The sequence below is a fragment of the Tenuibacillus multivorans genome (assembly GCF_900103915.1).
Taxonomy (GTDB): domain Bacteria; phylum Bacillota; class Bacilli; order Bacillales; family Alkalibacillaceae; genus Tenuibacillus; species Tenuibacillus multivorans.
The window spans coordinates 1-56,907 of record NZ_FNIG01000011.1; the positions used below are offsets into that span (position 1 = coordinate 1).

A 56,907-nucleotide genomic window follows, 5' to 3' on the forward strand; every position below is an offset into this window, starting at 1 on the left:
CACACCTGTTCCCATGCCGAACACAGCAGTTAAGCTCTCTAGCGCCGATGGTAATTGGGGTGTTTCCCCTGTGAGAGTAGGACGCTGCCGGGCAATATTAAAGCCAAGGAGGAATATCTTCTTGGTTTTTTTGTGTTCAAAAAGATTTATTTCTTTACCTTTTTAAAGTCGTTAAAAGATTAAGATTTAACAATAAGCCAGCGTTTCTTTAGAAAATCACACATTATGTTGATCCGTTTCGCATTTTAGTTACGTTTGGTATAATAAAAAACATTATACTTTTTGATGAAAATTAAAGATAATTTTACAGTCATACGTTCGTTTATTAAAAATAAAATGACTATTATATTTATTTTTAGAGGAGAAAAAGATGTAAAAGAGAGGAGTGTAAAAAATGGAACAGTTATATGAGTTTTTGGGTCATGATTTTGATGTTATGCTCGTGAGAGTATTATTAGCAACTTTATTATGTGGACTCATTGGATTTGAAAGAGAGATTAAGAATCATTCGGCTGGTTTTCGTACGCATATATTAGTTGGTGTTGGATCCTGTTTAATGATGCTTTTATCTATTTACGGGTTTGAAGAATATATTACAAAGTTTGATACCATACGCTTTGACCCAGCTAGGATCCCTTCCTATGTCATTAGTGGAATAGGTTTCTTAGGTGCAGGGACTATTATGGTTCATGGTATGACAATTCGAGGACTAACAACAGCTGCCTCCATTTGGACAGTGGCTGGCATCGGATTAGTCATTGGAGCAGGTATGTATTCTTTAGCTATATTAGTGACAGTTGTTGTTTTACTAAGTTTAATATTCTTAAATTCCTGGGAAAGAATTTTTACAAGAGGTAAATCAGAAAACGTTCTCCATTTGATCGTAAGTAAGGATGTTCATATAGCTAAGGTTTTAAATATCTTTGATGAACACGCACTATTAATCAATCGTTTTGAAATAGAGAGTGAAAGCAAAGACCAACGTAATGTATATATTGAACTGGAAAAGAATCAGGAATTTAATCGAAATGATATTTTAGATGAAATCAGTAAGTTAGAGAATGTGACATATGTATATGAACGTTAAATTAAAGGCTTTTGTGCGAAAGGTGCATAAAGGCCTTTTAATTTTATGATTTTATATAATAGTGTTTTAAGCTTTTTGTTTTGCAACAAAATAAAAAGTGAGTATAATATAAATATAGTCAAAGATAGTCAAAGTCAAAAGGTAATCTTTGACGAGTAAAAATCGCTAATCTTTATGGCGAAAGACTATAAAGGGGGGTGGGCGATTGCGAAACATTTCCGATATCATTGAAGCATATTTAAAGCAAGTCATTCAATCAAGCAATAGTGATGTCATTGAAATTAAAAGAAGTGAAATTGCTAATCGTTTCGAATGTGTTCCATCTCAAATTAATTATGTGATTAACACGCGTTTTACTGTGGAAAAAGGATATATAGTTGAAAGTAAGCGTGGTGGTGGCGGCTACATACGTATTATGCGTATTAAGCCAAAGTCTAAGATTGAGCTGGTTGATGAAATATTATTGTTAAGTGGCGAGCATTTAACGCAGCAAGCTAGCTTAGATTATATTGAACGCTTATTAGAGGAGAACATCATAACGGAGCGTGAAGCTAGGTTAATGTCCAAAATTGTACATCGGGACATTTTATCGATTCCTTTACCGTTACGCGACCAACTTCGTGCAAAGATTTTTAAGGAGTTTTTAATGACGATTAAAATTCATAATTAATGGAGGGGTGGAAAAATGAAATGTCAACGTTGTCATGAAAATGAGGCGACAATTCATTATACCCAAGTAATTAATAGCGAGAAAACGGAAGTCCACCTATGTGAACAATGTGCAGAGCAGGAAGGGTATATGAATTTTAATGAAGATCATTTTTCAATTCATCAAATGTTAACTAATATGTTTCCTTTTGATCAAACGATGAACCATCAACAAAAGGTACAAACACAGGAATCGTTAAGATGTGATCGTTGTGGTACGACTTATCAGGAATTCCGACAACGTGGTAAATTCGGATGTAGTAAATGCTACCAAGCATTTGAATCATACTTAGATCCGATATTTAAACGCGTGCATGGTGGGAACACGAACCATGTCGGAAAAATTCCAAAGCGAATTGGAGGTAATTTGCATAAACAACGAGAATTAGATCAGTTGCAAGGGAAACTTAACCAACTTGTTCGAGATGAGGCATTTGAAGAAGCCGCACAAGTTAGAGATCAAATTCGTAAATTGAAAGAAGAGATCAATCAAGATAAGGGCGGTGAAGCATAATGACATTACAAAATTTTATTAATGATGCGCTAAGCCCTTGGTTAAATACAGAAGGAATCGATAATGACATTGTATTAAGCAGTCGTATTCGTTTAGCAAGGAATTTTGAACAGGTGCCGTTTCCAACTAGTGGGGATACGGCAGCTATGGAAAAAGTTTTACAATTTATAGATCAAGAATTTAATCAACAAACGTTTCAGGATTTTAAACAGTTTCAGCTCGTTAAGATGAGTGATTTAAAGCCAATTGAAAAACGTGGTTTGGTTGAAAAGCATTTAATCAGCCCAAACTTAGCTGAGAATGAACAAACAGGCGCTGTATTGATTTCAAAAAATGAGCAGGCTTCTGTCATGGTTAATGAGGAAGATCATTTAAGAATTCAACTTTATTTTCCCGGTTTCGAATTAACGAAGGCATTAGAAAAGGCCGAGCAACTTGATGATTGGTTTGAAAATCGTACACGTTATGCTTTTGATGAAAAAAGAGGTTATTTAACAAGCTGCCCAACTAACGTTGGAACGGGCCTTCGTGCATCCGTAATGATGCATTTGCCAGCCTTATCAATGACAAACCAAATGAACAATCTCATTCCGGAAATTAATAAGTTAGGTTTAGTCGTAAGAGGCATTTATGGTGAAGGTAGCGAGGCTTTAGGCCAGTTATATCAAGTCTCAAATCAAATGACCTTAGGAAAGTCAGAAGAGGATATTGTTGAAGATTTAAAAAGCGTTGTTAAACAAGTTATTGAAAGTGAACGGCGTGCACGTGAATGGATTATGGAACAGTTGGGTATACAGTTAGAAGATAGAATTTTTCGGTCTTATGGCATTTTAGCCAATAGTCGAGTCATACAATCCAAAGAAGCAGCAAAATGTCTATCTGATGTTCGTTTAGGGATTGATATGGGGATGATTAAAAATGTCCCTAAAACAATTTTAAATGAGTTAATGGTGTTAACTCAGCCAGCATTTTTACAACAATATGCGAAAAAACAATTAGCACCAAATGAACGTGATGTCTTTCGAGCAAATTTAATTAGAGAAAGACTTCAACTAGAACACTAATTAAAGGAGGTCATCCATATGATGTTTGGAAGATTTACTGAGCGAGCACAAAAAGTATTGGCTCTTTCACAGGAAGAGGCCATACGTTTAGGTCATAATAACATTGGAACAGAACATATTTTATTAGGTTTAGTAAAAGAGGGCGAAGGTATTGCCGCTAAAGCATTACAATCGCTTAATGTGACTGCTGATCAAATTCAACAAGAAGTTGAACAATTAATCGGAAGAGGAAATCATACGCCTCAGACGATTCATTATACACCACGCGCTAAAAAAGTAATTGAACTGTCCATGGATGAGGCTCGTAAGCTTAGCCATTCATATGTCGGTACTGAGCATATATTACTCGGACTAATCCGTGAAGGTGAAGGTGTCGCAGCGCGCGTCTTTAATAATTTAGGTGTAAGCCTTAATAAAGCGCGTCAACAAGTACTGCAATTACTTGGCAGTAATGAATCGACATCAAGTCAGCGTGGGCAAAAGCAAGCGAATAACGCACATACGCCTACATTAGATTCACTTGCCAGTGATTTAACAGCTGTGGCACGTGATGGTGGAATTGACCCAGTCATCGGTCGAAGTAAAGAAATTGAGCGTGTTATTCAAGTGTTAAGCCGTCGTCGCAAAAACAACCCAGTTCTAATTGGTGAACCAGGGGTCGGTAAAACGGCGATTGCTGAAGGGTTAGCACAGCAAATCGTTAATAATGAAATACCAGAGATTTTACGTGATAAACGCGTGATGACATTAGATATGGGTACTGTTGTTGCAGGTACAAAATATCGTGGTGAGTTTGAAGATCGCTTGAAAAAAGTGATGGAAGAAATCCGTCAAGCGCGTAATATTATATTATTTATCGACGAGCTACACACCTTAATCGGTGCGGGTGGTGCTGAAGGTGCTATTGACGCATCCAATATTTTAAAACCAGCTTTAGCACGTGGTGACCTGCAATGTATCGGTGCAACAACGCTTGACGAATATCGAAAATATATTGAAAAGGATGCAGCACTTGAACGTCGTTTCCAACCGATTCAAGTTGATGAACCAACACCAGAAGAGTCAGTCAAAATTTTAACAGGGTTACGTGATCGCTATGAGGCGCACCACCGTGTTACGATTTCTGATGAATCCATTGAAAGTGCTGTTAGATTATCTGACCGTTATATTACGGATCGTTTCTTACCGGATAAAGCGATTGACTTAATCGATGAAGCGGGATCACGTGTCCGCTTACGTAATTATACAGCACCGCCTAATCTAAAAGAATTAGAACAAAAGCTTGATGAAGTGAAAAAAGAAAAAGATGCAGCCGTTCAAAGCCAAGAATTTGAAACAGCCGCTTCATTACGTGATAAAGAACAGAAATTAAAAGATGAGCTTGAAAAAACAAAAGATCAATGGAAAGAAAAACAAGGTCAAGAAAGCTCAGAAGTCACGATTGATGATATTACAAACGTTGTCTCTACCTGGACGGGTGTACCAGTTTCTAAGCTTGCTAAAGATGAGACCGAGCGTTTGTTAAACTTAGAAGAAAAGCTGCATGATCGTGTTATTGGGCAAGAAGAAGCAGTTAATGCGGTTTCTAAAGCAATTCGCCGAGCACGTGCTGGACTAAAAGATCCGAAGCGACCAATTGGTTCTTTCATCTTCTTAGGCCCTACGGGTGTTGGTAAAACCGAGTTGGCACGCGCCTTAGCTGATTCAATGTTTGGTGATGAAGATGCGATGATTCGCATTGACATGTCCGAATATATGGAAAAACACTCGACTTCCCGTCTTGTAGGTTCACCTCCAGGATATGTTGGCTATGACGAAGGGGGTCAGCTAACAGAAAAAGTTCGTACAAAACCTTATTCCGTTATCCTATTAGATGAAATTGAGAAAGCCCATCCTGAGGTCTTTAATATTCTATTACAAGTGCTTGAAGACGGACGTCTAACAGATGCTAAAGGTAGAGTTGTTGACTTCCGGAATACGGTTTTAATCATGACATCCAACGTTGGCGCTCATGAATTACGTCGTCAAAAATATGTCGGTTTTAGCTTGGATGATGATCAAAAGGATTATTCTCAAATGAAATCTAAAATTATGGAGGAATTAAGAAAGGCATTCCGTCCTGAATTCTTAAACCGTCTTGACGAAACAATTGTGTTCCACTCTCTTGAGGAAAAACACATTCAGGAGATTGTTCGTCTCATGATTAAACAACTTCAAGATCGCTTAGAAGATAATGAAATCTCATTTACGTTAACGGAAAAAGTGATTGAAAAAATCGCAAATGAAGGTATGGACTTAGAGTATGGTGCTCGTCCATTACGCCGTTCTATTCAAAAAAATGTAGAAGATTTCTTGTCAGAAGAAGTATTAAAAGGTAATTTAAAAACAGGGCAAACTGTAGAAATTGATGTCAATGACGACGGTGACTTCTATACTACTTCTGTAAAACAATTAGAAACATCTTAAGGTTATAAACTCAAGCAGTCGGTAGAAGTTTTCCGACTGCTTTATTTTTTTTACATAGGTTGTTTTCAAAAAGATTGTTGTTTCTAAAAGATAATATTGATGGATTAGCCCTCAACAAGCAGTAGAAGTACACGGAGACTCCTGGTCGGCTAAAACTGGCACGTCCTGCGCCTGCGGTTACTCGGCGCAAACTTACGCAAGGTTGTAACGCAAGTAGCATTTGTGACGTCATCGACACTAGTACTTCCTGTACGTCGGCCTGTGGTATACGCCACGTCCTGTGGCACCACCGGCACTAGTACTTCCTGTACGTCGGAGGCTGAAGCGTTGTCCGCGGCAAAGAAGACACTACGAATGCGAACCAAAGTGAGCAGGAGTAGATGTCGCACTTGTGCCGTTTAGGGTGAAAGCGAAGTGTATTTCTACTGCGATTGTTATAGCAAAAAACTTGCGAAAACAGATTTACATAAGATAAAAGAAAGGGAGAAGAAACAAATGGCTAAAACAAAGGTCGTATATTTTTGTCAAGAATGCGGTTATGAATCACCAAAATGGATGGGTAAATGTCCAGCCTGCCAACAGTGGAATACTATGGTTGAGGAAAAAATCCGCCCAGCGAAGTCGAATAAGAATTCATTAGGTTCTGTTACTACTAACCGGAAAAAAAAGCCAAGCTCCATCAATAAAATCACATCTCAGGAGGAAAAGCGAATAACAACGAGCATGGAAGAGTTTAATCGTGTATTAGGTGGTGGTATTGTCCCAGGATCACTTGTTTTAATCGGAGGAGATCCGGGTATAGGTAAATCAACTTTGCTATTGCAAGTTTCATCACAATTGGCTACAAAACAACTAGAAGTTTTATATATTTCCGGTGAGGAATCCGAAAAGCAAACTAAGCTTAGAGCAGATCGTTTAGATATTGGTGATGATCAATTATACATCATGTCTGAAACCAATATCGATGACATAATTGATGCTGTAGAAGAAATGGATCCTTCATTTGTGGTGATTGACTCCATTCAAACGGTATATCACGAGGCCGTCACATCTGCGCCTGGTTCTGTTTCACAGGTTCGAGAATGTACAGGCACATTAATGAAATTGGCTAAGACGAAGGGCATTCCTATTTTTATTGTTGGACATGTTACCAAAGAAGGCGCTATAGCTGGACCACGACTACTTGAGCATATGGTGGATACCGTTTTATATTTTGAAGGCGAACGTCACCATACCTTCCGAATTGTTCGAAGTGTTAAAAACCGATTTGGAAGCACACATGAAATGGGTATTTTTGAAATGAAAGAAATGGGACTCGTTGAAGTCAGTAATCCGTCTGAAATATTTTTGGAAGAACGTTCTCAAGGTGTAGCGGGATCAACTGTGGTCGCTTCCATGGAAGGAACACGGCCAATGTTAGTAGAAATACAAGCGTTAATCTCGCCTACCCAATTTGGTAATTCGCGCCGGATGGCAACGGGTCTTGATCATAATCGTGTACCGTTACTCATGGCCGTTTTAGAAAAGCGAGCAGGTTTACTCTTACAAAATCAGGATGCCTATGTCAAAGTCGCTGGTGGTGTCAAACTTGATGAACCAGCCATTGACTTAGCAGTAGCGATAAGTATCGCCTCAAGCTTCCGAGATCAAGCGACACGACCTGATGATGTATTTATCGGAGAAGTAGGCTTAACTGGGGAAGTTAGGCGTGTATCTCGTATCGATCAGCGTGTCCTAGAGGCGAGTAAATTAGGATTTAAGCGTATCGTTATACCGAGTAATAATCTAGGCGGCTTCCAGGCGCCGGATGGTGTAGAGTTAGTCGGTGTTGAATCCGTACAGGACGCATTAAAGGTTGCATTGGAATGAAGTGTGTCTATTTTATGAATAATTAAAATTATTATTATTTGTAATACAATTGACATATAAATGGTATAGTGTTAAACTAATTGATTATTTATTTTGACGAGCATAAACACCCATGTTAAAATTTAGTAAGATATTATTTTCAAAAGTTATGGACGAAAGGAAATTTGGTAAAAATAGTTTTAGGAGGTGATAAAGTTTGATTAAAAGAATTTTACAATTTATTTTTATAATTGCTGGTGGAACGATTGGGTACCTATACTTTCCTAAGCTCTTAGATATATGGAATATTGGAAATCCTGAATGGTTATATCCATATTTGGGAATGACGTTAGGTGCAATTATACTTTATATTCTTTCGTTATGGATAGCCGATTATATTGTTGATTTTCTGAAGATGACAGAGGAAAAACTAGTAAAAGCACCAGTTGCTGATTTATTATTTGGAAGTTTAGGACTTATTGTTGGGCTCATTATGGCTTATTTAGTTAATATTTATTTACAAGATACGAGATTACCGGTTGTATCAGATGTTTTACCTATTTTTGTGGTCGTGATTCTCTCTTATCTTGGTTTTCAGGTTGGCTTTAAACGTCGGAATGAATTTATTAATCTTATGACGATGTCAAAAAAAGAAGCCAAAATGAAAGAGGAAAAAGAAAATGTGACGGAGTCTTCATTAAAACCTAAAATCCTCGATACAAGTGTTATTATAGATGGGCGTATTGCGGATATTTGTGATACGAAGTTTTTAGAGGGCACCATTGTTATTCCGCATTTTGTTTTAGAGGAATTACAACATATTGCCGATTCGTCAGATGTATTAAAGCGTAACCGTGGTCGTAGAGGGTTAGATATTTTGAATCGGCTACAGAAGGATTCCTTTGTCGATGTACAGATTTATGAAGGTGACTTTGAAGACATTCATGAGGTCGATAGTAAGCTGGTAAAATTAACGAAATTGTTGGACGGTGTACTTGTTACGAATGATTATAATTTGAATAAGGTTTCGGAATTTCAAAATGTCACAGTTTTAAATATTAACGATTTAGCAAATGCAGTTAAACCAATTGTTTTACCGGGTGAAGAAATGGGCGTTCAGGTTATTAAGGCAGGTAAAGAAGAAAAACAAGGTGTTGCATATTTAGATGATGGTACGATGATTGTCGTTGAAGAGGGTAAAGGCTTCATCGGTGACACGATTGATGTCATCGTAACAAGTGTTTTACAAACATCGGCAGGACGGATGATATTTGCAAAACCTAAAGCGTTAGAAAAAGCACAATAATGATTCAAAGAAAAGGGTTGACGCTAACCATTTGTTAGATTAAAAATAAATTGGTGCGTGTCAGCCCTTTACTTTTATAATAAAACGAAACAATATAAAGCTTAAGGTTGATTTGAGGAGGAAATGATGTCAGCATACCAAGTGATTGTACTAGCCGCTGGTCAAGGTCGGCGGATGAAGGCGGGGAAAAATAAACAACTGCTTAAAATTGGTCATCAAACATTAATTGAACATACATTACAAGTGTTTGAAAATGATGATTGGTGTCAATCCATTTACATCGTGGTTCATCCTGATGAGATGGAATGGATGGAGCGAGTTATAGCTAAGCAACCTTATAAGAAAATTAAACCATTCGTAAAAGGTGGTAAGGAACGCCAGGATAGTGTTCGAAATGGTGTGAAAGAAATAGACAAAGAATTAATTACATTCGTTCATGACGGAGCGCGTCCTTTTGTTACAATAGATGAACTGCATCGTTTATATGAAGTGACGGAAGAGCATGGTGCAGCCTTTTTAGGTATACCTGTAACAGATACCATTAAAAAGGTAGAAGATGACGGAACAATTCATACGCTCAACCGTGATAAGTTAGTTGCTGCACAGACGCCACAAGCTTTTACGTATGACTTGATCAAACAAGCACATGATTATGCTGAAGCACATCAGTTATATGCGACAGATGATGTGGCGTTATTGGAGTATCTCGATCAATCAGCAGTTGTAGTAAAAGGTCATGATGAAAATTTTAAAATAACGAATCCAGAGGATATACAAAAGGCAGAAAATATGCTACAAATAAATAGGTCAAAGCAGTTAAAGGAGGAGCTTTCGTTGTTTCGAGTAGGACAAGGGTTTGATGTACATCAGCTTGTAGAAGGAAGACCGTGTATTATAGGTGGGGTTGAAATCCCTCATAAAAAGGGATTACTCGGTCATTCGGATGCAGATGTCTTATTACATACGATTGCGGATGCAGCATTAGGAGCTATAGGTGAAGGAGATATTGGAAAGCACTTTCCAGACACGGATCCAGCTTTTAAAGATTTGGATTCAAAGAAATTATTAAGTGAAGTATGGGAAAAAGTTGAAGGTGAAGGCTATGAATTAGGTAATGTCGATTGTACAATCATAGCACAAGCACCTAAGATGTCTCCGTATATTGGTGACATGCGACAAACCATCGCTAAGCTTCTTAAGGCTCAAGAAACTAGTGTGAATGTCAAAGCTACGACGACGGAAACGTTAGGATTTCCTGGGCGAAAAGAAGGCATCGCCGCACAAGCAAACATTTTATTACAACGAAAGCGTTGATTTGTGTACAATAATAGACGGGTTAGGAAGAACGGAAAGGAGTAAAAGATTATGACTGAGCAAAATGTGCGTGTACGTTATGCTCCGAGCCCAACAGGCCATTTGCATATCGGAAATGCCAGAACAGCACTTTTTAACTACTTATTTGCAAGAAGTACGAATGGTAAGTTTATCATCCGTATTGAAGATACAGATCAAAAGCGTAATGTAGAAGGTGGAGACATTGGCCAGTTAACCTATTTGAAGTGGTTAGGCATTGACTGGGATGAAAGTATCGATGTTGGCGGTGATTATGGACCGTACCGTCAAATGGAGCGTTTAGATATTTATAAGAAATATGTCGATGAACTCATGGACCGAGGGTTGGCATATAAATGCTACATGACGGAGGAAGAACTTGAAGCAGAACGCGAAGAGCAACGAGAAAAAGGTCAAGTTCCAAAGTATTCTGGAGCCCATCGTGATTTAACCGAGGAGCAAATCAAACAATTTGAAGCGGAAGGGCGTAAACCGAGTATTCGCTTCCGTGTACCAGTTAATGAAACCTATGTATTCCATGATATCGTTAAAGGCAAAATCACTTTCGAATCTAGTGATTTTGGAGATTGGGTCATTTTGAAAAAAGATGGTACACCGACGTATAACTTTGCTGTTGCGGTTGACGATCACTTAATGAAAATCACGCACGTCTTACGTGGTGAAGATCATATTTCTAACACACCTAAACAAATGATGATTTATCGTGCATTTGATTGGGAAGTACCAACATTTGCGCATATGACTTTAATTGTTAATGAGGAACGTAAAAAGTTAAGTAAACGTGATGAATCAATTATTCAATTCATCGAACAATATAAAGACCTAGGTTACTTACCTGAAGCATTATTTAACTTTATTACACTATTAGGTTGGTCGCCAAAAGGTGAAGAAGAATTGTTTACGAGAGAAGAATTTACTGAAATCTTTGACCCAGAGCGTCTATCGACGTCACCAGCTGTATTTGATGCTCATAAGCTGAAGTGGATGAACAATCAATATATTAAATCAAGCTCACTTGAACGGGTGATTGATTTAGCTCTACCTCACCTCATCGAAGCGGGTAAAGTCGATGAAAATGTTTCAGGTGAAGATCGTGAATGGGTTGAAGAGCTAATCGCCCTGTATAAGGATCAACTAAACTACGGTGCTGAAATCGTCGAACTGACTGAATTGTTCTTTAAAGAAGATATTGATTATGGCGAAGGTGAAATGGACGTTTTAAACCAGGAGCATGTGCCAAATATGCTAAGCCATTTCCAAATTGAAATCGGTCAAATGGAGGAGTTTACACCTGAAAATATCAAAGCAGCCATTAAAGCAACACAGAAAACGACAGGCAATAAAGGTAAAAAACTATTTATGCCGATTCGTGTGGCTGTTACAGGGCAACAGCATGGCCCAGAATTACCGAATGCGATTCATCTATTAGGGCAACGTACAGTCATGAATCGGTTAAATAAAATTGTCGGCGAGTTAAAATCCTCGTAACATATTTCATTTATCGTATATAATAGCAATATAATTAGATTTAAAACGTTGATGAGGAAGAAGTAAAAAGCTTGACCTAATCACAGAGAAAGCTGTTGTGCTGAGAGCAGCTTTTAGGTAGGTTTTTGAAATGCGCCTCTGAGTCTTCACCAGAAGAATAGTATGGTGAAGCGGGTTGTTCCCGTTAAGAACATGAAGTGAGGGGTATGTAGCCCCTAAACAGAGTGGAACCGCGCCATCAAGCGTCTCTGTCTAAGTGATTAGGCAGAGACGCTTTTTTTTTATATAATGGTTGTTTTCGCAAAGTGTTGCTATAACCACCGCAGTTGAAATACACTTCGCTTTCCGCGGTCAACGCTTCAGCCTCCTCGTGAGCTATCGCTCACTGTGGGGGGGCTTCAGCTGTTGCTTTTCCCGCTGGAGTCTTCGTGTATTTCAACTGCTTGTAGGATCTATTCCATACCAAATTATCTATAAAAACAACAATCTTTTAGAAAACAACCTTTATAATAGCGGAAACTTCCTTCAGGATCATAATATATTAACAAAAATCATGATGGAAGGGGGATTTAGATTCATGATTAAATTTTTAAAATTACTCAAAGAAGACGTTGATGTGGTGTTCGGTCAAGACCCAGCTGCGCGGAACCGTTTTGAAGTTATGCTGACTTATTCAGGTGTTCATGCTGTATGGGCTCACCGTATCGCACACGCTTTTCATAAACGTAAACTTTATTTTATCGCAAGAGTCATTTCACAAGTCAGTCGGTTTTTCACCGGGATTGAAATTCACCCAGGTGCGAAAATCGGAAAACGCTTTTTCATTGACCATGGAATGGGTGTTGTCGTTGGTGAGACGTGTGAAATAGGTGATAATGTGACGATTTATCAAGGTGTTACATTAGGTGGAACAGGTAAGGAAAAAGGTAAGCGTCACCCAACTGTTCAAGATAATGTCCTAGTGGCTGCGGGAGCAAAAGTGCTCGGTTCGATCACAATTGGTGAGTGGGCAAAGGTCGGTGCTGGTTCGGTTGTACTAAAAGATGTTCCAGATCACTCGACGGTTGTTGGGATACCTGGACGCGTCGTCGTACAAAACGGCGTTAAGGTTAAAAAGGATTTAAATCACCATAAGTTACCTGACCCAGTCGCTGATAAATGTGACCGTCTTGAAGAACAAATTGTCGCCTTACAGAAAGAATTGGAGATGATGAAAGGAGTGCAGGGGAAAGATGACAATCAAGCTTTATAATACGCTAACTCGCCAGAAGGAAACGTTCCAAACGATTGAAGAAGGAAAAATCAAAATGTATGTCTGCGGACCAACTGTATACAATTATATTCATGTTGGGAATGCGCGACCCGCCATAGTATTTGATACGGTGCGTCGATATTTAGAGTACAGTGGGTATGATGTTGAATACGTATTAAACTTTACAGATGTAGATGATAAATTAATTAAAGCATCTAACGAAATGAAAGAAGAAGTGCCGGTGCTTGCAGATCGTTTTATTAAGGCCTATAAAGAAGATGTGGCTAAATTAAATGTGCGTGAAGCTGTTCATCATCCACGTGTAACGGAATCGATGGATGATATTATCGCTTTTATTGAAACATTAATTGAAAAAGATGTCGCGTATGAAGCGGATGGAGACGTTTATTTCCATACACGTTCGTTTGATGAATATGGTAAGCTATCTCATCAATCGATTGATGAACTGCGATCTGGCGCACGAATTCAAGTTGGTGAAAAGAAGGATGATCCATTAGATTTTGCTTTATGGAAGCAAGCTAAACCTGGAGAAATTGCATGGGATAGTCCGTGGGGTAAAGGTCGACCTGGCTGGCATATTGAATGCTCTGCTATGGCTAGGAAGTATTTAGGCGGAACTATTGATATTCATGCCGGTGGCCAGGATTTAACCTTTCCACACCATGAAAATGAAATCGCTCAATCTGAGTGCCATAATGAACAAACGTTTGCGAATTACTGGCTTCATAATGGATATATTCAAATCAATAACGAGAAAATGTCAAAATCACTTGGGAATTTTATTTTAGTGCATGAGTTAGTTGAAAAGCATGATCCTAATGTCGTTCGTTTCTTTATGTTAAGTGTTCACTACCGTAATCCCATTAACTTTAGTGATGAACTACTAGCCGAAGCTAAAAATAGTTTTGATCGCTTGAAAACAGCCTATCAAAACTTACAACATCGGAAAACGGCAAGCCTTAATCTAACGAATGATGATGCTGAATGGCATGACATGTTAGCCGACCTAAAACAGCGCTTTATCCATAACATGAATGATGATTTTAATACGGCTAACGCTATTTCAGTCATGTTTGAATTAGCGAAGGAAGCCAATCGATATACCCAGCAAAAACAAACATCAACGGGAGTTATTAATCGGTTCTCGGAATTATTTGATGAAATGTCAACCGTATTAGGATTCTCCTTACAATCGGTTGAACTATTAGATGAGGATATTGAACACTTAATTGAAGAACGTATTCAAGCTCGGAAGGACCGAAATTTCAAGCGTGCAGATGAAATCCGTGATGAATTAAAAGCTAAAGGTATTATTTTAGAAGATACGCCACAAGGAACGAGATGGAAAAGAGCATGACACGTACAAATGATGTTAAACAAATGAAAAGTTTAGCCCTCGCTTATATGGGGGATGCTGTCTATGAAAAATATATTCGTGAATATTTGATCCAAAAAGGTGAGGTCAAACCGCAAATACTACACAGTCAGGCTGTGTCATTTGTCTCAGCGGATGCTCAAGCCCATGTTTTATCAAATTGGCTTGATGATGATCTACTAACAACTGAAGAGCAATCGGTTGTTAGAAGAGGCAGAAATGCCAAGTCAAATATCCCGAAAAATACGGATGGTCAGACCTACCGTTTAAGCACAGCATTTGAAGCACTACTTGGCTTTTTATATTTAAAAGAAGATATGGATCGTTTAGATTACTTGGTAACCCAGGCGATACAAGATTTAGAAGAAAGGAGTTAGTGTGATGTCGGAAGATTGGATTACGGGGAAAAACCCAGTTATTGAAGCGCTGAAGTCAAAACGCCCAATCAATAAAATACTTATTTTAGAATCCATGGAACAGCGCGTACAGTCCCCCATTGTAAAATTGGCTAAGCAGAATAAAGTGTTGATTCAAAAAGTCCCCAAACGTAAACTAGACCAACTTGGAGAACATCATCAAGGCGTAGTGGCATCTGTAGCAGCTTATACTTATGCAACAATTGACGACCTCTTTGCCAAAGCAAAAAAACAAGAAGAGGATCCTTTCTTTATATTATTAGATGAATTAGAAGACCCGCGTAATCTTGGATCAATCATGCGAACAGCAGATGCAGTTGGTGCTCATGGTATTATTATTCCTAAACGAAGGTCTGTACAGCTAACACAAACAGTTGCAAAAGCATCAACTGGTGCTATTGAGTATGTTCCGGTTGTTCGGGTAACAAACATGAATCAAACCATTGAACGCCTAAAGGATGAAGGGGTTTGGATTGTGGGAACGGATGCTAAAGGAGAACATGATTACCGTGAAATAGACTTTGATATGCCCTTAGCATTAGTGGTCGGTAGCGAAGGGAAAGGCATCAGTCGATTAGTTTTAAAGAACTGCGATTGGCTGGTCAACCTACCAATGCGTGGTTCCGTAACGTCATTGAACGCCTCTGTGTCTGCTAGCTTAATGATGTATGAAGTTTACCGTAACCGTTTTCCGATAAGGTGATTATCAATGATTGTGCTGATTGTGGATGGATATAATATGATTGGAGATTGGCCGGAGTTACAAGGGTTAAAAGATTACCGATTGGAGGAAGCTAGAAACCGATTAATTGAAATGTTAGCTGAATACCAAGCCTATACAGGTTATCGGGTCATCATTGTGTTTGATGCTTATGGGGTTAAAGGAACAGAGAAAAAAGGCACGAAACATCGAGTTGAGGTTATTTTTACAAAGGAAAATGAAACAGCAGATGAACGTATTGAAAAGCTTGTTAACGAGGTTAAAAACGTCAAGACAAAGGTGTATGTTGCTACTTCCGACTTTACAGAGCAGTGGACAATCTTTTCTAAAGGTGCGCTCAGAAAATCAGCGCGAGAGCTTTTGTTAGATGTAAGAGAAATTGAAAATGATATCCAAAATGATGTTAAAACACATCAAGTTTTACAGCCAAAATCCAAGATACCTTTAAGTGAAGATGTGCTAAAAGCATTCGAGAAATGGCGTCGTGGAGGAGAGTAACTGATTACCAGTTGACTGAAAATTCACAATTCCTGTATAATGACTGTATATTTATGGTTTATCAGCTTGGAGGGATCGGATGTGGACAGCGTTGGTAAGAGGAAGAAGCAGGACTGGCAAGAATTAGACGATGAATCCATCGTTAAGTATGTACATGAAGGAGACATCCAAGCGCTCGATTATCTCATTAATAAATATCGAAGCTTTGTTCGAGCGAAAGCACGTACATATTTTCTCATTGGTGCAGATCGTGAAGATATCGTTCAAGAAGGCATGATTGGGTTGTACAAGGCTATTCGAGACTTCCAATCTGAAAAGCTATCGTCTTTTAAAGCTTTTGCCGAATTATGTGTCACGAGGCAAATCATTACAGCAATCAAAACCGCAACAAGACAGAAACATATTCCTCTTAATTCTTACGTTTCGTTGGACAAGCCGATTTACGACGAAGAATCAGATCGAACGTTATTAGATGTGATTGCTGAACATGAAACTTCAGACCCTGAGAAGCTCCTTATCAATCGTGAGAAATTTGTAGATATGGAAGATAAAATGGACGAATTACTTAGTGAATTAGAGCGTGAGGTATTGCACTTATATTTAGATGGACAATCTTATCAAGAAATCTCGCTTCAATTGAATCGGCATGTTAAATCGATTGATAACGCTTTACAAAGGGTTAAAAGAAAGCTTGAGAGGCATCTATCAGTTAGCGAGCTCACCTATTAATTGCCATTGACACGCTTTTTTTAACATGGTACATTATTGAAAGTGATAAATGAAGGAAGAGGTCTGTCATGCGCAAAAAAGTGGTGCTAGCATGTACGGTTTGTAATGGACGAAATTATACAACCGAAAAGAAGCAACTAAGCTCAGAACGAATCGAAGTGAAGAAATATTGCAAACGATGTGCCCAGCACACGCTACATCGTGAAACGAAATAGATGATTGCTCTGGTGTTTAAGGGGGACATGCAGTGATAAAATTTTTAAAAGATGTTAGACGAGAAATGCAGAAAGTTAGTTGGCCAAAAAGCAATGAGCTAACTCGATATACAGTTATCGTATTATTGACAGTCATTTTCGTAGCGGTCTATTTTACCGTGGTTGATTTAGGTATAACACAACTACTAGAACTGTTGTAATTTATCTTTTGATTATATAAAATAAAATTGTGATATAATAAAAAAGGAGAAAAAACCCGCATTTGCCGGGTTTTTTAATTTATCCAAAAAACGGAACGCCTGCTTTAAATTTGAAATCTAGGAGGGAAGGTTAAAAACCTATCATAATGGAGAAGAATTGGTATGTCGTGCACACGTACTCGGGTTATGAAAATAAAGTTAGACTAAACCTTGAGAAACGTATTGAATCAATGGGAATGGAAGATAAAATTTTCCGTGTTATTGTCCCTGAAGAAGAAGAAACAGAAATTAAAAACGGCAAAAGAAAAACATCTATGAAAAAAGTTTTTCCTGGTTATGTCATAACGGAAATGATTATGACGGATGACTCTTGGTTCGTTGTTCGCAATACACCAGGTGTTACAGGATTTGTAGGTTCGTCTGGTTCTGGATCTAAGCCAACTCCGTTATTACCTGATGAAGCTGAACGAATCTTGAAGCGTATGGGTGTTAAAGATGAGGTTCAGGACTTTGACTTTGAAGTTAAAGAATCTGTCAGCGTAACGGATGGGCCATTTGCTAACTTTACCGGTACGATTGAAAATATTGATATGGATAAACAGAAGGTTAAAGTCCATGTTAATATGTTCGGTCGAGAAACACCGGTTGAATTAGACTTCACCCAGATAGAAAAGTTGTAAAATACACTTGCATTTCTTAGCAGATATATGCTAGAATTTTTTATGTTTCTTATGGTCTGAATAAGATTCATCATGAAATGTTGAGTGGGAGGGGAGTAGTTCCCCAATTACCACATCACGGACTTTAAGGAGGTGTGTCTCGTGGCTAAAAAAGCAGTTGATATAGTTAAACTTCAAATCCCTGCAGGTAAGGCGAACCCAGCACCACCAGTTGGTCCTGCATTAGGTCAAGCTGGTATTAACATCATGGGATTCTGTAAAGAATTTAACGCCAAAACACAAGATCAAGCAGGTACAATTATTCCGGTTGAAATTACGGTTTATGAAGACCGTTCATTTACATTCGTAACCAAAACCCCACCTGCTGCAGTGTTACTTAAACAAGCAGCTGGTATTGAATCAGGTTCCGGTGAGCCAAACCGTAATAAGGTGGCTACGGTTAAACGTGATAAAGTACGTGAAATCGCAGAAACTAAAATGCCTGATTTAAACGCTGCTGATGTTGATGCAGCAATGCGTATGGTTGAAGGTACTGCACGTAGCATGGGTATTAACGTCGAAGACTAATCCTAGCTACATTTATATTGCGAATGTAGGTTGCGATTTAATCGCAACCTTTATTACGCGTAGAGGCGAACTCGTCGTAGTGTATGAAGATATCATTAGCATAATCATGACAACTACGCCTCTGTCTTCGCCTAAAGACTCGCTATATTGCGAGTGTTCTTTAGAGTGGGAGGTCAATCCGTTAAAACCACAATGAGGAGGATTTACAATGGCAAAGAAAGGTAAAAATTATCAAGAAGCTTTAAAACTAATCGATCGTTCTAAAGCTTATGGTATTAGTGAAGCAGTTGAAGTTATGAAAAAAGCTTCAACAGCAAAATTTGATGAAACAGTAGAAGCTGCTTTTCGTCTAGGTGTAGACCCTAAAAAAGCAGATCAACAAATTCGTGGAGCAATGGTTTTACCACACGGTACAGGTAAAACACAACGCGTTTTAGTTTTTGCAAAAGGGGATAAAGCTAAAGAAGCTGAAGAAGCGGGAGCAGACTACGTAGGTGATGAAGAATACATCAACAAAATCAACCAAGGTTGGTTCGAATTTGATGTTGTAGTTGCTACTCCAGACATGATGGCTCAGGTAGGTAAACTAGGTCGTGTGTTAGGACCTAAAGGTTTAATGCCTAACCCTAAAACTGGTACAGTAACATTTGAAGTTGAAAAAGCTGTCCAGGAAATTAAAGCGGGTAAAGTAGAATACCGTGTTGATAAAGCCGGAAACATTCATGTTCCAATTGGTAAAGTTTCGTTTGATGATCAAAAATTAGTAGAAAACTTTGACGCGATTACCGAAACTTTAGTTAAAGCTAAACCACAATCATCAAAAGGTACTTATATGAGAAACGTATCTGTTTCTTCTACGATGGGACCTGGAATTAAAGTTGATGTTTCATCTTATATGTAATTTATAAAAAGGTTGACAAACAACTATCCATTTTATATAATTACGTTTGTTGAAAATAAAATGACTAACGAAATACCGTAGACAGCAGGAGCAGAAATGCTTAAACCTTTCCTGCCGAGGTGTGCTAAATACGAATGAATCGTACTACTGTGTGCGATGATGAATATTTATGCCTCCATGTCTACATGGAGGCATTTTTTAATAGGTATGCACAGCGCGGTATGATCGGGATCAACCAACGACTAGGAGGTGGAACAATGAGCAATGTACTTGAACTGAAAAAACAACAAGTAGACGAAATTGCACAAAAACTAGAAAACAGTAAAACAACAGTTCTTGTAGACTATCGCGGTCTTAATGTGGATGAAGTAACTGAACTTCGTCAACAATTACGTGAAGCAGGTGTTGACTTTAAAGTTTATAAAAACACCATGACACGCTTCGCAACAGAGAAAGCAGGTTTTGAAGGATTAAACGAATTACTAGTCGGTCCTACAGCTATCGCTTTCTGTGAAGAGGATGCAGTTGCTCCAGCAAAAGTAATAGGTAATTTTGCTAAAGAGCACGACGCTCTAGAAATTAAAGGTGGCGTCATTGAAGGTGAAATTGCAACGCTTGAACAAGTTAAGGAACTTGCAGAACTACCTTCATACGAAGGACTTGTTTCTATGCTACTAAGCGTATTACAAGCACCAGTTCGCGACTTTGCATATGTTACACAAGCAGTTGCGGATCAAAAAGAAGAAGAAGGCGCGTAAAACAGCGTCATAGTCGGATACAAAAAATTAATGAGGAGGATATTATCATGACTAAAGAACAAATTATTGATGCGATTAAAGAAATGTCTGTATTAGAATTAAATGATTTAGTAAAAGCTATTGAGGAAGAGTTCGGCGTAACAGCTGCTGCTCCAGTTGCGGCTGCAGGTGCTGCTGCAGGTGGCGAGGCTGCTGAAGAAAAATCTGAATTTGATGTTGTACTTGAAGATGCAGGAGATTCTAAGATTAAAGTTGTTAAAGCCGTTCGCGAAATCACTGGCCTTGGCTTAAAAGATGCAAAAGAATTAGTTGATGGCGCACCAGAAACAATCAAAGAAGGTGTTGCTAAAGAAGAAGCAGAAGAAATGAAAGAAAAACTAGAAGAAGTTGGCGCGAAAATCGAATTAAAATAAAATCATAAAGCTCGCTGTTGTTCAGCGAGCTTATGTTTCTTTAGGAATGTGAAAACACAGGCTTTAAACCCAATATGATTGAAACCTTTGTTTTCCAGTCCACTTTCCACATCATTCTTCCCTTTGAAGAGGTGGCTTAAATGAGCGATCATTATTATTCACAAAAACCTACTAGTAAAAGTAACCCTTCACATTTTCGAGAAGCAATCAATTCCATCACACTAGATTTCCACACAGATGAAGGTGTATTTTCAAAAAAGCAAGTTGATTACGGAACTAGAGCATTGTTAAACAACTTTAAACAACCAGAAACATTAGGAGATATACTTGATGTCGGATGTGGTTATGGTCCTATCGGATTAACATTAGCTAAAATGTATCCTAAATGCCATATAGTTATGATTGATGTGAATGAGAGGGCTATAAGATTAGCAAAAGAAAACCAAACCGTAAATAGGGTACCAAATGTAGATGTAGTACAAAGTGATGGGTTGAAACAAATACGTGGTCGTCAGTTTGCAACGGTTATTACTAATCCACCATTTAGGGCGGGTAAAGCACTAGTACACCAAATCGTGGAAGATAGCTATGATGTATTGGTTCATGAAGGTGAGTTTTGGGTAGTTGTTCAGAAGAAACAAGGTGCCCCTTCTTTAAAAGAAAAAATTAAAAAAGTGTTTGGGAATGTGGATGTCATTAAACGTGATAAAGGTTATTTTATTTTGCGTGGTAAAAAGTTTGACTCGGGTATACCCGTGTGATAATATTAAAAAATGCCAATATATACGTTAACTTGTCAAGGACTTTTTAACAATTTTTATAAAAAAGTTTAAAAAGCGTATAAAATTCGAGTGTAATACCGATAAATGTAATACTGGACTAAATGATTAAAGGGGTATTCATTCTGAAAAACTATTTAAACTTTACACATTTTCTAAACCTAGGTCAAAACATTCGTGGTTTTCACGAATGTGCATATATAAATGCTTGAGAAACTTTGTTGATCAAGCAAGTTCGGCATGCAGTTTTGTCGAACCATTTTTTGTTTAATCTTAGTAAACGTTAGTTATTGCTAGGATTATAAGTAAGTTTACTACTAAATCTGGTTGTTTGAGGGGTGAAGCAGTTGACAGGTCAACTAGTTCAATATGGTCGACACCGCCAACGTAGGAGTTACGCAAGGATTAGTGAAGTTCACGACCTTCCAAATCTAATTGAAATTCAAACGAAATCCTATGAATGGTTTTTACAACAAGGGATGAAAGAAATGTTTGAAGACATTTCACCGATTGAAGATTTTACAGGTAATCTTTCATTGGAGTTCGTGGACTACAGCTTAGGAGAACCAAAATACCCTGTTGATGAGGCGAAAGAGCGAGACGTTACGTATAATGCACCTTTACGCGTCAAAGTCCGTCTTTTAAATAAAGAGACGGGTGAAGTGAAAGAGCAAGAAGTCTTTATGGGTGATTTCCCATTAATGACTGATACGGGTACGTTTGTGATTAACGGTGCTGAACGTGTCATTGTATCACAGCTCGTTAGATCGCCTAGTGTCTATTTTAGTGAAAAAATAGACAAAAACGGAAAAAGAGGTCATACAGCAACTGTTATTCCTAACCGTGGGGCATGGTTAGAGTTCGAAACAGATGCTAAAGATGTTGTGCATGTACGTATTGATCGTACACGTAAATTACCGCTTACCGTATTACTAAGGGCATTAGGCTTTAGCTCAGATGAGGAAATCATTGATTTAATTGGAGACAATGAGTTTTTACGTAATACATTAGAGAAAGACAACACAGAAGACAGCGAAAAAGCTTTGATTGAAATATATGAACGATTAAGACCGGGTGAACCGCCAACTGCAGAAAACGCACGTAGTTTATTATATTCACGTTTCTTTGATCCGAAGCGTTATGATTTAGCGCGTGTAGGTCGTTACAAAATGAATAATAAATTACATTTCAAAAATCGTTTGCTCAATCAGACATTAGCGGAAACTATTGCTGATGAAGAGACAGGTGAAGTTATCGCTCGTAAAGGTGATAAACTAAACCGTCGATTATTAGACAAACTGATGCCGCATTTTGAAATAGAGGAAGATGCGGCAGGTGAAAAAATTCTAGAACCTCAAGATGGTGTCTTAGAAGACCCTATTAAAATTCAATCCATTAAAATAGTAGACCCAACTGACCCTGAAGGTGAAAGAACATTAACGGTTATTAGTAATGGTAATGTCAATTATAATGTTAAAAACATTACACCGGCTGATATTATCTCTTCTATTAGCTATTTCTTTAACCTATTACACACAGTGGGTAATACCGATGACATTGACCATTTAGGTAATCGTCGTTTACGTTCAGTTGGTGAATTATTACAAAACCAATTCCGTATCGGGCTTTCCCGAATGGAACGTGTAGTTCGTGAGCGTATGTCTATTCAAGATACGGAATCGATCACACCACAACAATTGATTAATATACGTCCAGTAATTGCGTCTATTAAAGAGTTCTTTGGTAGTTCGCAATTATCGCAGTTCATGTATCAAACTAACCCATTAGCTGAATTAACGCATAAACGTCGTTTATCAGCATTAGGCCCGGGAGGTCTAACGCGTGAACGTGCGGGTTTCGAGGTTCGTGACGTACACTATTCACACTATGGTCGTATGTGTCCAATCGAAACGCCCGAGGGTCCGAACATCGGGTTGATTAACTCATTATCAACTTTTGCGAAAGTTAATGAGTTTGGTTTCATTGAAACACCTTACCGTCGTGTAGACCCAGAAACCGGTAAAGTGACGGAACAAGTTGACTATTTAACAGCTGATGAAGAAGATAATTATATCGTGGCTCAGGCAAATGCTCGTTTAACCGATGATGGTTCGTTTGTAGATGAAGAAGTTATCGCCCGTTTCCGCGGTGAAAACACAGCTGTTCCACGTGAACAAATTGATTACATGGATGTATCACCTAAGCAGGTCGTATCAGCAGCGACTGCATGCATCCCATTCTTAGAAAACGATGACTCTAACCGTGCGTTAATGGGTGCGAACATGCAACGTCAGGCAGTACCTTTACTTCAAGCGGAAGCTCCGTTCGTCGGAACTGGTATGGAATATGTATCAGGTAAAGACTCAGGTGCTGCTGTTGTAGCAAAGCATGCAGGAATCGTCGAAAAAGTTGAAGCGAAAGAAGTTCATATTCGCCGAATAGAAGAAGTTGATGGTAAGGAAGTTGAAGGTGACTTAGATCGCTATAGACTAGCGAAGTTTATTCGATCCAACCAAGGTACATGTTATAACCAAAAACCTATTATCTCTAAGGGCGACCGTGTGAAACAAGGTGAAATTTTAGCCGATGGCCCGTCAATGGACAAAGGCGAATTAGCTCTTGGGCGTAATGCCTTGGTTGCCTTTATGACCTGGGAAGGTTATAACTATGAAGATGCCGTCATCATGAGTGAACGTATGGTGAAGGATGATGTTTTCACGTCTATCCATATTGAAGATTTTGAAACGGAAGCGCGTGATACAAAACTTGGTCCGGAAGAAATAACTCGTGACATCCCTAACGTTGGTGAGGATGCTTTAAGAAACTTAGATGAGAACGGCATTATTCGTGTCGGTGCTGAAGTCACTGATGGTGATTTATTAGTTGGTAAAGTCACACCAAAAGGAATGACAGAGCTTTCTGCGGAAGAACGTTTACTACATGCTATTTTCGGTGAAAAAGCACGGGAAGTTAGAGATACATCATTACGAGTCCCCCACGGTGGTGGCGGTATCGTACTTGATGTTAAGACATTTAATCGAGAAGATGGTGATGAATTATCACCAGGTGTCAATAAACTAGTACGTGTTTACATCGTACAAAAACGGAAAATCTCTGAAGGGGATAAAATGGCTGGTCGTCACGGTAACAAAGGTGTTATCTCACGTATTTTACCTGAAGAGGATATGCCTTACCTACCGGATGGTACACCAGTTGATGTTATGTTAAACCCATTAGGCGTACCTTCTCGTATGAATATCGGGCAAGTGCTTGAGCTTCATTTAGGTATGGCAGCAAGAGAGATGGGTATTCATGTTGCATCACCAGTATTCGATGGTGCGGATGAAGAAGACGTATGGGAAACAGTCTTGGAAGCAGGCTTATCAAGAGATGGTAAAACAGTTCTTTATGATGGAAGAACAGGAACTGCTTTCGATAACCGTGTGTCAGTTGGTGTTATGTACATGATCAAACTTGAACACATGGTTGATGATAAATTACACGCACGCTCAACTGGACCATACTCCCTTGTTACACAACAACCACTTGGTGGTAAGGCTCAATTTGGTGGTCAGCGCTTTGGTGAGATGGAAGTATGGGCTTTAGAAGCATACGGTGCTGCTTATACGTTACAAGAGATCTTAACCGTTAAATCCGATGATGTTGTTGGTCGTGTTAAAATGTATGAATCGATTGTCAAAGGTGAAAACCTTCCAGAACCAGGTGTTCCTGAATCATTCCGGGTACTCATCAAAGAGCTTCAAAGTCTTGGAATGGATGTCAAGATGCTAACGCAGGATCGTTCAGAAATTGACATGCGTGATTTGGAAGATGAAGATCAACCAGAACAATTGAATGTTTCAATGGAAACAACGGAAGATCGCAACGTCAGTGAGTAAATGAGATCTTTAGAATTAATTCGTTGAAAAAATAAGGGAGGTAGGCTCCTTGATCGATGTAAACAGATTTGAGTTCATGAAAATAGGGTTGGCTTCACCTGACAAGATTCGTTCTTGGTCATTCGGTGAAGTAAAAAAACCAGAAACGATTAACTATCGTACATTAAAACCAGAAAAAGACGGTTTATTCTGTGAACGTATTTTTGGACCTACAAAAGATTGGGAATGTCACTGCGGAAAATACAAACGCGTTCGATACAAAGGTGTCGTTTGTGATCGTTGTGGTGTTGAAGTAACAAAAGCAAAAGTACGTCGTGAGCGCATGGGGCATATTGAGCTTGCTGCCGCTGTTTCTCACATTTGGTATTTTAAAGGTATTCCAAGCCGTATGGGTCTTGTTCTAGACTTATCACCTAGAGCACTAGAAGAAGTGATTTACTTTGCTTCTTATATTGTGACGGATCCAGGTGATACACCGCTTGAGAAAAAACAGCTACTAACGGAAAAGGAATTCCGCACGTATTACGAAAAATATGGTAATACGTTTAAGGCACAAATGGGTGCTGAAGCAATCCGTAAGTTATTACAAGATGTTAATTTAGATGGCGAAGTTCAAGAACTTAAAGAGGAGTTAAAAACAGCTCACGGTCAACGTCGTACACGCGCAATAAAACGTCTAGAAGTACTAGAATCATTCCGTAATTCAGGAAATAATCCTGATTGGATGATTATGGATGTTCTTCCGATTATTCCACCAGAATTAAGACCAATGGTACAACTTGATGGTGGACGTTTTGCAACATCTGATTTAAATGACTTATATCGTCGTGTGATTAATCGTAATAACCGTTTGAAACGTCTATTAGATTTAGGTGCACCAACGATTATTGTTCAAAACGAGAAACGTATGCTACAAGAATCTGTAGACGCGTTAATTGATAATGGACGTCGTGGTCGTCCAGTTACTGGTCCAGGGAATCGTCCGCTTAAATCTCTATCTCATATGTTGAAAGGTAAACAAGGACGTTTCCGTCAGAACCTATTAGGTAAACGTGTTGACTATTCTGGTCGTTCCGTTATCGTTGTTGGACCGAACTTGAAAATGTATCAATGTGGTTTACCTAAAGAAATGGCTATTGAATTATTCAAGCCATTTGTGATGCGAGAATTAGTTGATCGCGGTTTAGCTCATAACATTAAATCGGCAAAACGTAGTATTGAACGTTTACGTCCGGAAATTTGGGATGTTTTAGAGGATGTTATTAAAGAACACCCAGTACTGTTAAACCGTGCACCGACGCTTCACCGTTTAGGTATTCAGGCGTTTGAGCCAACACTAGTGGAAGGTCGTGCAATTCGCCTACACCCATTAGTATGTACAGCTTATAACGCGGACTTTGATGGTGACCAAATGGCGGTTCACGTTCCATTATCGCCTGAAGCTCAAGCTGAAGCCCGAATTCTTATGTTAGCGGCTCAAAACATTCTAAATCCTAAAGATGGTAAACCAGTTGTGACACCATCTCAGGATATGGTACTCGGTAACTACTATTTAACGCTTGAACGTGATAATGCATTAGGCGAAGGAAGAGTGTTTTCATCTTATACGGAGGCTGTATTAGCATACGATAATGGCTATGTCCATTTGCACAGTCGTATCGGTATTAAAGCCAGCTCACTAAATAATCCACAATTTACTGAGGGGCAAAATGAAAAGTTACTCATCACGACAGTCGGTAAATTGATCTTTAATGAAATTCTTCCTGACTCATTCCCATACATGAATGAGCCGACATCCTCTAACCTGGAGGAACGCACGCCTGATGAGTACTTTGTAGATATTACAACTGATTTAAAAGAAGAACTTAAAAATAGAGAGTTAATTAAGCCATTTAAGAAGGGTATCCTAGGCGATATCATTGCAGAAGTCTTCAAACATTATAAGATTTCTGAAACGTCTAAGATGCTGGACCGTATGAAGGACTTAGGCTTTAAGTTCTCTACAAAAGCAGGTATTACAATTGGTGTCTCTGACATTGTTGTATTAGAAGAGAAACAAAAAGTGCTTGACCAAGCACAAAGTAAAATTGATAAAGTCGTTAAACAGTTCCGCCGTGGTTTAATCACGGAAGAAGAGCGATATGACCGAGTTATTGCAACATGGACGGAAGCGAAGGATGAAATTCAAGATAAGCTAATGGTTTCATTAGATGCCTTAAACCCTATCTTCATGATGAGTGACTCTGGTGCCCGTGGTAACGCATCGAACTTCACTCAGCTAGCAGGTATGCGTGGTTTAATGGCTAATCCATCTGGTCGAATCATTGAACTACCAATTAAATCAAGCTTCCGTGAAGGTTTAACCGTGTTAGAGTACTTCATTTCAACTCACGGTGCGCGTAAAGGTCTAGCCGATACAGCCCTTAAGACGGCGGACTCTGGTTACTTAACCCGTCGCTTGGTTGACGTTGCCCAAGATGTTATTATCCGTGAACACGATTGTGGAACGGACCGTGGCATGACGGTTTCAACATTACGTGAAGGAAATGAAATCATCGTACCGTTATATGACCGTTTAGTGGGTCGTACAGCATTTAGAATGGTACATCATCCAGAAACCAACGATATCATTGTTGAACGTAATGAATTAATTACAGAAGATAAAGCTAAAGAAATCGTTGATTCTGGTGTTGAATCAGTCGTTATTCGTTCAGTGTTCACATGTAACACACACCATGGTGCTTGTGTGAAGTGTTATGGGCGTAATATGGCTACAGGCGATCGCGTTGAAGTTGGTGAATCTGTTGGTATTATCGCGGCACAATCAATCGGTGAACCAGGTACACAGCTTACAATGCGTACATTCCACACAGGTGGTGTAGCTGGGGACGACATCACACAAGGTTTGCCGCGTATTCAAGAGCTATTTGAGGCTCGTAACCCTAAAGGTCAGGCTGTTATCACAGAGATTAACGGGCAAATCATAGAAATTAATGATGTCAAAGATAAGAAAGAAATCGTCGTTAAAGGCGATGTTGAAACGCGAAATTATACAACACCTTACAGCGCTCGTATGAAAGTAGATGTAGGAGATGAAGTTATTGCAGGTCAAGCGCTTACGGAAGGTTCTATCGATCCGAAAGAACTAATCAAGGCACAAGGCTTGCAAGGGGTAGAACGATATCTGCTTAAAGAAGTACAAAAAGTTTACCGTATGCAAGGTGTTGAAATTAGTGATAAACACGTCGAGGTTATGGTACGTCAAATGCTTAATAAAGTACGTGTCATAGAATCCGGAGATACCGATGTTATACCTGGATCACTCCTTGATGTTAACCAATTTAGAGAAGCTAACCGTCAAGTGTTACTAGAAGGTGGGCAGCCAGCTGTGGCTAAACCAATTATACTTGGTATTACAAAAGCTTCGCTCGAAACAGACTCATTCTTATCAGCGGCATCATTCCAAGAAACGACAAGAGTCTTAACAGATGCGGCTATTAAAGGTAAGTATGACGACCTACTCGGATTGAAAGAAAACGTTATTATCGGTAAGCTTGTTCCTGCGGGTACTGGCTTAGCCAAATATCGTCATCTAGAAGCGGATAAAGAAGAAGTCGAAGTAGAAGAAGAAGTAGAAGAGATGACAACTGAAATTTAATAGAGGTTGAGGCACCTTGAAATGCTTTAGATTTTTCATTGACAACTCATAATGTCAGTGGTACTATATTCAAGGTGCTTCATATAACCTTGTTACTTTGGAGGATAATTGAATGTCTTATGAAAAAGTAGCACAGGCTAAAAAAAGCTTAATTATTGGAGCTAAACAAGTGCTAAAATCCATTAAAAGTGGTGATGTACTTGAAGTCGTTGTGGCTGAAAATGCCGAACGACGTATAACTGATAAAGTATTAAAAGCAGCAGATCAATACGAAATACCAATTGCTTATGTTGAATCTATGAAAAAATTAGGTGAAGCTTGCGGTATTGACGTTGGAGCAGCTGCAGTGGCAATTAAAAAGTAAACTTTATACACCATCGTGTATTGAGTTTGTTTTTTTGCCTAAAAATGAACCACCTGGATGTGTGGATTTAGAAACAATAGATCAGAAGGGAGGATATAACATGCCTACTATTAACCAATTAGTACGTAAAGGTCGTAAATCTAAAGCTAAAGGTTCTGACTCACCTGCTTTAAACAAAGGGTTTAACTCTTATAAAAAACAATTTACTGATAATCCTTCTCCACAAAAGCGTGGTGTTTGTACACGTGTGGCAACTATGACACCTAAGAAACCGAACTCAGCATTACGTAAATATGCTCGTGTACGTCTTTCTAACCAAATTGAAGTTACGGCTTACATTCCGGGAATTGGACACAACCTACAAGAGCACAGTGTTGTTCTAATTCGTGGTGGACGTGTAAAAGACTTACCAGGTGTGCGTTATCACATCGTTCGTGGTGCACTAGACACTGCTGGGGTTGAAGGTCGTAAACAAGGCCGTTCAAAATATGGAGCTAAAAGACCTAAAAAATAAGCTGCGATTGAAGATAAAGACCACGTAGAAAGGAGGAACTTTGAATGCCGCGTAAAGGAGCAGTTCCTAAAAGAGATGTATTACCAGATCCAATTTACAACTCTAAACTAGTAACTCGTTTAATCAATCAAATTATGGTTGATGGTAAAAAAGGTGTTTCACAAAAAATTCTTTATAAAGCTTTTGATTTAGTACAAGAACGTAGCGGTCAAAATGCTATGGATACATTTGAGGAAGCTATGAAGAATGTTATGCCAGTTCTTGAAGTACGTGCTAGACGTGTTGGTGGTTCCAACTACCAAGTACCTGTTGAGGTACGCCCAGAACGTCGACAAGCATTAGGACTTCGTTTCATCGTTAACTATGCGAGGCTTCGCGGAGAAAAATCGATGGAAGAGCGTCTAGCTAATGAAATTTTAGATGCAGCAAATAATACTGGTGCAGCAGTTAAACGTCGTGAAGAAATGCATAAAATGGCAGAAGCGAACAAGGCGTTTGCACACTATCGTTGGTAATAATAATTCAATAATACAATTTAGCCAAAATGCAGGAAGGAGAAGTGAATTATGCCTAGAGAGTTCTCCTTAGAAAAATATCGTAATATCGGCATCATGGCACACATTGATGCTGGTAAAACAACAGCTACTGAGCGTATCCTGTTCTATACAGGACGTATTCACAAGCTGGGAGAAACTCACGAAGGTGCTTCCCAAATGGACTGGATGGAGCAGGAGCAGGAGCGTGGTATCACGATTACGTCTGCTGCGACAACAGCCCAGTGGAAGGATCATCGTATTAACATCATTGATACGCCGGGGCACGTAGACTTCACAGTAGAAGTTGAACGTTCTTTGCGTGTACTTGATGGTTCTGTTGCGTTATTAGATGCGCAATCAGGTGTTGAGCCACAAACTGAAACAGTTTGGCGACAAGCTACAACTTACGGGGTACCGCGTGTTGTTTTTATCAATAAAATGGATAAAGTCGGTGCTGACTTCTTATATTCCGTAAGTACATTAGAAGACCGATTAGGTGCTAATGCGCACCCAATTCAGTTACCAATCGGTGCTGAAGATCAGTTCGAGGGAATTATTGACTTAGTAGAAATGAAAGCTTATGTCTACGAAGATGACCTTGGAACACGCGCTAACGCGACAGAAATACCAGATGAATATAAGGAACAAGCCGAAGAATATCGCGGTCGCTTAGTAGAAGCAATCGCGGAGCTAGATGAAGACTTAATGATGAAATATCTAGAAGGTGAAGAATTCACAATTGATGAATTAAAAGCGGCAATCCGTAAAGCAACTTGTGATGTTGAATTCTATCCAGTTATGTGTGGATCAGCATTCAAAAACAAAGGTGTTCAATTACTTCTAGATGCTGTAATCGACTATCTTCCTTCTCCATTGGATGTACCTCCAATTGAAGGTGTTGTTCCAGATACGGAAGAAGAAGTCGTTCGTAAATCAGACGACAAAGAACCATTCTCAGCACTAGCATTTAAAGTAATGACTGACCCTTACGTTGGTAAATTAACCTTCTTCCGTGTGTATTCAGGCACACTAAACAGTGGTTCTTATGTTAAGAACTCAACTAAAGATAAGCGTGAGCGTGTAGGTCGTATCCTACAAATGCATGCCAACCACCGTGAAGAAGTTGATGCAGTTTATGCTGGTGATATCGCAGGTGGTGTTGGATTGAAAGACACTGCTACAGGGGATACACTATGTGATGAGAAAAACCTTGTCATTCTTGAATCTATGGAATTCCCTGACCCTGTTATCGCGGTTGCGATTGAACCGAGATCAAAAGCGGACCAAGATAAAATGGGTATCGCTTTAGCTAAATTAGCTGAGGAAGACCCAACCTTCCGTACCGAGACAAACGAAGAAACTGGTCAGACGATTATTCATGGTATGGGTGAACTTCACCTAGACATTATCGTTGACCGTTTAAAACGTGAGTTTAAGGTTGATGCGAACATTGGTAACCCACAGGTTGCTTACCGAGAAACATTCCGTGCAGACGCGAATGTTGAAGGTAAATTCGTGCGTCAGTCAGGTGGACGTGGTCAATACGGACACGTTTGGGTTAATTTCGAACCAAATGATGAAGGTGAAGGTTTCGAATTTGTTAACAAAATCGTTGGTGGTGTTGTCCCGAAAGAATACATTCCAGCTGTTCAACAAGGTATTGAAGAATCAATGGAAAATGGTGTACTAGCGGGATATCCACTAATCGATATTAAAGCAACATTATACGATGGTTCATACCACGACGTTGACTCAAACGAAACAGCCTTTAAAGTAGCAGCATCAATGGCACTTAAAGAAGCTAAAAACAAATGTCAACCGGTTTTACTTGAACCAATGATGAAAGTTGAAATTGTTGTTCCTGAAGAGTACATGGGTGACATTATGGGCGATGTTACTTCGCGTCGTGGCCGTGTAGAAGGCATGGGATCTCGTGGTAACGCATCAGTCGTTAATGCTTTTGTTCCACTTTCTGAAATGTTTGGGTATGCAACATCACTACGTTCAAACACACAAGGACGCGGAACTTACACCATGTACTTCAGTCACTACGAAGAGGTACCGAAGAGCATTTCTGATGAAATTGTTAAGAAAAATGCTGGGGAATAATTGACGTTTGACGTTTTATCCCTTATAACAATTATTATAAACAGTTGTCTCCTGATACAATTCTAGGAGGCAACTGAAAAATAAAACATAAAAAATATTTTATATTTTAAGGAGGAAATATAAATGTCAAAAGAAAAATTTGACCGTTCCAAATCACACGTTAACATTGGTACAATTGGACACGTTGACCATGGTAAAACAACTTTAACAGCAGCGATTACAACTGTATTACACAAAAAATCAGGAAAAGGTTCTGCAATGGCTTATGACCAAATCGATGGTGCGCCTGAAGAACAAGAGCGTGGAATCACAATTTCTACTGCTCACGTTGAGTATGAAACTGACACTCGTCACTATGCTCACGTTGACTGCCCGGGACACGCTGACTATGTTAAAAACATGATCACTGGTGCAGCACAAATGGATGGTGCAATCCTTGTTGTATCTGCAGCAGATGGTCCAATGCCACAAACTCGTGAGCACATTCTACTTTCTCGTCAAGTAGGTGTACCTGCGATTGTCGTATTCTTAAATAAATGCGATATGGTAGACGATGAAGAGCTACTAGAACTAGTTGAAATGGAAGTTCGTGACCTACTAAGCGAGTACGACTTCCCTGGTGATGATGTACCAGTTGTTAAAGGCTCAGCTCTAATGGCTATTGAAGGTGAAGAGCAATACGTTAACGCAATCTACGAATTAATGGATGCTGTTGACGATTATATTCCAACTCCAGACCGTGACACTGATAAACCATTCATGATGCCAGTTGAGGACGTATTCTCAATCACTGGTCGTGGCACAGTTGCGACTGGCCGTGTAGAACGTGGTCAAGTATCAGTTGGTGATGAAGTTGAAGTCATCGGTCTTGCTGAAGAAGCAGGCAAAACAACTGTTACTGGAGTAGAAATGTTCCGTAAGCTTCTTGACTATGCAGAAGCTGGTGACAACATTGGTGCGCTACTTCGTGGTGTTTCTCGTGAAGATATTAAACGTGGTCAGGTACTAGCTAAACCTGGTTCAATTACACCACACACTAATTTTAAAGCAGAAGTTTATGTTCTTTCTAAAGATGAGGGTGGACGTCATACGCCATTCTTCTCAAACTATCGTCCACAATTCTACTTCCGTACAACTGACGTAACTGGTGTTATCCAGCTACCAGATGGAGTAGAAATGGTTATGCCTGGCGATAACGTTGAAATGGATGTTGAGCTTATCTCACCTATCGCGATTGAAGAGGGTACTAAATTCTCTATCCGTGAGGGTGGACGTACTGTAGGCGCAGGCGTTGTTGCTACAATCACTAAATAACAACAGTTTAACCTAAGAGATTGCCGAAAGTCGGCAATCTCTTTTTATATGCACTCAAAGTAGTCATAGGGTACTTGACTGTTGCTAAGCAAATCGGTACGGATACATAACTTATATATAAACGCTTTAAAAAAGGACCTTAAAAGCGACTTTTCTGAATATTACTCTATTGGTTGAAAGCAGCCATAAACCTTAGTATAATAACTTAGGTGATTGCAAGAGAAGTTTATAGAATTCCCTTGCGTATCAAGGCTGTATTCTGTATAATAAATAATGTTGCAGTCATAACAAGGCGATGAAGTGGAAGGTTGCTGACACACCCGGCCCCTTTGCCATGGCAGGTTGTGGAGGAAATTTTCACGGAGTATGTCTGTTTAAAAGATAGGCGAAAAGGAGGGAAAGTAATGGCAAAAGAAAAAATACGTATCCGATTAAAAGCTTATGATCACCGTGTGCTTGATCAATCAGCTGAAAAAATCGTAGAAACGGCAAAACGTTCTGGAGCAGATGTATCTGGTCCGATCCCATTGCCAACTGAGCGCTCTGTATACACAATCTTACGTGCGGTTCACAAGTATAAAGATGCTCGTGAGCAATTTGAAATGCGCACACACAAGCGTTTGATTGACATATTGAGCCCAACCCCACAAACAGTGGATTCCTTAATGCGTTTAGATTTACCATCTGGCGTAGATATTGAAATTAAACTATAACATTATTTTAGGAGGTGTAACGGATGGCGAAAGGAATCTTAGGACGCAAAATCGGAATGACTCAACTGTTCTCTGAAACTGGCGAATTAGTTCCTGTTACAGTTATTCAAGCTGAGGGTAACGTCGTATTACAAAAGAAAACAGCTGAAAATGATGGCTATGAGGCTATTCAAGTAGGTTTTGCGGATAAAAAAGAATCACGTGCGAATAAACCGGAAAAAGGTCATGCTGAAAAAGCAGAGGCAAAGCCTAAGCGCTTCATTCGCGAAGTCCGTAACGTAAATCTTGACGATTATGAAGTTGGTCAAGAATTAAGTGTGGATGTATTTGAAGCAGGTGAAAAAGTAGACGTAACCGGAACTTCTAAAGGTAAAGGGTTCCAAGGTGCGATTAAACGTCATAATCAATCACGCGGACCAATGACTCACGGTTCACATTATCACCGTAGTCCAGGTGCGATGGGTGTTATTGACCCGATGCGTGTATTCCCAGGCAAAAAACTACCAGGACAAATGGGTGGCGAAACGGTAACGATTCAAAACCTAGATGTTGTTAAAGTAGATACAGAAAATAACTTGATTCTCGTTAAAGGTAATGTACCTGGTGCGAAGAAATCATATGTACAAATTTCAAGTGCGGTTAAGGCTAACTAAATAATAAACGAAGGGAGGATATGTCATGCCTAAAGTAGCACTATACAATCAAACTGGTTCTCAAGTAGGCGATGTTGAGCTTACTGAAGGAGTATTTGGTATTGAACCAAACGAAACCGTATTAAAAGACGCAGTTGTGATGCAGCAAGCATCATTACGTCAAGGTACTCACAAAGTAAAAAATCGCTCTGAGGTTCGTGGAGGCGGCCGTAAACCATGGCGCCAAAAAGGTACAGGTCGTGCCCGTCAAGGATCTATTCGTTCCCCACAATGGGTTGGCGGTGGAACTGTATTTGGTCCAACACCTCGTAGCTACAGCTTTAAACTGCCTAAAAAAGTGCGTCGTTTAGCGCTTCGTTCTGCTTTATCTTCTAAAGTGAAACATGAAGAGATTTATGTATTAGAAGATTTAAGCATTGAAGCACCTAAGACGAAAGAAGTTGTTTCATTACTAAACAGTTTTGATGTAGATGGAAAAGCTTTAATTGTTACAGCAGAAAATGATGAAAACATTGAGCGATCTGCTAATAACATTCAAGGCGTGCATGTTCTATCAGTAGAGCAAATCAATGTATTAGATTTACTGAAATACGACAAGCTGTTCATGACGAAGGAAGCAGCTGAAAAAGCAGGGGAGGTGCTTGCATAATGACAGAACCAAGAGATATCATTAAGCGCCCGATCATTACGGAAAACTCTGCAGATTTAATGGCTGATAATAAGTATACGTTTGAAGTTTCAACAAAAGCGAACAAAACTGAAATTAAAGATGCCGTTGAAACAATATTTCAAGTAAAAGTAGAACAGGTTAATACAATTAACCTTAAAGGTAAGAAAAGAAGAATGGGACGTTATGAAGGCTACCGTCCTGATCGTAAAAAAGCCATTGTAACATTAACACCAGATAGCAAAGAACTAGACTTCTTTGAAGGTGTATAAGTCGGATAAAAAACTTTTAATTTAAAAGGAGGGAAAACAGATGGCGATCAAAAAGTATAAACCAACCAGTAATGGTCGTCGTAATATGTCAACATTGACAAACGATGAAATTACGACATCAAAACCAGAAAAGTCCCTACTTGCACCAGTTAAGAAACGTGCAGGTCGTAACAATCAAGGGAAATTAACTGTTCGTCATCAAGGTGGAGGACACAAACGTCAATACCGTTTAATTGATTTCAAGCGTGATAAAGATGGTATACCAGGACGCGTTGCTACGATCGAATACGATCCAAACCGTTCAGCGAACATCGCATTAATCAATTATGCAGATGGTGAAAAACGTTATATCCTTGCACCTAAAGGTTTAAAAGTAGGTCAAGAAGTTATGTCAGGTGAAGGTGCTGACATCAAAACAGGTAACGCATTACCTCTAAACAAAATGCCAGTCGGTACAACTGTTCACAATATCGAAATGAAACCAGGACGTGGAGGACAGTTAGTACGTTCAGCTGGTTCCCAAGCTCAAATTCTTGGTAAAGAGGATAAATACGTACTTATACGTCTAGCTTCAGGCGAAACACGTATGATTCTTGGTACGTGCCGTGCCTCAATCGGCCAAGTCGGTAATATTGAACATGAGCTTGTAAGAGTTGGTAAAGCAGGACGCACTCGTTGGAAAGGTGTTCGTCCAACAGTACGTGGTTCTGTTATGAACCCAAGCGATCACCCACACGGTGGTGGTGAAGGTCGTGCACCAATCGGTCTTCCATCTCCAATGTCACCATGGGGTAAACCTACGCTTGGACTTAAAACACGTAAACGCAATAAACAGTCAGATAAATTTATTGTACGTCGTCGTAAGAAGAAGAAATAAATCCTGAAAAAGTCAAATCGAGTCATCGGTTGACTTAAAGATGGAAGGAGGTTTATTCATGGGTCGTAGTTTAAAAAAGGGACCTTTCGTGGATGATCATTTAATGAAAAAAGTCGAAAGCATGGAAGAAAACAACAAAAAGCAAGTTATTAAAACTTGGTCACGTCGTTCTACTATTTTCCCTAACTTTGTAGGAAACACAATCGCAGTTTATGACGGCCGTAAACATGTACCCGTATATATCACCGAAGACATGGTTGGACACAAACTAGGTGAGTTTGCACCAACACGTACGTTTAAAGGCCATTCCGGTGACGATAAGAGAACAAAATAGCTAATTGAGAGGAGGTTAGCATGATGCAACAAGCTAAAGCAGTAGCTAAAACGGTTCGTATTGCTCCTCGTAAAGCTCGACTAGTGATTGATTTAATTCGAGGAAAAGAAGTTGGCGAAGCTTTCGCAATACTAGCTCATACAAACCGCGCTGCATCACCGAATGTTGAAAAGGTGTTAAAATCAGCGGTTTCGAACGCTGAGCACAATTATGAACTAGATGCGGAAAATTTATATATCTCTGAAGCATTTGTAAATGAAGGTGTAACGCTTAAACGTTTCCGCCCACGCGCGCAAGGTCGTGCAAGCGCGATTAATAAACGTACTAGCCACATTACAGTAGTGGTATCAGAAAAGAAGGAGGGATAATCAGTGGGTCAAAAAATTAACCCGAAAGGTCTTCGTATCGGTGTAATCAATGATTGGGAATCAAAATGGTACGCGGAAAAAGATTATGCTGACCTTTTACATGAAGACATTAAGGTTCGTGAATATATTGAAGAACGCTTGAAAGATTCTGCAGTATCTTCTATTGAAATTGAACGTGCTGCAAACCGTATTAACATCTCTATCCACACAGCTAAACCAGGTATGGTTATTGGTAAAGGTGGATCTGAAGTAGAAGCATTACGCTCAAAATTAAGTGAACTAACAAGTAAAAAAGTACACATCAACATCGTTGAAGTGAAAAAACCTGAGCTAGATTCAACTCTAGTAGCAGAAAACATTGCGCGTCAGCTAGAAAATCGTGTTTCTTTCCGTCGTGTACAGAAACAAGCAATCCAACGTGCAATGCGTGCAGGTGCAAAAGGTATTAAAACGCAAGTATCTGGTCGTCTAGGTGGAGCAGATATTGCCCGTGCAGAACAATACAACGAAGGAACTGTACCACTTCACACACTACGTGCTGATATCAATTATGGTACTGCTGAGGCAGATACTACGTACGGTAAGCTTGGTGTTAAAGTGTGGATTTATCGTGGTGAAGTCCTTCCAACAAAAAATGATAATCAATAAGGAAGGGGGATTCGCAATATGTTAATGCCTAAACGTGTAAAATATCGTAGACAACATCGCGGCAACTTAAAAGGTCGTGCAAAAGGTGGAACTGAAGTATCACATGGTGAATTCGGCGTTCAAGCACTAGAAGGTGCATGGATTACTAGTCGACAAATCGAGGCAGCTCGTATTGCAATGACTCGTTATATGAAACGTGGCGGTAAAGTTTGGATTAAAATCTTTCCAGACAAACCGAAGACTGCTAAACCATTAGAAGTACGTATGGGTTCCGGTAAAGGTTCTCCAGAAGATTGGGTAGCAGTTGTAAAACCAGGAAAAATATTATTTGAAATTGCTGGAGTTAATGAAGAAGTCGCTCGTGAAGCACTTCGCTTAGCATCACACAAACTACCAGTTAGAACGAAGTTCGTAAAACGTGAAGAAATTGGTGGTGATAGCAATGAAAGCTAATGAAATCAGAGAACTTACCACTGCCGAAATCGAACAAAATATTAAATCATTAAAAGAAGAACTGTTTAACTTACGCTTTCAGCTAGCAACAGGTCAACTAGAAAACACGGTACGCATCCGTGAAGTTAGAAAATCTATTGCTCGTATGAAAACAGTTATTCGTGAAAGAGAAGTCGGCATTAATAATCGATAATCGAGAGGAGGTCAGCCTCAATGAGTGAACGTAAAGATCGCAAAGTCTATACAGGACGCGTTGTTTCTGACAAAATGGATAAAACCATTACGGTTCTTGTAGAAACTTATAAATTCCACCCGCTTTATGGTAAGCGTGTTAAATATTCTAAGAAATTTAAAACTCATGACGAAAATAATCAAGCAAAAAATGGCGATATCGTACGTATTATGGAGACTCGTCCATTATCAGCTACGAAACGTTTCCGTCTAGTTGAAGTAGTAGAAGAAGCTGTTATTATATAATCGCTCGGAATGAATCCGAAGGGAGGTAGCAAATCCTATGATCCAACAAGAGTCTAATCTCAAAGTTGCTGATAACTCAGGTGCTCGTGAAGTTAAAACCATTAAAGTCTTAGGCGGTTCTGGACGTAAAACAGCTAATATAGGCGATGTTATCGTTTGTTCAGTTAAACAAGCAACACCAGGTGGCGTTGTCAAAAAGAATGAAGTTGTAAAGGCTGTAGTTGTACGTTCAAGAAACGGTGTACGCCGTAAAGACGGTTCATATATTCGTTTTGATGAAAACGCAGCAGTCATCATTCGAGATGATAAAAGTCCACGTGGAACTCGTATCTTCGGACCTGTTGCTCGTGAATTACGTGAAAGACAGTTCATGAAGATCGTTTCCTTGGCTCCAGAAGTATTATAATGAAAACTCTGCCTTGCAAGGAGGTGCACGATTCATGCATGTAAAAAAAGGCGACAAAGTCAAAGTAATTACAGGAAAAGATAAAGGAAAAGAAGGCACAATTTTAGAAGCTTATCCAAAAAAAGAACGTGTATTGGTAGAAGGCGTTAATTACATTAAAAAACACGCTAAACCTTCTCAAGAAAACCCTCAAGGTGGAATCTTGACGCAGGAAGCACCAATCCATGTTTCTAATGTTATGCCAGTCGATCCTAAATCAGGTGAGCCTACTCGTGTCGGTTATGAGGAACGCGACGGTAAAAAAGTCCGTATCGCAAAAAAATCAGGCGAACCTTTAGATAAATAGTGTTGTGCTGAAAGGAGGTCTACAAGATGAACGAACTTAAAAGACAATATCAAGAAGAAATCGTCTCAAAACTAGTTGAAAAGTTTAATTATAGTTCTGTAATGCAAGCCCCTAAAATTGAAAAGATTGTTATCAATATGGGTGTGGGTGACGCTGTACAGAACGCCAAAGCACTTGATAATGCTGTTGAAGAATTACAGTTAATTTCCGGTCAAAAGCCAACTGTTACACGCGCGAAAAAATCAATCGCTGGTTTCCGTTTACGTGAAGGTATGCCAATCGGTGCAAAAGTAACACTTCGTGGTGAACGCATGTATGATTTCCTTCAAAAGTTAATCGCTGTGTCACTACCTCGTGTTCGTGACTTCCGTGGTATTTCTTCAAAAGCATTTGATGGTCGCGGCAACTACACTCTTGGCATTAAAGAACAATTAATTTTCCCAGAAATTGATTACGATAAAGTCAGTAAAGTACGTGGTATGGATATCGTAGTTGTAACAACTGCTGACACGGATGAAGAAGCTCGTGAATTATTAAGTCAATTTGGAATGCCGTTCAGACAGTAATTTACTCATAAGGAGGGAAAAACTGTGGCTAAAAAATCAATGATCGCAAAACAAAAACGTAAACAAAAGTACAAAGTACGCGAATACACACGTTGTGAACGTTGCGGTCGTCCACATTCAGTTATCCGCAAATTTAAATTATGCCGTATTTGTTTCCGTGAATTAGCTTACGAAGGACAAATTCCTGGCGTTAAAAAAGCAAGCTGGTAAACCCGTAATTGGGAAGGAGGTAAAAGAAATGATGTCAGATCCAATTGCAGATATGCTAACAAGAATTCGCAATGCTAACATGGTTCGTCACGATCAGTTAGAAGTCCCAGCTTCTAAACTTAAAAGAGATATCGTTGAGATTTTAAAACGTGAAGGTTATATTCGCGATTACGAATATATCGAAGACAATAAACAAGGCGTTTTACGTCTTTTCCTTAAATATGGATCAGATAACGAGCGTGTCATTTCAGGAATTAAACGCATTAGCAAGCCTGGACGTCGTGTCTATGCAAAAGCAGATGAGGTTCCTAAAGTATTAAACGGTTTAGGAATCGCTGTTGTGTCCACTTCTAAAGGTGTTTTAACGGATAAAGAAGCTCGCAGTGAATCAGTAGGCGGCGAAGTAGTAGCTTACGTTTGGTAATACTTGAAAGACAGGAGGTGTATGTATGTCACGTGTAGGTTTTAAAACTTTAGAAATTCCAAATGATGTTGAACTAAAATTTGACGGAAATACTGTTACAGTAAAAGGCCCTAAAGGCGAATTAACACGTACGATTCATGAAGATATGAACGTAAAAGTGGAAGATAATGTATTAACAGTTGAACGTCCTAGTGAAAATAAAGAACACCGCGCATTACACGGTACAACAAGAAGCAATATTGCTAACATGGTTGAAGGTGTAACAAAAGGCTTCGAAAAATCCCTTGAAATTCAAGGTGTAGGTTACCGTGCCCAAATGCAAGGTAAAAAACTTGTTGTGAACGCAGGGTATTCACACCCAGTTGAAATTGAACCTATTGAAGGAATTGATATTGAAACTCCTTCTAACACACAAATTGTGGTTAAAGGAATTGACAAAGAAAAAGTAGGTGCAGTTGCTGCAAATATTCGCTCAATCCGTACACCTGAACCTTATAAGGGAAAAGGTATTCGTTATCAAGGCGAGTATGTGCGCCGTAAAGAAGGTAAAACGGCTAAATAATATCCGTTAAGAGACAGAAAGGAGTGACCTAAATGATTACGAAAGCAGATAAAAATGCCGTTCGTAAAAAGCGCCATCATCGTGTTCGTCGTACATTAGCCGGAACTGCTGAACGTCCGCGTTTAAATATTTTTCGTTCAAACAAACACATTTACGCACAATTAATCGATGACACGAATGGTAGTACTGTCGCGAGTGCTTCAACCGTTGACCCAGAATTCAAAGGGGATAGCACTAGTAATGTCGAAGCAGCTCAACAAGTTGGTGAATTAGTTGCTAAACGTGCAGTAGAGAAAGGTTATCAAACAGTCATATTTGACCGTGGAGGATACCTATACCATGGACGCGTTAAGGCTTTAGCAGAAGCTGCACGCGAAGCAGGTTTAGAATTTTAATTGACTTATAAAGGAGGGAAATTCATGCGTACAGTAATCGATCCAAATAAATTAGATTTAGAAGAACGTGTTGTTACTGTTAACCGCGTAGCTAAGGTTGTAAAAGGTGGTCGTAATTTCCGTTTTACCGCTTTAGTTGTGGTTGGTGATAAAAATGGTCATGTAGGTTTTGGAACAGGTAAAGCACAAGAGGTACCTGAGGCAATTCGTAAAGCGATTGAAGATGGTAAGAAAAACTTAGTCCGTGTACCAATCATTGGTACAACAATTCCACACGAAATCAACGGCGAATATGGGGCTGGAAACATCTTATTAAAACCAGCTGCAGAAGGTACGGGAGTTATTGCAGGTGGACCAGTTCGTGCAGTATTAGAACTAGCTGGTGTTGGTGACATTCTATCAAAATCACTAGGTTCAAATACTCCAATTAATATGGTTCGTTCTACTATTCAAGGTTTAGCAAATCTAAAAACAGCAGAGCAAGTTGCAAAACTTCGAGGAAAATCTGTTGAAGAACTGTTAGGATAAGGAGGGATAACAGATGGCTAATAAATTAGAAATTACCCTCACTCGTAGTTTGATCGGTCGAAATGAAGGTCAACGCGATACAGTAAAAGCCTTAGGTCTTAATAAAATTCACCAATCAGTAGTACTTGAGGATACACCAGCTGTTCGAGGCATGGTTGACAAAGTGTCACACCTCGTTTCAGTAAAAGAAGCTTAATGGCAATAGATTGAAAAGAGGAGGTGCTCACATGAAACTTCACGAATTAAAAGGCGATAGCAAAAAACGTAATCGCGTAGGACGTGGAATGGCATCTGGTAACGGAAAAACTTCTGGACGTGGTCATAAAGGTCAAAAAGCTCGCTCAGGCAGCGGCACACGACCAGGTTTTGAGGGTGGACAAATGCCTTTATTCCAACGTTTGCCTAAACGTGGATTTACAAACATCAACCGTAAAGAGTATACTATTGTTAATCTAGAAACTTTAAATCGTTTTGAAGATGGCACAGAAGTAACCCCTGAACTTTTACTTGAAAACGGCGTAATTAGTAAAGTCAAAGCTGGCGTGAAAGTGCTAGGAAACGGTAATCTAGAGAAGAAGTTAACGGTAAAAGCGCAAAAGTTCTCTGCTTCGGCTAAAGAAGCCATTGAAGCAGCGGGCGGTCAAACTGAGGTGATTTAATGTTTAGTACTTTTGCAAACATGTTTCGTGTAGCTGACATTCGACGTAAAATTCTATTTACTCTTGCGATTTTAATTGTTTTCCGACTGGGATCGTTTATTCCAGTTCCGTTTACGAACAATCAGGCTATTGACATGATGAATGAAGTCAATGCGTTTGGTTTCATTGACACATTCGGTGGGGGAGCATTAAGTCAGTTCTCGGTATTTGCTATGGGTATTTTCCCATATATCACTGCCTCCATTATTATGCAGTTATTGCAGATGGATGTCGTACCAAAGTTTACGGAATGGAGAAAGCAAGGGGAAGTTGGACGTCGGAAATTAGCTCAGTTTACACGTTACGGTACAGTAGTCTTAGCATTCATTCAAGCTATTGGGATGTCGGTCGGATTTAACTATATGACAAATGGTCAATTAATTACGAATCCGAACCCAATGACATTTTTCATTATTGCTGTCGTCTTAACAGGCGGTACAACATTCTTAATGTGGCTTGGTGAGCAGATTACTGAGCACGGAGTTGGAAATGGTATTTCCATTTTAATCTTTGCTGGTATTATCGCAGCAATTCCAAATGGTATTAACCAATTATACGAAACTTACATTACAGATGCTGGTGATCAACTATTCTTAAATTTAGTGATTATAGGTATCATTGCACTCGTGGTAATTGCGGTTATTGTTGGTGTTATCTTTATCCAACAAGCATTGCGTAAAATACCAATTCAATATGCTAAACGAACGGTTAACCGTTCACCTGTTGGAGGACACTCCACACACTTACCATTAAAGGTAAATGCTGCAGGGGTAATTCCAATCATCTTTGCAATTTCATTTATTATTGCACCTCAGACTATCGCGAACTTTTTTGAAGGTACAGTCGCACAAACGATAGCAAATGTTTTTGATTACACACAACCAATCGGTATGACACTATATGTAGGATTAATTATTGCCTTTACGTATTTCTACACGTTTGTTCAGGTTAATCCAGAACAAATGGCAGAGAACTTGCAAAAGCAAGGCGGTTATGTGCCAGGCATTCGCCCGGGTAAAAACACTGAGACTTATTTAACTCGTGTGATTTATCGCTTAACTTTTGTCGGTGCATTATTCCTAGCAGTTGTTTCGATCTTCCCAATTATTTTAGGAAGTATTGCCAACTTACCAGCTGCAGTACAAATTGGTGGAACAAGTCTACTAATCGTAGTAGGTGTGGCATTAAACACAATGAAACAACTAGAAAGTCAATTAGTGAAACGTCATTACCGAGGTTTCATAAAATAATACCTCTTAGAGTTATGATGAGAGCGAGGGGAAATTATGAATCTGATTTTGATGGGATTACCAGGTGTTGGTAAAGGAACCCAGGCAGAAAAAATCGTTGAAAAATATGAAATCCCTCATATATCAACCGGAGATATGTTCCGTTCCGCGATTAAAGAAGGAACAGAACTAGGTAAAAAGGCAAAATCTTATATGGATGAAGGTGCGCTTGTGCCTGATGAAGTAACCATTGGGATTGTTAAAGACCGTTTGAGTAAGCCTGATTGTGAAAAAGGCTTTCTATTGGACGGTTTCCCTAGAACGGTTGCTCAGGCTGAGGCATTAGAATCCTTATTAGAAGAGTTAAATACAAAACTTGATTATGTGCTTCATGTTGACGTCCCGGAAGACAAATTGGTGGACCGTTTAACTGGCCGTCGTATTTGCCCTGAATGTGGCGCGACATACCATGTTGAATTTAACCCGCCAAAAGAAGAAGGGCTTTGTAACAATGATGGCACGACATTAATGCAACGTGATGACGATAAACCTGAAACGGTTAAAAACCGTATTAGCGTCAATTCTGATCAAATGAAACCACTGCTAAGTTTCTATGAAGAAAAAGGTTACTTAGTTAAGGTTGATGGTGATCAGGAAATCGATGATGTTTTTCAACAAATCGATGATAAGATTGGTGCCCTTGCTTAATGACTATTTTGGTGTAACAGAAACCTCGTTATTTCAAGATAGTTAAACGAGTATGGTGGGCACGGAATTGGTCAGGACCTTCATGAAGATCCTCATCTTTCAAACTTTGGAACACCTATAAAGGTCCGAGATGAAATAAGGGATGGTTTTGGCAATTGAACCTATGGTTAATTTAGGGGAATGTAATGTTCGGACATTAAGTGATCATTGGACAGTTATTATTAGGATCATAGTAACTGTGCACACTTTGAGCATACAGTAGCTGTAACCGATGGTGGTTATGAAATTTTAACGAAAGCTTAAGTGAAGGTGATGATGATTGGTCGATGGTGAGTCGGGAAGTCCCCGAGTTGGTCAATTAGTGAAAATTAATCGTGGACGTGAGGTTGATCAATACGCGATTATTATTGGTGTTGTTGATGAAACATTTGTTTTATTAGCCGATGGTGATAAGCGGAAATTTGATCGACCAAAACGAAAAAATATTCATCATGTTGATTTATTAGATTATATTTCTCCGGAAGTGGAGAAAAGTATGATAGAAACTGGTCGAGTAACGAATGGAAAACTTCGCTTCGCAATATCAAAGTTTGTTAACGAAGAGTTAACAGATTGGAAGAAGGGAGATTCTCTCTATGGCGAAAGATGATGTAATTGAAATGGAAGGAACAGTCCTCGAAACATTACCGAATGCGATGTTTAAAGTAGAGTTGGAAAACGGACATGAGATTTTAGCTCATGTTTCAGGTAAAATCCGTATGCACTTCATTCGAATTTTACCTGGTGATAAGGTTACCGTTGAAATGTCACCTTATGACTTATCAAGAGGTCGCATCACATATCGTTATAAGTAATATAAACTCCGACTAAAGGAGGTCAGAACAATGAAAGTAAGACCGTCAGTTAAACCGATTTGTGAAAAATGCAAAGTCATTCGTCGTAAAGGCCGAGTAATGGTAATTTGCGAGAATCCTAAGCATAAACAGAAACAAGGATAATCTTAAAGGAGGTGCGTTGCACAGATGGCACGTATTGCAGGTATTGATATTCCACGTGAAAAGCGCGTTGTCATAGCACTAACGTATATTTACGGTATCGGAAAATCAACAGCACAAGAAATTCTTAAAAATGCGGGTGTTTCTGAGGAGACACGAGTTCGTGATCTTACAGAAGAAGAATTAGCAAACATTCGTAAACAAATTGACGATTATACAGTTGAAGGTGATCTTCGTCGTGAAGTATCCCTTAACGTTAAACGTTTAATTGAAATCGGTAGTTACAGAGGAATCCGTCATCGTCGTGGCCTACCAGCACGTGGGCAAAAGACAAAAAACAACTCTCGTACACGTAAAGGACCACGCCGTACAGTTGCGAACAAGAGAAAATAATAATCTAAAGGAGGTAAGCTAATCATGGCTCGTAAAGGTAAACAAACGACAACACGTAGAAAGCGTCGTGTGAAAAAGAATATAGAGTCTGGTGTTGCACACATCCGTTCAACTTTTAACAATACGATTGTAACGGTTACTGATACAAACGGTAATGCGGTTGCTTGGAGTAGTGCAGGTGCATTAGGCTTTAGAGGTTCTCGTAAGTCTACACCTTTTGCAGCACAGATGGCAGCAGAAGTAGCGGCGAAATCAGCACAAGAAAGCGGCATGAAAACAATCGAAGTGGCCGTTAAAGGTCCAGGGGCTGGCCGTGAAGCAGCTATTCGTTCATTACAAGCTGCTGGTCTAGAAATTACTTCAATTATTGATGTAACACCAGTACCACACAATGGTTGCCGCCCACCAAAACGTCGTCGTGTTTAATTAGGTATATAATTTGTAACCCTGTCTATAATGGGATATGATAGGTTAATAAGCTTCACACGGTTATGCAGGATCATTACCCATGTATTCATGGGACTCCTGCCAGAGGAATTTCGGGGGTGCGGAGCGTATTGTCGATGTTTCGACGTTTTGAAGGAGGGTTTTGTGAATGATTGAAATAGAAAAACCGAAAGTGGAAACAGTTGAAATTAACCAAGATACTACGTTCGGGAAGTTCGTTATTGAACCGTTAGAGCGCGGTTATGGAACGACAGTTGGTAACTCCTTGCGTCGTATCTTGTTATCCTCACTTCCAGGAGCAGCAGTAACCTCTGTTCAAATTGAAGGTGCATTGCATGAATTTTCAACGTTAGACTATGTCGTTGAGGACGTCACAACGATTATTCTAAACTTGAAACATTTAGCACTTAAAATTTATTCAGATGAACAAAAAACCTTAGAGATTAATGCTCAAGGTGAAGGTGAAGTGTTTGCTCGAGATATTCAACACGATAGTGATGTTGAGATTTTAAACCCTGACTTGAAGATTGCTACAATCTCAGGTAATGGTAAATTAAGCATGAAAATTTTTGCTGAACGAGGACGCGGATATCGCCCTGCAGATGCAAACAAACATGATGATCAGCCGATTGGTGTCATCCCTATTGATTCAATCTTCACACCAGTAACACGCGTAACTTATCAAGTAGAAAATACGCGGATTGGTCAAGTTACAAATTTTGATAAGTTAACTTTAGATGTGTGGACAGATGGAAGCATTCGCCCAGAAGAAGCTATTTCACTTGGGGCAAAAATTTTCACCGAACACTTAAATGTTTTCGTCACTTTAACTGATGAAGCGCAACAAGCGGAGATTATGGTAGAAAAAGAAGAAGACCAGAAGGAAAAAGTGCTAGAAATGACAATTGAAGAACTCGACCTATCCGTTCGTTCTTACAATTGCTTAAAACGTGCCGGTATCAATACCGTACACGAACTTGCACAAAAATCTGAAGAAGACATGATGAAAGTTCGTAACTTAGGACGTAAATCACTTGATGAAGTTAAAAATAAGTTAGCGGATTTAAATTTAGGTCTACGTAAAGACGACTAATCATCGAACATCAATAGATATTCCTAGCAAAGGAGGTTTTGGGAATGGCAAAAACGAAGTTAGGCCGCACAACGGCACAACGTAAGGCTTTACTACGTAATCTTGCAACAGATTTAATTGTTCATGAACGGATCGAAACAACAGAAGCTAAAGCAAAGACACTTCGCCCAGTTGTTGAAAAAATGATTACGTTAGGTAAACGCGGTGACCTTCATGCTCGTCGTCAGGCTGAATCTTATTTAAGAAAAGTAGACGCTGATGAAGAAGGTACACAAAATGCAATCGAAAAATTATTCTCTGATATTGCTCCACGTTATGAAGAACGCCAAGGTGGCTACACGCGCATCTTAAAACTTGGAGAACGTCAAGGTGACGGGGCAAAAACGGTGATTATTGAATTAGTTGACTAATTGAATGATTTAAGGAAGGGGGTTCAGATTCCACAGACTTGGAACTGTGCCCTTTTTTATGTTCTGGTCCGTTGTTTTGTGCAACGGATTTTTTTTAATACACCCGTAGAACTTAGAAAAACACCGATAGAAAGTCAACATACACCGATAGAAAGTGAAAAAACGCCGATAGAAATCAGAGATACACCGATAGGAAGTGAAGATACGCCGATAGAAGGCAAAGTTACACTGATAGAAAACAGAGATACACCGATAGATCGGAGGAAGGCCATAAGATATTCCCCCTTCGACGTCAAACTTAAACCGCTCCAACAGTCAAAATATGATAAAATAGACGAGAAATCTATTTCCGAGGAAATATAAAGGGGACCATGATCTGTGATTGAATTTCAAGGTGTTTCCTATCGTTATTCTAGCTCTGAAGAAAACGTATTAAAAGATATAAACTTGAAAATAGCGCAAGGCGATTGGGTAGCGCTGCTTGGACATAATGGCTCAGGTAAATCAACGCTTGCAAAATTGATGAACGGTATATTGATGCCTACAAAGGGTCAAGTGTTCGTTAATGGGGTTTTATTAAATGAGGAGACAGTTTGGGAGATTCGTCACGAGGTTGGGATGGTCTTTCAAAATCCGGAGAATCAGTTTGTTGGGACGACAGTGATTGATGATGTGGCCTTCGGTTTAGAAAACATGGCAATTCCACGTGAAGAGATGGAAAGTCGAATAGATGAAAGTCTCAAAGTCGTCGGAATGACGGATTATAAGTTACAGGAGCCTTACCGGTTATCTGGTGGGCAAAAGCAGCGTATAGCTATTGCAGGTGTTTTAGCTATGATGCCTCAAGTGATCATCTTTGATGAAGCGACCACCATGTTAGATCCATCAGGAAGAAAAGAACTGCTTGAAACTATGAAGTACGTCCGCGAAAAGCGTGATATAACCTTTGTGTCTATTACACATGACTTAAATGAAGCCGTTTGGGCGGATCGTGTGATCGTGTTAGAGGATGGAGCCATTTGGTTTGAAGGAACACCTCAAACGTTACTCGAAAAACGTGAAAGTCTTCAATCTACAGGGTTACGCCCACCTTTTGTTGCCCAACTGACGGATGAATTGAGGAAAAACGGCATCACATTTGAGCAACAACCATTACATCATAAAGATCTGGTGAAACAGTTATGGACATTACATTCAAAGACGTAACCTATACATATCAGCCAAACACACCGTTCGAGCATTTAGCCTTAAATCAGTTAAATTTCCAAATTCCAAAAGGATCCTTCACAGCCATAGTCGGTCATACAGGGTCGGGTAAATCGACTCTGATTCAGCATTTAAACGGACTTTTACGACCGTCTGAAGGAACTGTTTCCATCGGGGGATTCGAGCTGACTAATGAAAAAAACAAACAGATTAAAGCACTTCGAAAAAAAGTCGGTATGGTGTTTCAATACCCTGAACATCAGTTGTTTGAGGAAACGGTTAAAAAGGATATCTTATTTGGTCCAAAGAATTTTGATGTTGCGGTATCAGATGATCAGTTATTAAAAGTCATCGATATGGTTGGGCTCGAACCAGAGATATTAGAGCGTTCACCTTTTGATTTAAGTGGCGGACAAAAACGTCGCGTTGCGATTGCGAGTATTTTAATTTTAGAGCCTGAGCTTCTTGTATTAGATGAACCCACGGCGGGATTAGATCCGCTTGGGCAAAAGCAAATGATGGAGCTTTTCAGTCAATTACATCGGAAGCAGGATATAACAGTCGTCTTAGTCACGCATCAAATGGAAGATGTTTTAGCTTACGCCAATCAAATGTTGGTATTAGAAAATGGTCGAGTTAGTTTAAAGGGTAAACCGATTCAAGTTTTTCAATATAAGGATTACTTAAGGCAAATTGGTTTAGACATTCCAGAGGTGATTGAATTTCTTGAGTACTTGGAAAAAGAAACGGGTTTAGCTATCCCTTATCGTGGACAGGCTTTAACTGAACTTGGAACAAGCATCGCCAAGTGGGTGAAGGATGGTGATGCATGATGGGTTCCTTTATGGTTGGTCAATATATACCAGGGGAGTCGCTCATTCATCGACTAGACCCGCGCTTAAAAATTGTGATGGTCTTTATCTATGTCATCGTCGTATTTACGTCTGAAACTTTTATTAGTTATTTAGTATTATTCGCCTTTGCTTTCTTGAGTACGTTATTAACACGTATTCCACTCAAGTTTGTCATCAAAGGGTTAAAGCCGGTTTGGTGGCTAATCGCCATCACGTTTGTGTTACATGTCCTGTTAACTCGCACAGGTGAAGTTTGGATTGAAATAATCGGTTTTCCGATCTATAAGGAATCGATTATACAGGCGGTTAAGATATCAGTACGGTTCTTTCTGTTAATTTTGATGACGACGATTTTGACGTTATCGACAACACCTATTGCGATTACGGATGCTGTTGAGTCATTACTTCATCCACTGAAAAAAATCAAATTTCCAGTCCATGAGTTAGCCCTAATGATGTCGATTTCATTACGGTTTATTCCAACACTCATGCAAGAAGCGGATAAAATTTCGAAGGCCCAAGCCTCCCGTGGGTTAGACTTTCGGACGGGTAAAATAAAAGATCGTGTACAAGCTATTATTCCATTGATCCTTCCGCTATTTGTGAATGCTTTTAAGCGTGCGGAGGATTTAGCCATTGCGATGGAGGCAAGGGGTTATCAAGGTGGCGAAGGACGGACTAAATCTCGTGAACTGGCCTTTCGAAGACGGGATTATATCGCAGGATTCATGTTTATCTTGATGATGTTCATCTATTTTATATTAACTTTATAAGGGAGAATGCCGTATGGCTCGGATCAAACTACGAATCGAATACGACGGTACGGATTTCGTGGGCTATCAGGTACAGCTTGAAAAACGGACTGTTCAACTCGTCCTTGAAAAAGCGTTAAAGAAAATGCATGACGAACCGATTAGGGTTTATTCATCGGGGCGGACAGATTCCGGTGTCCATGCGCTAGATCAGGTCCTTCACTTTGATACGACATTATCCTTAGATGATGCGACATGGCAGCACGCGTTAACAACGTTATTGCCTAAGGATATTCGAGTGAAGTCAGCTGAAACAGTTGCACATGATTTCCATGCACGTAAGGATGCAACAAATAAAACGTACCGTTACATCGTTTTAAATCGTAAGGAACACGATGTCTTTCGTCGAAATTATGAATGGCACATCCCACAAGACATCGATTTAGAAAAAATGAAAGAGGCGGCTAAACTTTTAAAGGGTAAACATGACTTTACCGCCTTTGCCGCATCTAAGTCGAACGTTAAAGGGGATAAGACGCGGACTATATTTGAACTAAAGGTGTGGCGGGAGGATGATGATCGGATTTATTTTGAAGTGACTGGAGACGGCTTTTTAACGCATATGGTTCGAATTATGGTTGGGACACTTATTGAGATTGGTCAAGGGAAAAAAGATAAAAGCTGTATAACCAAAGGATTTGAATCACTTGATCGACGTGTCCTTGGGTTGACAGCACCCGGTCATGGCTTATACTTATGGGAAGTGGAATACGAGTAAAAGGCGAACATTTCGGGTTTGAAACAAATAAAATTTCGGTTTTTGATAAAAGATGGTTGAACATTAAATAATCGATGTTATAATGAATGTGTAATTACGAACAGTTAAATATTAACCCCTCATATAATGTTGGGAATATGGCCCAAAAGTCTCTACCCGGTTGCCGTAAACGACCGGACTATGAGGGAAGTATTCTGAACAGTTATAGATAGGGTGACGTATGTCCAGACTGCTTTCCTCATAATGGGAAGCAGTCTATTTTTATTTTATTTAAAAAAGGAGGAGCGACATGAAACCACTTGTTGGTGTCATTATGGGCAGCACTTCAGATTGGGAAACGATGAAGCATACTTGTGATGTATTAGATGAGCTTGAGATTCCTTATGAAAAAGTAGTTGTTTCAGCCCATCGCACGCCGGAAAAAATGTTTCAATACGCCGAGACGGCTAAAGAACGTGGGCTTAAAGTCATTATCGCTGGAGCAGGTGGAGCGGCCCACTTACCAGGAATGGTAGCTTCAAAAACGATACTTCCAGTTATCGGTGTGCCTGTTCAATCCAAGGCATTAAATGGACTCGATTCACTATTATCCATCGTACAAATGCCAGGAGGAGTTCCAGTTGCAACAGTCGCAATCGGCAAAGCTGGTGCAACCAATGCAGGATTACTCGCAGCCCAACAGTTAGCTGCCTGGGATGAAGATATATACGAACGATTAAATGAAAGAAGAACATTACTACAAGAAAAAGTCGAACATTCCAATGAGGAGTTGCAAACATGGTAAAACACATACAACCAGGTCAAACAATAGGGATTATCGGTGGCGGTCAGCTTGGCCGCATGATGGCCATGGCGGCAAGGCAGATGGGATACCAGATAGCGGTATTAGACCCCACTCCGAATTCTCCGACAGGCCAAGTAGCTGATGTTGAAATAACTGCAGCCTATGATGATTTTGAAGCGGCTAAAAGGCTGTTGGACGAATCGGATGTCATCACATACGAATTTGAAAGTATAGATGTCTCTGTCTGTAACTATTTAGTTGAGCAGGGTTACGTTCCTCAGGGGAGTGAACTTATTCGAATCTCGCAAGACCGAGCTTTTGAGAAAAAGGCGATCGAAAAAAGTGGCGCTAGAGTCGTGGCATATGAGCTAATCGATGATATTGAAGATCTTAAACGTGCGACAAGCTCGGTCGGTTTTCCGTGTGTCTTAAAAACGAGACGCGGTGGTTATGATGGCAAAGGGCAAATGATTTTGAATGCCTCATCAGACCTTTTTGACGCAACGGAGCTTTTAGAGCGTGGACCAAGTATTTTGGAACAATTCTTATCATTTGAAAAGGAGCTTTCTGTCATTGTTAACCGGAGTGTAACGGGTGAGATGACAACTTTTCCGGTAGCTGAAAATATTCATATGGATCATATTTTACTTCAATCGATCGTTCCCGCACGTATCGTCCCATTGATCGCAGAAAAGGCTAAGGAAGTAGCTAAACAGTTAGCGGAATCAATCAATATGGTCGGTACTTTAGGGGTGGAAATGTTTTTATCTGAAGATGGAGAGATATACATCAATGAAGTCGCCCCTCGTCCGCATAATTCAGGACACTATACATTAGATGCCTGTGTAACATCACAATTTGAACAACATATTCGCGCCATTACAGGCATGACATTAGGTGAACCAAAGCAGCATCAGGCTGTTGTTATGATGAATGTCTTAGGCGAACACATAACGGATGTGTTAGACAGAATTCCGAGCCTAACAAATGCCAAACTACACTTATATGGCAAAGCACAAGTTAAACCGAAACGTAAAATGGGTCACGTTAACTTTATGGGCGAGCAAACAAAGGGAATACTACAACAAATAAAAGATCTTGAAATATGGAGGCCATAAAATATGATTGAACGTTATACACGAGAAGAAATGGGTCAGATTTGGACTGACGATAATAAATATCAGGCATGGTTAGAGGTTGAAATCTTAGCCTGTGAGGCTTGGGCCGAATTAGGTGTTATTCCAAAAGAGGATGTCAAAGCCTTGCGAGAAAAAGCTTCGTTTAATGTGGAACGTATTCAAGAGATCGAGGAGGAAACGCGACATGACGTCGTAGCCTTTACACGAGCTGTATCCGAAACACTTGATGATGAGAAGAAGTGGGTTCATTACGGCTTAACGTCAACCGACGTGGTCGATACAGCGACGGGTTATTTAATCAAACAGGCCAATGACATTATAAGACAGGACCTTATCCGTTTTATCGATATTTTAAAAGAAAAAGCGAAGCAACATAAAAATACGATTATGATGGGGCGAACTCATGGTGTGCATGCCGAGCCGACTACCTTTGGGTTAAAGCTTGCCCTTTGGTATGAAGAAATGAGACGAAACCTCGAGCGCTTTGATGCCGCTGCCGAAACGATTCAATATGGCAAAATGTCTGGAGCGGTCGGAACCTATGCCAACATCGACCCATACGTTGAACAATATGTTTGCGAACATTTAGGGTTAAAGCACGCACCGATCTCAACGCAAACCTTACAGCGAGACCGCCACGCTCATTACGTATCGACATTGGCGTTGATTGCGACATCAATAGAGAAGATGGCGGTCGAAATTCGTGGCTTACAAAAGAGTGAAACACGTGAGGTCGAGGAATTTTTCGCAAAGGGACAGAAAGGATCATCCGCGATGCCGCATAAGCGTAATCCAATTGGATCGGAAAACATGGCAGGCATGGCAAGGGTTGTACGAGGTTATATGATGACGGCTTATGAAAATGTCCCGCTTTGGCATGAACGTGATATTTCACATTCTTCTGCTGAGCGTGTGATTATCCCTGATGCGACGATTGCAGTTAATTATATGCTCAACCGTTTCGGCGGCATTGTTGAAAAATTAACCGTTTATGAGGAAAACATGAAACGCAATATGGATCGCACATTCGGATTAATTTTCTCACAGCGTGTACTCCTATCACTAATCGATCAAGGATTATCGCGGGAGAAGGCTTATGATTTAGTTCAGCCATTGGCGATGCAAGCGTGGGAGGAGCAAACATCATTCCCACAGTTGGTAAGAAATCACCCTGAAATTAAGCAGCAATTGTCAGAAGAACAGTTAGATGAATGCTTTGATCCGACGTATCATTTAAAAAATGTTGATGCGATTTTTGAACGATTAGGTCTAGCTTAAGGAGGGTGTCACTTGCATAAAGGGCAATTAATGTATGAAGGCAAGGCGAAAAAGCTGTTTGAAACAAATGATCCAAATGAATTAGTTGTAGAATATAAAAACGATTTAACGGCGTTTAACGGCCAAAAGAAAGCTGAACAGCAAGGAAAAGGTGCATTAAACAATCACATTTCATCGTTATTATTTGAGCGATTAAGTGAAGCAGACATTCCGAATCATTGGTTAAAACAGCTTTCTGAAATGGAGCAGCTCGTTAAACATACTGACATCATCCCGATTGAAGTTGTCATTCGTAATGTGGCTGCAGGGAGCATAGCGAAGCGATTAGGGTTAGAAGAAGGCTTAGCATTAGCTTTTCCAATTATTGAGTTTTACTACAAAGATGATGCATTAGGTGACCCTTTAATCAATGATGATCATATTAATCTATTAAATCTAGCATCACATGATGAACTTGATGAAATGAGAGAGTTGGCGAGTAAAGTGAATGATGTTCTATTAGAACTGTTTCGAGCATGCGAGCTTAAACTCGTCGATTTTAAGCTAGAGTTTGGAAAGGATCCTTCAGGAAAGCTAATTTTATCAGATGAAGTCTCACCGGACACGTGTCGTTTATGGGATGTTCATACGAATAAAAAACTAGATAAAGATGTGTTTCGTCAGGATTTAGGAAGTGTTGAGGATTCGTATCAAGAGATTTTAAACCGATTAAGGGGGGCTGTGGCTCATGGTTAAAGTTAAGGTCTATGTCACGTTAAAAGAAGGTGTATTAGATCCACAAGGGAAGGCTGTTGAGCAGGCGTTATTAGCAAAGGATTTTAAGGGTGTTAGTGATATGAGAATCGGTAAATATATGGAATTTTATATGGATCGTGATGATCATTCGGATCGAAACATTCAGTCGATGTGTAAGCAGCTATTAGCTAATCCAGTCATTGAAGACTATCGCTACGAGACAGAGGAGGTTGTGCATCAGTGAACTTCGCCGTCATCGTTTTTCCAGGTTCGAATTGTGATACAGACTTATTTCATGCGATTAAGGATGTGCTAGGAGAAAAGGTTGAATACGTATCACATCAGGAACATGATCTAGAAGGTTTTGATGCCGTACTATTACCAGGTGGTTTCTCATATGGTGACTATTTACGGTCAGGCTCTATTGCTAGTTTTGCAAACATTATGCCAGCGATTAAAGATTTTGCTGAATTAGGTAAGCCTGTTTTAGGGATTTGTAATGGATTTCAAATTTTACTCGAGTCTGGTTTATTACCGGGTGCGATGAAGCGAAACGCAGGTTTGAAATTCATTTGTGAATCGACACCGCTCACCGTGGAGCATAATGAGACGATGTTTACAAATGAGTACGAGATGGATGAGCGTATTAATCTACCCATTGCTCATGCTGATGGAAACTATGAATGTGATGATGATACGTTAGCACGTTTAGAAGCTAATCATCAGATTGTGTTCAAATATGATGATAATCCGAAC

The 56,907-nt window shown here is 39.6% G+C and carries 71 protein-coding genes, 1 rRNA gene, 1 pseudogene, 1 riboswitch and 2 other annotated features (1 of these 76 only partly in view); all 73 genes and pseudogenes read left to right on the top strand.

The features are described from left to right. Nucleotides 1–93: ribosomal RNA gene (gene rrf / locus BLP77_RS13600) — 5S ribosomal RNA — on the top strand; the annotation flags it as partial. A 301-nt stretch (nt 94–394) separates the two neighbouring features. Further along, a complete protein-coding gene (locus BLP77_RS13605) occupies nt 395–1,087 on the top strand; it encodes an MgtC/SapB family protein (protein ID WP_093857676.1) in 693 nt (230 codons plus the stop codon). A gap of 205 nt (nt 1,088–1,292) precedes the next feature. Next, the gene (locus BLP77_RS13610) at nt 1,293–1,757 is read left to right on the top strand and encodes a CtsR family transcriptional regulator (RefSeq protein ID WP_093857677.1); all 465 of its coding nucleotides are present in this window, start codon (nt 1,293–1,295) and stop codon (nt 1,755–1,757) included. Between the two features lie 15 nt (nt 1,758–1,772). Further along, nucleotides 1,773–2,309, top strand: a complete 537-nt coding sequence (gene mcsA / locus BLP77_RS13615) for a protein-arginine kinase activator protein McsA (protein ID WP_093857678.1) — start codon at nt 1,773–1,775, stop codon at nt 2,307–2,309. After that, the gene (gene mcsB / locus BLP77_RS13620; RefSeq protein ID WP_093857679.1) at nt 2,309–3,373 is read left to right on the top strand and encodes a protein-arginine kinase McsB; all 1,065 of its coding nucleotides are present in this window, start codon (nt 2,309–2,311) and stop codon (nt 3,371–3,373) included. Before mcsA ends, mcsB begins: the two co-directional genes overlap by 1 nt. Nucleotides 3,374–3,391: 18 nt before the next feature. After that, a complete protein-coding gene (gene clpC, locus BLP77_RS13625; RefSeq protein WP_093857680.1) occupies nt 3,392–5,839 on the top strand; it encodes an ATP-dependent protease ATP-binding subunit ClpC in 2,448 nt (815 codons plus the stop codon). Between the two features lie 495 nt (nt 5,840–6,334). Continuing rightward, on the top strand, nt 6,335–7,708 hold the full coding sequence (gene radA, locus BLP77_RS13630) for a DNA repair protein RadA (RefSeq protein WP_093857681.1): 1,374 nt from the start codon (nt 6,335–6,337) through the stop codon (nt 7,706–7,708). Between the two features lie 196 nt (nt 7,709–7,904). Beyond that, complete coding sequence (locus BLP77_RS13635) at nt 7,905–8,993, top strand: PIN/TRAM domain-containing protein (RefSeq protein WP_093857682.1); 1,089 nt, start codon at nt 7,905–7,907, stop codon at nt 8,991–8,993. A 126-nt stretch (nt 8,994–9,119) separates the two neighbouring features. Next, the gene (ispF, locus tag BLP77_RS16200) at nt 9,120–10,307 is read left to right on the top strand and encodes a 2-C-methyl-D-erythritol 2,4-cyclodiphosphate synthase (RefSeq protein WP_093857683.1); all 1,188 of its coding nucleotides are present in this window, start codon (nt 9,120–9,122) and stop codon (nt 10,305–10,307) included. A gap of 51 nt (nt 10,308–10,358) precedes the next feature. Beyond that, nucleotides 10,359–11,834 carry a glutamate--tRNA ligase gene (gene gltX / locus BLP77_RS13645; RefSeq protein WP_093857684.1) on the top strand — a complete coding sequence of 492 codons (1,476 nt, stop codon included), beginning with the start codon at nt 10,359–10,361 and terminating at the stop codon, nt 11,832–11,834. Nucleotides 11,835–11,873: 39 nt separating this feature from the next. Further along, nucleotides 11,874–12,087 (top strand) — a binding site (T-box leader). 324 nt (nt 12,088–12,411) lie between these two features. Then, entirely contained in the window at nt 12,412–13,086 is a 675-nt protein-coding gene (gene cysE, locus BLP77_RS13650) for a serine O-acetyltransferase (RefSeq protein ID WP_093857685.1), read from the top strand. Further along, nucleotides 13,067–14,464, top strand: coding sequence for a cysteine--tRNA ligase (gene cysS, locus BLP77_RS13655; protein WP_093857686.1), 1,398 nt, complete (start codon nt 13,067–13,069; stop codon nt 14,462–14,464). Before cysE ends, cysS begins: the two co-directional genes overlap by 20 nt. Beyond that, the gene (locus BLP77_RS13660; protein WP_093857687.1) at nt 14,461–14,859 is read left to right on the top strand and encodes a Mini-ribonuclease 3; all 399 of its coding nucleotides are present in this window, start codon (nt 14,461–14,463) and stop codon (nt 14,857–14,859) included. The genes cysS and BLP77_RS13660 overlap by 4 nt, the downstream gene beginning before the upstream one ends. A gap of 4 nt (nt 14,860–14,863) precedes the next feature. Then, on the top strand, nt 14,864–15,601 hold the full coding sequence (rlmB, locus tag BLP77_RS13665) for a 23S rRNA (guanosine(2251)-2'-O)-methyltransferase RlmB (RefSeq protein WP_093857688.1): 738 nt from the start codon (nt 14,864–14,866) through the stop codon (nt 15,599–15,601). A gap of 6 nt (nt 15,602–15,607) precedes the next feature. Further along, nucleotides 15,608–16,117: an NYN domain-containing protein gene (locus BLP77_RS13670; protein ID WP_093857689.1), complete on the top strand. Its 510-nt coding sequence runs from the start codon at nt 15,608–15,610 to the stop codon at nt 16,115–16,117. Between the two features lie 81 nt (nt 16,118–16,198). Next, complete coding sequence (gene sigH, locus BLP77_RS13675; RefSeq protein ID WP_371859605.1) at nt 16,199–16,846, top strand: RNA polymerase sporulation sigma factor SigH; 648 nt, start codon at nt 16,199–16,201, stop codon at nt 16,844–16,846. Between the two features lie 68 nt (nt 16,847–16,914). Beyond that, nucleotides 16,915–17,061 (top strand): 50S ribosomal protein L33, encoded by a 147-nt coding sequence (gene rpmG, locus BLP77_RS13680; RefSeq protein WP_093857691.1) that lies wholly within the window; start codon nt 16,915–16,917, stop codon nt 17,059–17,061. A gap of 32 nt (nt 17,062–17,093) precedes the next feature. Then, entirely contained in the window at nt 17,094–17,261 is a 168-nt protein-coding gene (gene secE, locus BLP77_RS13685) for a preprotein translocase subunit SecE (protein WP_093857692.1), read from the top strand. Nucleotides 17,262–17,407: 146 nt separating this feature from the next. Then, the gene (gene nusG, locus BLP77_RS13690; RefSeq protein ID WP_093857693.1) at nt 17,408–17,941 is read left to right on the top strand and encodes a transcription termination/antitermination protein NusG; all 534 of its coding nucleotides are present in this window, start codon (nt 17,408–17,410) and stop codon (nt 17,939–17,941) included. 141 nt (nt 17,942–18,082) lie between these two features. Then, the gene (gene rplK / locus BLP77_RS13695; protein ID WP_093857694.1) at nt 18,083–18,508 is read left to right on the top strand and encodes a 50S ribosomal protein L11; all 426 of its coding nucleotides are present in this window, start codon (nt 18,083–18,085) and stop codon (nt 18,506–18,508) included. Between the two features lie 208 nt (nt 18,509–18,716). Beyond that, a complete protein-coding gene (gene rplA, locus BLP77_RS13700) occupies nt 18,717–19,409 on the top strand; it encodes a 50S ribosomal protein L1 (RefSeq protein WP_093857695.1) in 693 nt (230 codons plus the stop codon). Between the two features lie 57 nt (nt 19,410–19,466). Further along, nucleotides 19,467–19,618, top strand: a sequence feature (ribosomal protein L10 leader region). 48 nt (nt 19,619–19,666) lie between these two features. After that, nucleotides 19,667–20,167 carry a 50S ribosomal protein L10 gene (gene rplJ, locus BLP77_RS13705; protein WP_093857696.1) on the top strand — a complete coding sequence of 167 codons (501 nt, stop codon included), beginning with the start codon at nt 19,667–19,669 and terminating at the stop codon, nt 20,165–20,167. Between the two features lie 47 nt (nt 20,168–20,214). Continuing rightward, a complete protein-coding gene (rplL, locus tag BLP77_RS13710) occupies nt 20,215–20,580 on the top strand; it encodes a 50S ribosomal protein L7/L12 (protein ID WP_093857697.1) in 366 nt (121 codons plus the stop codon). A gap of 140 nt (nt 20,581–20,720) precedes the next feature. Further along, nucleotides 20,721–21,341, top strand: coding sequence for a class I SAM-dependent methyltransferase (locus tag BLP77_RS13715; RefSeq protein WP_093857698.1), 621 nt, complete (start codon nt 20,721–20,723; stop codon nt 21,339–21,341). 365 nt (nt 21,342–21,706) lie between these two features. Continuing rightward, nucleotides 21,707–25,258: a DNA-directed RNA polymerase subunit beta gene (rpoB, locus tag BLP77_RS13720; protein ID WP_093857699.1), complete on the top strand. Its 3,552-nt coding sequence runs from the start codon at nt 21,707–21,709 to the stop codon at nt 25,256–25,258. Nucleotides 25,259–25,307: 49 nt separating this feature from the next. Further along, entirely contained in the window at nt 25,308–28,916 is a 3,609-nt protein-coding gene (gene rpoC, locus BLP77_RS13725) for a DNA-directed RNA polymerase subunit beta' (protein ID WP_093857700.1), read from the top strand. Between the two features lie 112 nt (nt 28,917–29,028). Then, entirely contained in the window at nt 29,029–29,280 is a 252-nt protein-coding gene (locus tag BLP77_RS13730; RefSeq protein ID WP_093857701.1) for a 50S ribosomal protein L7ae-like protein, read from the top strand. A gap of 100 nt (nt 29,281–29,380) precedes the next feature. Beyond that, nucleotides 29,381–29,794 carry a 30S ribosomal protein S12 gene (rpsL, locus tag BLP77_RS13735; protein ID WP_093857702.1) on the top strand — a complete coding sequence of 138 codons (414 nt, stop codon included), beginning with the start codon at nt 29,381–29,383 and terminating at the stop codon, nt 29,792–29,794. Nucleotides 29,795–29,838: 44 nt separating this feature from the next. Then, nucleotides 29,839–30,309, top strand: coding sequence for a 30S ribosomal protein S7 (gene rpsG, locus BLP77_RS13740; protein WP_093857703.1), 471 nt, complete (start codon nt 29,839–29,841; stop codon nt 30,307–30,309). Nucleotides 30,310–30,360: 51 nt separating this feature from the next. After that, entirely contained in the window at nt 30,361–32,439 is a 2,079-nt protein-coding gene (fusA, locus tag BLP77_RS13745) for an elongation factor G (protein WP_093857704.1), read from the top strand. Between the two features lie 123 nt (nt 32,440–32,562). Beyond that, entirely contained in the window at nt 32,563–33,753 is a 1,191-nt protein-coding gene (tuf, locus tag BLP77_RS13750; protein ID WP_093857705.1) for an elongation factor Tu, read from the top strand. Between the two features lie 404 nt (nt 33,754–34,157). Continuing rightward, nucleotides 34,158–34,466, top strand: a complete 309-nt coding sequence (gene rpsJ / locus BLP77_RS13755; RefSeq protein ID WP_093857706.1) for a 30S ribosomal protein S10 — start codon at nt 34,158–34,160, stop codon at nt 34,464–34,466. Between the two features lie 23 nt (nt 34,467–34,489). After that, nucleotides 34,490–35,119, top strand: coding sequence for a 50S ribosomal protein L3 (gene rplC, locus BLP77_RS13760; protein ID WP_093857707.1), 630 nt, complete (start codon nt 34,490–34,492; stop codon nt 35,117–35,119). A gap of 25 nt (nt 35,120–35,144) precedes the next feature. Beyond that, nucleotides 35,145–35,768, top strand: a complete 624-nt coding sequence (gene rplD, locus BLP77_RS13765) for a 50S ribosomal protein L4 (protein WP_093857708.1) — start codon at nt 35,145–35,147, stop codon at nt 35,766–35,768. Next, entirely contained in the window at nt 35,768–36,058 is a 291-nt protein-coding gene (rplW, locus tag BLP77_RS13770) for a 50S ribosomal protein L23 (protein WP_093857709.1), read from the top strand. The genes rplD and rplW overlap by 1 nt, the downstream gene beginning before the upstream one ends. 40 nt (nt 36,059–36,098) lie before the next feature. Further along, nucleotides 36,099–36,935: a 50S ribosomal protein L2 gene (rplB, locus tag BLP77_RS13775; protein WP_093857710.1), complete on the top strand. Its 837-nt coding sequence runs from the start codon at nt 36,099–36,101 to the stop codon at nt 36,933–36,935. A 58-nt stretch (nt 36,936–36,993) separates the two neighbouring features. Then, the gene (rpsS, locus tag BLP77_RS13780) at nt 36,994–37,269 is read left to right on the top strand and encodes a 30S ribosomal protein S19 (protein ID WP_093857711.1); all 276 of its coding nucleotides are present in this window, start codon (nt 36,994–36,996) and stop codon (nt 37,267–37,269) included. Nucleotides 37,270–37,292: 23 nt separating this feature from the next. Next, nucleotides 37,293–37,637 carry a 50S ribosomal protein L22 gene (gene rplV / locus BLP77_RS13785; RefSeq protein WP_093857712.1) on the top strand — a complete coding sequence of 115 codons (345 nt, stop codon included), beginning with the start codon at nt 37,293–37,295 and terminating at the stop codon, nt 37,635–37,637. Between the two features lie 3 nt (nt 37,638–37,640). Further along, nucleotides 37,641–38,285: a 30S ribosomal protein S3 gene (gene rpsC, locus BLP77_RS13790; protein WP_093857713.1), complete on the top strand. Its 645-nt coding sequence runs from the start codon at nt 37,641–37,643 to the stop codon at nt 38,283–38,285. A gap of 18 nt (nt 38,286–38,303) precedes the next feature. Then, entirely contained in the window at nt 38,304–38,738 is a 435-nt protein-coding gene (rplP, locus tag BLP77_RS13795; protein ID WP_093857714.1) for a 50S ribosomal protein L16, read from the top strand. Further along, nucleotides 38,728–38,931: a 50S ribosomal protein L29 gene (rpmC, locus tag BLP77_RS13800; RefSeq protein ID WP_093857715.1), complete on the top strand. Its 204-nt coding sequence runs from the start codon at nt 38,728–38,730 to the stop codon at nt 38,929–38,931. Before rplP ends, rpmC begins: the two co-directional genes overlap by 11 nt. A gap of 20 nt (nt 38,932–38,951) precedes the next feature. Then, on the top strand, nt 38,952–39,215 hold the full coding sequence (rpsQ, locus tag BLP77_RS13805) for a 30S ribosomal protein S17 (protein WP_093857716.1): 264 nt from the start codon (nt 38,952–38,954) through the stop codon (nt 39,213–39,215). Between the two features lie 37 nt (nt 39,216–39,252). Then, the gene (gene rplN / locus BLP77_RS13810; protein ID WP_093857717.1) at nt 39,253–39,621 is read left to right on the top strand and encodes a 50S ribosomal protein L14; all 369 of its coding nucleotides are present in this window, start codon (nt 39,253–39,255) and stop codon (nt 39,619–39,621) included. 34 nt (nt 39,622–39,655) lie between these two features. After that, a complete protein-coding gene (gene rplX, locus BLP77_RS13815; RefSeq protein WP_093857718.1) occupies nt 39,656–39,967 on the top strand; it encodes a 50S ribosomal protein L24 in 312 nt (103 codons plus the stop codon). A gap of 26 nt (nt 39,968–39,993) precedes the next feature. Then, nucleotides 39,994–40,533: a 50S ribosomal protein L5 gene (gene rplE / locus BLP77_RS13820; protein ID WP_093857719.1), complete on the top strand. Its 540-nt coding sequence runs from the start codon at nt 39,994–39,996 to the stop codon at nt 40,531–40,533. Nucleotides 40,534–40,557: 24 nt separating this feature from the next. Next, complete coding sequence (locus BLP77_RS13825) at nt 40,558–40,743, top strand: type Z 30S ribosomal protein S14 (protein WP_093857720.1); 186 nt, start codon at nt 40,558–40,560, stop codon at nt 40,741–40,743. 28 nt (nt 40,744–40,771) lie between these two features. Next, nucleotides 40,772–41,167, top strand: coding sequence for a 30S ribosomal protein S8 (rpsH, locus tag BLP77_RS13830; protein WP_093857721.1), 396 nt, complete (start codon nt 40,772–40,774; stop codon nt 41,165–41,167). 25 nt (nt 41,168–41,192) lie between these two features. Next, entirely contained in the window at nt 41,193–41,729 is a 537-nt protein-coding gene (rplF, locus tag BLP77_RS13835; RefSeq protein WP_093857722.1) for a 50S ribosomal protein L6, read from the top strand. A gap of 32 nt (nt 41,730–41,761) precedes the next feature. Then, a complete protein-coding gene (rplR, locus tag BLP77_RS13840) occupies nt 41,762–42,124 on the top strand; it encodes a 50S ribosomal protein L18 (protein WP_093857723.1) in 363 nt (120 codons plus the stop codon). Between the two features lie 24 nt (nt 42,125–42,148). Next, the gene (rpsE, locus tag BLP77_RS13845; RefSeq protein ID WP_093857724.1) at nt 42,149–42,652 is read left to right on the top strand and encodes a 30S ribosomal protein S5; all 504 of its coding nucleotides are present in this window, start codon (nt 42,149–42,151) and stop codon (nt 42,650–42,652) included. A gap of 13 nt (nt 42,653–42,665) precedes the next feature. Next, complete coding sequence (rpmD, locus tag BLP77_RS13850; protein ID WP_093857725.1) at nt 42,666–42,848, top strand: 50S ribosomal protein L30; 183 nt, start codon at nt 42,666–42,668, stop codon at nt 42,846–42,848. Nucleotides 42,849–42,879: 31 nt separating this feature from the next. Then, nucleotides 42,880–43,311 (top strand): 50S ribosomal protein L15, encoded by a 432-nt coding sequence (gene rplO / locus BLP77_RS13855; RefSeq protein WP_093857726.1) that lies wholly within the window; start codon nt 42,880–42,882, stop codon nt 43,309–43,311. Further along, nucleotides 43,311–44,600 (top strand): preprotein translocase subunit SecY, encoded by a 1,290-nt coding sequence (gene secY, locus BLP77_RS13860; protein WP_093857727.1) that lies wholly within the window; start codon nt 43,311–43,313, stop codon nt 44,598–44,600. Before rplO ends, secY begins: the two co-directional genes overlap by 1 nt. A 36-nt stretch (nt 44,601–44,636) precedes the next feature. Beyond that, nucleotides 44,637–45,287, top strand: coding sequence for an adenylate kinase (locus BLP77_RS13865; protein ID WP_093857728.1), 651 nt, complete (start codon nt 44,637–44,639; stop codon nt 45,285–45,287). A 42-nt stretch (nt 45,288–45,329) separates the two neighbouring features. Then, nucleotides 45,330–45,590 (top strand): annotated as a pseudogene (locus tag BLP77_RS16075) (M24 family metallopeptidase); the annotation flags it as partial. A 16-nt stretch (nt 45,591–45,606) separates the two neighbouring features. Next, a complete protein-coding gene (locus BLP77_RS13875; protein ID WP_093857729.1) occupies nt 45,607–45,936 on the top strand; it encodes a KOW domain-containing RNA-binding protein in 330 nt (109 codons plus the stop codon). After that, complete coding sequence (infA, locus tag BLP77_RS13880; RefSeq protein WP_017185218.1) at nt 45,923–46,141, top strand: translation initiation factor IF-1; 219 nt, start codon at nt 45,923–45,925, stop codon at nt 46,139–46,141. Before BLP77_RS13875 ends, infA begins: the two co-directional genes overlap by 14 nt. 30 nt (nt 46,142–46,171) lie before the next feature. Further along, complete coding sequence (rpmJ, locus tag BLP77_RS13885) at nt 46,172–46,285, top strand: 50S ribosomal protein L36 (protein WP_039312872.1); 114 nt, start codon at nt 46,172–46,174, stop codon at nt 46,283–46,285. Between the two features lie 24 nt (nt 46,286–46,309). After that, complete coding sequence (gene rpsM / locus BLP77_RS13890) at nt 46,310–46,675, top strand: 30S ribosomal protein S13 (protein WP_093857730.1); 366 nt, start codon at nt 46,310–46,312, stop codon at nt 46,673–46,675. 24 nt (nt 46,676–46,699) lie between these two features. Beyond that, a complete protein-coding gene (rpsK, locus tag BLP77_RS13895) occupies nt 46,700–47,101 on the top strand; it encodes a 30S ribosomal protein S11 (RefSeq protein ID WP_093857731.1) in 402 nt (133 codons plus the stop codon). A gap of 169 nt (nt 47,102–47,270) precedes the next feature. Next, the gene (locus tag BLP77_RS13900; protein ID WP_093857732.1) at nt 47,271–48,215 is read left to right on the top strand and encodes a DNA-directed RNA polymerase subunit alpha; all 945 of its coding nucleotides are present in this window, start codon (nt 47,271–47,273) and stop codon (nt 48,213–48,215) included. 44 nt (nt 48,216–48,259) lie between these two features. Beyond that, on the top strand, nt 48,260–48,625 hold the full coding sequence (gene rplQ / locus BLP77_RS13905; RefSeq protein ID WP_093857733.1) for a 50S ribosomal protein L17: 366 nt from the start codon (nt 48,260–48,262) through the stop codon (nt 48,623–48,625). Nucleotides 48,626–48,703: 78 nt separating this feature from the next. Beyond that, nucleotides 48,704–48,988, top strand: a complete 285-nt coding sequence (locus BLP77_RS13910) for a hypothetical protein (protein WP_143001448.1) — start codon at nt 48,704–48,706, stop codon at nt 48,986–48,988. Nucleotides 48,989–49,003: 15 nt separating this feature from the next. Then, a complete protein-coding gene (locus BLP77_RS13915; RefSeq protein ID WP_093857735.1) occupies nt 49,004–49,831 on the top strand; it encodes an energy-coupling factor transporter ATPase in 828 nt (275 codons plus the stop codon). Next, the gene (locus tag BLP77_RS13920) at nt 49,807–50,664 is read left to right on the top strand and encodes an energy-coupling factor transporter ATPase (RefSeq protein WP_093857736.1); all 858 of its coding nucleotides are present in this window, start codon (nt 49,807–49,809) and stop codon (nt 50,662–50,664) included. The genes BLP77_RS13915 and BLP77_RS13920 overlap by 25 nt, the downstream gene beginning before the upstream one ends. Beyond that, nucleotides 50,661–51,458, top strand: coding sequence for an energy-coupling factor transporter transmembrane component T family protein (locus tag BLP77_RS13925; protein ID WP_093857737.1), 798 nt, complete (start codon nt 50,661–50,663; stop codon nt 51,456–51,458). The genes BLP77_RS13920 and BLP77_RS13925 overlap by 4 nt, the downstream gene beginning before the upstream one ends. A gap of 13 nt (nt 51,459–51,471) precedes the next feature. Continuing rightward, nucleotides 51,472–52,215, top strand: a complete 744-nt coding sequence (truA, locus tag BLP77_RS13930) for a tRNA pseudouridine(38-40) synthase TruA (protein WP_093857738.1) — start codon at nt 51,472–51,474, stop codon at nt 52,213–52,215. A gap of 99 nt (nt 52,216–52,314) precedes the next feature. Beyond that, nucleotides 52,315–52,416, top strand: a riboswitch (purine riboswitch). 88 nt (nt 52,417–52,504) lie between these two features. Then, entirely contained in the window at nt 52,505–52,999 is a 495-nt protein-coding gene (gene purE / locus BLP77_RS13935) for a 5-(carboxyamino)imidazole ribonucleotide mutase (protein WP_093857739.1), read from the top strand. After that, nucleotides 52,993–54,117, top strand: coding sequence for a 5-(carboxyamino)imidazole ribonucleotide synthase (purK, locus tag BLP77_RS13940; RefSeq protein WP_093857740.1), 1,125 nt, complete (start codon nt 52,993–52,995; stop codon nt 54,115–54,117). The genes purE and purK overlap by 7 nt, the downstream gene beginning before the upstream one ends. 3 nt (nt 54,118–54,120) lie before the next feature. Beyond that, entirely contained in the window at nt 54,121–55,416 is a 1,296-nt protein-coding gene (purB, locus tag BLP77_RS13945) for an adenylosuccinate lyase (protein WP_093857741.1), read from the top strand. A gap of 12 nt (nt 55,417–55,428) precedes the next feature. Next, nucleotides 55,429–56,151, top strand: coding sequence for a phosphoribosylaminoimidazolesuccinocarboxamide synthase (purC, locus tag BLP77_RS13950; RefSeq protein WP_093857742.1), 723 nt, complete (start codon nt 55,429–55,431; stop codon nt 56,149–56,151). Next, the gene (gene purS, locus BLP77_RS13955; RefSeq protein ID WP_093857743.1) at nt 56,144–56,395 is read left to right on the top strand and encodes a phosphoribosylformylglycinamidine synthase subunit PurS; all 252 of its coding nucleotides are present in this window, start codon (nt 56,144–56,146) and stop codon (nt 56,393–56,395) included. Before purC ends, purS begins: the two co-directional genes overlap by 8 nt. After that, nucleotides 56,392–56,907, top strand: the 5' portion of a protein-coding gene (gene purQ, locus BLP77_RS13960; protein WP_093857744.1) for a phosphoribosylformylglycinamidine synthase subunit PurQ. It continues 168 nt past the right edge of the window; only the first 516 of its 684 coding nucleotides appear in the window; the start codon lies at nt 56,392–56,394; its stop codon lies beyond the right edge, outside the window. The genes purS and purQ overlap by 4 nt, the downstream gene beginning before the upstream one ends.

Excerpts from the sequence above, each read along its gene's own strand:
- secY (WP_093857727.1), top strand. The coding sequence starts at position 43,311 with ATGTTTAGTACTTTTGCAAACATGTTTCGTGTAGCTGACATTCGACGT.
- fusA (WP_093857704.1), top strand. The coding sequence starts at position 30,361 with ATGCCTAGAGAGTTCTCCTTAGAAAAATATCGTAATATCGGCATCATG.
- truA (WP_093857738.1), top strand. The coding sequence starts at position 51,472 with ATGGCTCGGATCAAACTACGAATCGAATACGACGGTACGGATTTCGTG.
- rplJ (WP_093857696.1), top strand. The coding sequence starts at position 19,667 with ATGAGCAATGTACTTGAACTGAAAAAACAACAAGTAGACGAAATTGCA.
- rplW (WP_093857709.1), top strand. The coding sequence starts at position 35,768 with ATGACAGAACCAAGAGATATCATTAAGCGCCCGATCATTACGGAAAAC.
- rplV (WP_093857712.1), top strand. The coding sequence starts at position 37,293 with ATGCAACAAGCTAAAGCAGTAGCTAAAACGGTTCGTATTGCTCCTCGT.
- cysS (WP_093857686.1), top strand. The coding sequence starts at position 13,067 with ATGACAATCAAGCTTTATAATACGCTAACTCGCCAGAAGGAAACGTTC.
- rplX (WP_093857718.1), top strand. The coding sequence starts at position 39,656 with ATGCATGTAAAAAAAGGCGACAAAGTCAAAGTAATTACAGGAAAAGAT.
- gltX (WP_093857684.1), top strand. The coding sequence starts at position 10,359 with ATGACTGAGCAAAATGTGCGTGTACGTTATGCTCCGAGCCCAACAGGC.
- rplA (WP_093857695.1), top strand. The coding sequence starts at position 18,717 with ATGGCAAAGAAAGGTAAAAATTATCAAGAAGCTTTAAAACTAATCGAT.
- rpsE (WP_093857724.1), top strand. The coding sequence starts at position 42,149 with ATGCGTACAGTAATCGATCCAAATAAATTAGATTTAGAAGAACGTGTT.
- rpsK (WP_093857731.1), top strand. The coding sequence starts at position 46,700 with ATGGCTCGTAAAGGTAAACAAACGACAACACGTAGAAAGCGTCGTGTG.
- rpsH (WP_093857721.1), top strand. The coding sequence starts at position 40,772 with ATGATGTCAGATCCAATTGCAGATATGCTAACAAGAATTCGCAATGCT.
- rplQ (WP_093857733.1), top strand. The coding sequence starts at position 48,260 with ATGGCAAAAACGAAGTTAGGCCGCACAACGGCACAACGTAAGGCTTTA.
- rplN (WP_093857717.1), top strand. The coding sequence starts at position 39,253 with ATGATCCAACAAGAGTCTAATCTCAAAGTTGCTGATAACTCAGGTGCT.
- cysE (WP_093857685.1), top strand. The coding sequence starts at position 12,412 with ATGATTAAATTTTTAAAATTACTCAAAGAAGACGTTGATGTGGTGTTC.
- rplE (WP_093857719.1), top strand. The coding sequence starts at position 39,994 with ATGAACGAACTTAAAAGACAATATCAAGAAGAAATCGTCTCAAAACTA.
- rplD (WP_093857708.1), top strand. The coding sequence starts at position 35,145 with ATGCCTAAAGTAGCACTATACAATCAAACTGGTTCTCAAGTAGGCGAT.
- rpsM (WP_093857730.1), top strand. The coding sequence starts at position 46,310 with ATGGCACGTATTGCAGGTATTGATATTCCACGTGAAAAGCGCGTTGTC.
- radA (WP_093857681.1), top strand. The coding sequence starts at position 6,335 with ATGGCTAAAACAAAGGTCGTATATTTTTGTCAAGAATGCGGTTATGAA.
- ispF (WP_093857683.1), top strand. The coding sequence starts at position 9,120 with ATGTCAGCATACCAAGTGATTGTACTAGCCGCTGGTCAAGGTCGGCGG.
- tuf (WP_093857705.1), top strand. The coding sequence starts at position 32,563 with ATGTCAAAAGAAAAATTTGACCGTTCCAAATCACACGTTAACATTGGT.
- rpsG (WP_093857703.1), top strand. The coding sequence starts at position 29,839 with ATGCCGCGTAAAGGAGCAGTTCCTAAAAGAGATGTATTACCAGATCCA.
- rplP (WP_093857714.1), top strand. The coding sequence starts at position 38,304 with ATGTTAATGCCTAAACGTGTAAAATATCGTAGACAACATCGCGGCAAC.
- rplO (WP_093857726.1), top strand. The coding sequence starts at position 42,880 with ATGAAACTTCACGAATTAAAAGGCGATAGCAAAAAACGTAATCGCGTA.
- purK (WP_093857740.1), top strand. The coding sequence starts at position 52,993 with ATGGTAAAACACATACAACCAGGTCAAACAATAGGGATTATCGGTGGC.
- purS (WP_093857743.1), top strand. The coding sequence starts at position 56,144 with ATGGTTAAAGTTAAGGTCTATGTCACGTTAAAAGAAGGTGTATTAGAT.
- BLP77_RS13925 (WP_093857737.1), top strand. The coding sequence starts at position 50,661 with ATGATGGGTTCCTTTATGGTTGGTCAATATATACCAGGGGAGTCGCTC.
- clpC (WP_093857680.1), top strand. The coding sequence starts at position 3,392 with ATGATGTTTGGAAGATTTACTGAGCGAGCACAAAAAGTATTGGCTCTT.
- BLP77_RS13660 (WP_093857687.1), top strand. The coding sequence starts at position 14,461 with ATGACACGTACAAATGATGTTAAACAAATGAAAAGTTTAGCCCTCGCT.
- rpmD (WP_093857725.1), top strand. The coding sequence starts at position 42,666 with ATGGCTAATAAATTAGAAATTACCCTCACTCGTAGTTTGATCGGTCGA.
- purE (WP_093857739.1), top strand. The coding sequence starts at position 52,505 with ATGAAACCACTTGTTGGTGTCATTATGGGCAGCACTTCAGATTGGGAA.
- rplL (WP_093857697.1), top strand. The coding sequence starts at position 20,215 with ATGACTAAAGAACAAATTATTGATGCGATTAAAGAAATGTCTGTATTA.
- purB (WP_093857741.1), top strand. The coding sequence starts at position 54,121 with ATGATTGAACGTTATACACGAGAAGAAATGGGTCAGATTTGGACTGAC.
- rpmJ (WP_039312872.1), top strand. The coding sequence starts at position 46,172 with ATGAAAGTAAGACCGTCAGTTAAACCGATTTGTGAAAAATGCAAAGTC.
- BLP77_RS13900 (WP_093857732.1), top strand. The coding sequence starts at position 47,271 with ATGATTGAAATAGAAAAACCGAAAGTGGAAACAGTTGAAATTAACCAA.
- BLP77_RS13605 (WP_093857676.1), top strand. The coding sequence starts at position 395 with ATGGAACAGTTATATGAGTTTTTGGGTCATGATTTTGATGTTATGCTC.
- infA (WP_017185218.1), top strand. The coding sequence starts at position 45,923 with ATGGCGAAAGATGATGTAATTGAAATGGAAGGAACAGTCCTCGAAACA.
- rpsJ (WP_093857706.1), top strand. The coding sequence starts at position 34,158 with ATGGCAAAAGAAAAAATACGTATCCGATTAAAAGCTTATGATCACCGT.
- nusG (WP_093857693.1), top strand. The coding sequence starts at position 17,408 with ATGGAGAAGAATTGGTATGTCGTGCACACGTACTCGGGTTATGAAAAT.
- BLP77_RS13920 (WP_093857736.1), top strand. The coding sequence starts at position 49,807 with ATGGACATTACATTCAAAGACGTAACCTATACATATCAGCCAAACACA.
- BLP77_RS13670 (WP_093857689.1), top strand. The coding sequence starts at position 15,608 with ATGATTGTGCTGATTGTGGATGGATATAATATGATTGGAGATTGGCCG.
- BLP77_RS13715 (WP_093857698.1), top strand. The coding sequence starts at position 20,721 with ATGAGCGATCATTATTATTCACAAAAACCTACTAGTAAAAGTAACCCT.
- mcsA (WP_093857678.1), top strand. The coding sequence starts at position 1,773 with ATGAAATGTCAACGTTGTCATGAAAATGAGGCGACAATTCATTATACC.
- rpmC (WP_093857715.1), top strand. The coding sequence starts at position 38,728 with ATGAAAGCTAATGAAATCAGAGAACTTACCACTGCCGAAATCGAACAA.
- rplF (WP_093857722.1), top strand. The coding sequence starts at position 41,193 with ATGTCACGTGTAGGTTTTAAAACTTTAGAAATTCCAAATGATGTTGAA.
- rpsQ (WP_093857716.1), top strand. The coding sequence starts at position 38,952 with ATGAGTGAACGTAAAGATCGCAAAGTCTATACAGGACGCGTTGTTTCT.
- rpmG (WP_093857691.1), top strand. The coding sequence starts at position 16,915 with ATGCGCAAAAAAGTGGTGCTAGCATGTACGGTTTGTAATGGACGAAAT.
- mcsB (WP_093857679.1), top strand. The coding sequence starts at position 2,309 with ATGACATTACAAAATTTTATTAATGATGCGCTAAGCCCTTGGTTAAAT.
- rplC (WP_093857707.1), top strand. The coding sequence starts at position 34,490 with ATGGCGAAAGGAATCTTAGGACGCAAAATCGGAATGACTCAACTGTTC.
- BLP77_RS13865 (WP_093857728.1), top strand. The coding sequence starts at position 44,637 with ATGAATCTGATTTTGATGGGATTACCAGGTGTTGGTAAAGGAACCCAG.
- BLP77_RS13730 (WP_093857701.1), top strand. The coding sequence starts at position 29,029 with ATGTCTTATGAAAAAGTAGCACAGGCTAAAAAAAGCTTAATTATTGGA.
- rplR (WP_093857723.1), top strand. The coding sequence starts at position 41,762 with ATGATTACGAAAGCAGATAAAAATGCCGTTCGTAAAAAGCGCCATCAT.
- rplB (WP_093857710.1), top strand. The coding sequence starts at position 36,099 with ATGGCGATCAAAAAGTATAAACCAACCAGTAATGGTCGTCGTAATATG.
- rpsL (WP_093857702.1), top strand. The coding sequence starts at position 29,381 with ATGCCTACTATTAACCAATTAGTACGTAAAGGTCGTAAATCTAAAGCT.
- rpsS (WP_093857711.1), top strand. The coding sequence starts at position 36,994 with ATGGGTCGTAGTTTAAAAAAGGGACCTTTCGTGGATGATCATTTAATG.
- rlmB (WP_093857688.1), top strand. The coding sequence starts at position 14,864 with ATGTCGGAAGATTGGATTACGGGGAAAAACCCAGTTATTGAAGCGCTG.